Here is a 57,671-nt window from a genome sequence, read left to right on the forward strand (position 1 = left end):
GAGACATCCCAACAACACTCCAAACCATCATTTCCATTGGTAACCTTCGTCTGCGAATAGTCGTAATTCCTGTATCTTCCAAACACTGGGAAATGAGTTCTGGAGAAAGCAGATCAGATAAACCCGAAAGTTGCTCTGCAGAGAATTGATGAACTTGGTTAAGAGCCTGTCTTAAAAACATAAAAAAAATCCGAGTGCATTGAATACACTCGGATTTTGACACTTTGAATGGATCGTTCAACCGATCATTTAGTTGTTAACTGATCGGCATTAGAGCAAAAGCTCTGTTTTTTTATTTTTAGAATAGGTTAGCCCAGTAGGCTCAATGCTGCATTTGGTGCCTGCTTCGCTTGCGCCAGGATTGAGCTTGATGCTTGCGATAGGATTTGGCTCTTGGTCATCGACGTCGTTTCTTTCGCGAAGTCAGTATCTTTAATACGGCTCTTCGATGCGTTCACATTCTCGTTGATGTTATCCAAGTTGTTGATTGCGTGATTGAAACGGTTTTGGAATGCACCAAGTTCGGCACGGTGGCTGTCCACGTATTTTAGAGCTGAGTCTAGGATAGCAACCGATTCTTGCGAACCACCAACAGATGTTACATCAATCGTATCGACCGTGACTGCGTTGCCTGCTTGCATGTCTAGCTCGCCTGCTAGGCCGCCAGAGAAAGCCACTGCGCCATCAACTTTATTGTTACCAGCAAACACTTGCAGCTTACCGTCTTGGTCAACAGAGGCTTTGACTAAATCCGTTTGACCATTGATGTACGTCGCTAACTGCTCAATGTCATCACCTGCTTTAGCGTTAATAGTGATGGATTGCGCATCACCGAAGCTGTCTGTTAGGTCAATCGTTAGGTCGTTAGTACCTGCTGCTACTGTCCAGTCTTTGTCTTTTGCGTTGCCTGCTTGGTAGCTACTGCCACCCATTTGAGCATTGTCAGAACGCATGTCACGAAGGCTTAGCATCACAGCTTCACCATTATCAGCGCCAATTTGGAATGATTGAGTACCATAAGTACCGTTGAGCAGCTTGTTTCCACCGAATGAGGTTGTTTCTGCGATACGGTTTAGTTCGTCGTTTAGTGCTGTTACTTCTTCTTGAATCGCAACACGCTCAGCTTTTGAGTTAGAGCCGTTTGATGATTGAAGTGATAAGTCACGCATACGTTGCAAGATATTGGTGGTCTCGTTCATCGCACCTTCAGCGGTTTGTGCGATTGAGATACCATCGTTAGCGTTACGAACGGCAACATCAAGACCACGGCTTTGCACGTTCAAACGGTTAGAGATTTGTAGACCCGCTGCGTCATCTTTAGCGCTGTTAATTTTGTGACCAGACGACAAACGCTCCATTGAGGTTTGTTGGGCTTGGTTCGCGTTGTTTAGGTAACGCTGCGCTGTCATCGCTGATACGTTTGTATTTACATTCACTGCCATGTTGTTTCTCCAATTGATTTTCCGGTGTAGCGGTTTCCGACGTCTCGGAAAACCAAGTAGTTCTCTCAAAGTTACTTTCTTTATCGTCCTTAAAACCTAACACTTGAGATAAAAAATGAACAAAATTGTGATTTTTTGAGCTATCGAATAGAAGATGTGACAGAAATGGTAAAAAGAAATGTTTTATCAAAAAAAGACTAAAGTTCGACTTTAAACGGTCGATGCCCTTAGCCTTGTAATAGAGTTAACGCCAAGTTCGGCGTTTGTTTCGCTTGAGCTAATACCGTCGTACTCACTTGCTGCAAGATTTGTTGCTTAAGCATTTGAGTGGTCTCTTTGGCATAGTCGGTATCGCGGATACGACTTTGTGATGCGGAAAGGTTCTCTTCCATATTGGCGAGATTATTGATGGTATGGTTGAGACGATTTTGAGTCGCACCAAGCTCTGCTCTGTGGCTATCAACAAACTTCATCGCTTTATCTAGCACGGACACTGACAGTTGCGCGCCGCCGACAGTACCAATGGACATGTCGTTGACGGTCACGACTTGGCCAGTCTGCAAACCGACTTCACTGGCAAAGGTGCCAGAAAAACTCACCGCTCCGGTCACTTTGTCCGAATCAGCGAAAATCTGAAGTTGGCCATTCTCATCCACCGAAGCGGCAAACACATCGGTTTGACCATTAATATAAGTGGCGACCTGCTCTATATCATCACCTTGTTTGAGTTCAATCGCGACAGATTGATTGACACCTTGAGCATCAACATAGCTGAATGCCAGAGCATTATTACTCTGCCCGACTCGCCATTCAGGTGGTGCGCTGTTTCCGGCTTGATACACAGCACCGCCCATGGACAATTGATCTGTTCGCAAATTCGCAAGCCCGACTTGCAGCGCTTCTCCCGATTGAGCACCAATTTGAAACTCTGAACTACCAAACGTGCCATTCAGGAGCTTCCGACCACCAAAGCTTGTAGTCTCTGCGATACGGTTTAGTTCATTATTTAGCGCAACAAACTCTTGTTCTAACGCTTGTCTGTCTTGTGAAGAGTTAGCACCGTTGGCACTTTGCAGAGAAAGATCACGCATGCGCTGTAGGATTTGTGTTGCTTCATTCATCGCCCCTTCTGCTGTTTGCATGATGGAGATACCGTCATTGGCGTTGCGCTGTGCGACGCCAAGCCCACTGATCTGAGCATCGAGTCGATTGGCAATCTGCAATCCCGCAGCATCGTCTTTGGCGCTGTTAATACGATGCCCAGACGACAAACGCTCTAAGGACTGGCTGAGCGCTTTGCTCGCCGCACCTAAGTGGTTTTGCGCCACCATTGCGCTGACATTGGTATTTACAGTGATCGACATGTCGCTTCCAAAAACAGGATGAATTGAATAGCTTAGTTATCGACCAACACTTTGGAAACTTGAGAGATATAGAGAGGAACTCTCAAAGACAAGTGATATGCCTTTGAGAGTATCTTATGGGAAATTGGCTGCGCTTAACCTTTGACGGTTAACGCCGCTAGCATTGTTTGTGACGGAGCAAAGAAGTAAGCACCTGTGACCGCTTTAGTAAAGCGAAGCAATTGATCCGTTTTGCCATCAGTAGCGCCGTACATGCTTTCTAGCATTGCGTCGAAGTTGTGAACCGTATTGCAGTAAGCAATGAACAGAAGACCGTGAGGGCCACTAACCGTGCCGTAAGGCAAGCTATGACGAACGATTTTCAGTCCCTTGCCTTCTTCTTTAATGTCAACTCGACCCACGTGCGAGGCAGCTGGAACATCCTCGAGCTCGATACTGTCTGGCTTAGTACGGCCAACAACTTTCTCTTGCGCAGCAACGTTCAAACGGTTCCAAGCTGGTAGGTTGTGCTCAAAGCGCTGTACCATGACATAGCTACCACCAGCGAACTCACCGTCTGCGACTAGAGCTACCTCAGCACGCTGTTCACCTTTCGGGTTCTCAGTACCGTCAACGAAATCTGTCATGTCTCGCGAATCCATAAAGCGGAAGCCTTGTGTTTCATCGACAATTGTAACGTCTTCAGCGATTTGACCCATTAACTTGCGCAGCAAATAGAAATGCAAGTCGTGGCGGTTCGAGTGACAGTGAACCAGTACATCCACATCTGACGATGGTGCAAAAATATCGCCCTCACCAAGCTCAGTGAACGGCTTTAGCTCAGACGGCATGGTTTGTTCTAGCTGAGACCAAAAAGAGTGAGAGAAAGCCACAGATAGTGTTAACTGAGCACCGGGCTGAGCTTCATTCAGCTCTTCCACTAACGCGGGTAGCTTCTGAAGGGCATCTAGCACCTGTTGAGCATTCTGATTGACTTTGAGTTGGGTGTATAACGCAAAAGGCTCAGCCTCTGGCGCAATCGCACTTTGTGGTAATGACATTATCTTTCCTCTGTTTTTTCGCTCAGTGTATTTTTTAACAGTTGTTGATTGTATGACCTTGATCAGGAACTTAAGTGATTTTTGCTGGAAGCGCCAAGCTGTCTGCCACACGACGACTGTTGACCAAGTAGATCGCAAACCAAATCAAAGACACCAACGTCACCGCATTAGTCCAAGTAAATTGCCAATGCTGCAAATCAACCAAATAAACGGTGTGTGCGAGCTGAAGTATCACAATAAACAAAGTCACTGGCTTCAACTGACTGACAATGAAGTTGGTGTTTGTTGAGTCGCTTTTTCTGAGCCCAACCAGCCACATTCCAACCACGATAGGTAAGCCCATCGCCAGCCCGAGGTACAGCATAGTATGGTTTGGGTAAACATACTGTAATATGGTACTCCCCTCTTGGCGACTCGCCCCCGCGACGACAAAGACCACCCAAGCACGAATAAGGAACGCCCATCCCAGCCAAAGTAAAATCGGTGTCTTTAACAAGCCGTGTTGATCATATTGTTCGATGCCGTAGCGCATTGTACGTCTCTATTTTTAACTCATATCAAAGTATATGGTGCTAACCCGCGAATCATTCAAGGTTCGCGCAATCATTGTGCTAAGATGCTCGAAAACTCTCGCGCGGAAATAGCATGAAGAACGATAAAACTGCCCCTTCAGTGGAAACTCAGCAAGAAGCAATGAGAATTGCTAAAGCTACCCAAAAGCCAGGGCAAACCAAAGAGCAGACCAAATTAATCGCTCAGGGCATCGAAAAAGGCATTGCTCAATACAAGAAGCAGCAAAAAGAGCGCAAGCGTCAAGCGGATAAAGCGCTCAAGAAACAGAAACGAGCCAAGCAACAGACTCATCAAGAAGCAGTCAACGAGCCGCAACCCACATCAGTAGAAAAAAGCAAATCCCGTCAAGATATGCTGCCATGGGCACTACTTGTCGTAAGCTGGATAGGGTTTATCAGCTATGTCGCGATTTAATCGATTCCTAAGCAAAACAGGATGGGGAATAACGCTCGCTTCTTTTACCTTGTTATCAGGCTGCTCTCAACCTTTTAATCAATTGCAATCTGAGCGAGCTCAGACGGTTGAGGTAAGAGCCGATGCAAACATCGATGTATCTCAATGTCAGTGGAAAGGAGATGTAAGAGGCTCAGAAGGTCATTGGTATACCTACCTCTTCTTTAGCAACAAGTCTCTCACCGAAGGCGCGGTCAACGAAATAAAGAATCAGACGGCGGCTTTAGGTGGTGATACAGTGTTACTGCTCACCCCTGTCGACTTTGAAACCTCAGTTACCCTATTTGGCAGCGCCTATCGCTGCAAAAAATAAAGCCGAAGCTTAGCTTCGGCTTTATTTTTCATTCTCATGCACTTTGGGTTACCGCGCACAATGAGTATACAAACCCTTTTGCAGCGAGGCTATACGCCCAACGTGGTTTCAATATCGTCTTGACGATCAATAACCCACTGGCTGTCAAAAGGCCCCCAGTCTGATAACTGGTAATAACCATCATTGTGTCGACGCCCATCTTGAACAAACATGAGCTCAATGCCGATACCAGGTAGCGCTTTGATAACATCTTGAATGGTACGGCGAGGCCAACCCGTTTTCTCGATTAGTTTTGGCACATTCGGTCTTTCAATGCTCTCGACGAGCAAGGCAAGATAGAGACGACGTGCAAAAACAGGACTCAGTTCCATTGACACCTCCTATTTATGTGCTTTTCCAATATATTGCATTTCCATTTGGCCGTTTTGCGCTCGATCAAGTTCTCGCTCATCGTGTTAATTTCGAAATTCAACAATTTGTAACCTTAAGTGGCGAAAACAAGCATAAAAACTGTGACCACTGACAAGGTTTTGTTTAACACGGCACTTCTTGATAGGATGCTTAGACACAAGCAAGTGTTGAGCGCCAATTTCTATTTCTAAGCGCTCAACACACAATAATAAAGTAAACAGTTCAACGCCCATAAGGAAGTCATCATGGCCACAACGATGTTTGGTATTCCCAACTGCGACACGATTAAAAAAGCAAAAAAATGGCTTGAAGCCAATGAGTTAGACTATCAATTTCACAACTACCGTAAAGATGGTATCAGTGAAGAAATGGTTCGCCAGTTCTGCGAACAACTTGGCTGGGAACAAGTGGTCAATAAACGCGGCACCACCTACCGTCAACTGACTCAAGAGCAAAAGGACAGCTTGAATCAAGAAACGGCGATTTCGCTACTTGTTGAACACTCAGCAATGATCAAACGCCCTATCCTAGATGTGGACGGCACGCTGCATATCGGATTCAAAGCAGAGCAATACCAACAAGTGTTTAGTGTGTAATTTAGCCGCCAAATTAACTCCCTCTCATTAGTAAATTTAGAAACAAGGATCCTCAAGGATGAATGACAGCCCAGTATTGGCTCTTGCAAAAGATTTAATTAGCCGCCAATCCGTGACACCAGAAGACGCCGATTGCCAGAAAGTGATGATCGAGCGCCTAGAAAAACTCGGTTTTGATGTCGAAGTCATGGTATTTGAAGACACCACTAACTTTTGGGCTCGTCGCGGCACACAAGCGCCACTGTTTGCGTTTGCTGGCCACACTGACGTAGTTCCTGCGGGCAATCTCGACCACTGGCATACGCCTCCATTTGAGCCAACTATCATCGACGGTCATTTGCACGGTCGCGGCGCGGCGGACATGAAAGGCTCACTCGCCTGTATGATTGTTGCGGTTGAACGCTTTATTGAGAATCATCCAGATCACACTGGCTCGATTGGTTTCTTAATCACCTCTGACGAAGAAGGTCCGTTCATCAATGGCACTACACGCGTCGTAGACACCCTGATGGCACGCGATGAAATCATCGACATGTGTATTGTCGGTGAACCATCCAGCACGCACAGCGTTGGCGATGTGGTTAAAAATGGTCGTCGTGGTTCCATAACCGGCGATCTAACCGTAAAAGGTACGCAAGGTCACGTTGCTTATCCTCACCTAGCAAACAACCCAGTTCATCAAGCGCTACCTGCGCTAGCAGAGTTAACGGCAACTAAGTGGGATGACGGCAACGAGTACTTCCCTCCAACGAGCTTTCAGATCCCAAACCTGCATTCAGGCACTGGCGCGAGCAATGTGATTCCAGGTGAGTTCAACGTGCAGTTTAACTTCCGTTTCAGTACAGAACTGACCGATGAAACCATCAAGAGCCGTGTCCATTCAACGCTAGACTTGCATGGACTGGATTACGACCTTAAGTGGACGCTAAGCGGTCACCCGTTCCTCACGGATAAAGGTAACCTGCTTGATGCCATCGTTAGTGCGGTAGAAGAAGTGAATCACCATAAACCTGAGCTCCTAACAACCGGTGGCACCTCTGATGGTCGTTTCATCGCTCGAATGGGTGCGCAAGTTGTTGAGCTCGGGCCTGTCAACGCCACCATCCACAAAGTAAATGAGTGCGTGAATGTCGCTGATCTTGAAAAACTCACTGACATGTATGAACACACTTTGATTAACTTGTTCGCTAAGTCCTAAGTCACGTTGAGAGCACTAGGTAGAAGGTAATATGCAGATAGCGCAGCTTGTTGGGCAGTCCACAGATGCCTTGGTTGACACCACAATTGGGAGTAAGTCGTTTTTGGTGCACGAGCAGGTGCAAGCTGACCTACTGACACTAGTGAATGCAGCAAACCAAGCAGGATTTGAGCTATTCCTAGCAAGCGGCTATCGCTCGTTTGAACGTCAGCTGACAATTTGGAACAACAAAATGGCGGGCACAACGCCAATTTTGGATCACAACAGTCAGCCGATGGCGTCAGAGCAAATGAATGAGCTAGAGAAAGTTCAAGCGATCTTAAAATGGAGTGCCCTACCCGGCGCGAGTCGCCATCACTGGGGCACGGATTTCGATGTCTACGCTGGTAATTTTCTTCCAAGAGACACTAAGTTACAGTTGGAACCTTGGGAGTATTTAAATGGCCACCAGCGTGAGTTTTACCTCTGGCTTAAAGAGTGCGCACCTTTGTATGGTTTTTTCTTCCCTTATGGCAAAGACCTAGGCGGCGTAGCGATGGAGCCGTGGCATATCAGCCACCGCCAAGCGAGTTCTACTTGCTTAGCGCACTTTTGTTGCAATAAATGGCGACAAGTTTTACAGCAATCGGATATTTTGGGACGTGAGGCGATACTTTCTGAGCTCGATTCCATCTACAATCAATATGTGACCAACATAAACCGTTAAGAGCAGACAATGATTGAATGGCTATTTAACCCTTGGGTAATCATAATCGTGGTACTGGCTGTGGTGATTGGCAACATTGCTGCGCTCAAACACACGGCAAACATGAAGTTTGATCAAAGTGACAAGGTTGATTCGCGTAAGAATCAGCTAGACCGTCTCAACGAGTTAGACAAAAAAAAGTACAGCGACACCCCGAATGATGAGCACAATAAGCCTCAGTAACCTTATCACTGTGGGTTGAAGCCACAGTTTAAACCCGTGTTATGCGCATAAAAAAGGACCTTAACGGTCCTTTTTTCGTGAGTCTTGATGAAGGCTATACCTTTATCATTGCTCTTTCTTGATAACTGTCGCGATAAGCGGCTCAAGTGAACGTAGTAAGTTCTCAGCAACAGGTTTACCATCACTGTCGGTCACATTGATCGACGTACGGTTACCTAAATCACCAAACAAGAAAGTATACTCGCCCGGCTCAAGGTCTATAGGCTTAAGACCAACCTCATTCCAGAAGTCATCATCTGGTGACGCATATTTCGCTTTCGCTGTGCCTTGAGACTGGTTGCGCTCTTCAATGGTAAAGCCCATTTTCGGTAGTAGCGTTGGAAGCTCTTGCCACAAGACGTTGTATGGCGTACGTGCAATGATGACCGGCAAGCCACTACGGTCTGTACCCATGCTGATTGGGATAGATTTAACCAACTCTTGAGCTCGCAGCGCCGCTTCTTCACGAAGGTCGCGGTCATAACGCGCCGTGACTAAGTTCGTCATCAAAGTGTTGTAACGCTCTTCATTGACGCGGGCAACTGGTTTCACTGAGCCACCTTCACGCCAATCGATCAGCTTCATTTTAAAACCATAACGATTACTGGCCTCAAAACGAGTGATTTCGTAACGGCTGCCAATTTCAACATCTTCGTCTTCCGACACCCAAGATACCCAATCAGTTTCGATGCGATCGTCGGCCTCTTCAACCGCTTGAACATTGATTTCGGCCAGCATAGTTTTCACCGTTGCCCAAACCTTGTCCATTTCATCTTGTTGAAGTAGCCATAGCGTTACTTCTGAGCCCTGTCGTTCTACACGAGCGCCTGGGATCAGCTCTAAGACTTGTTGCGGTGGACGAATATCGACTTCACGACCGATTCCACCAGAAAAGTCACCTTGAGGGATCTCATAGTTAGGGTAAAACTGAGGAGTCGCGCCTTCAGGTAACGTCCAGCTTCTTAGATCTGGTGATTCAAGGTAGTTGAAGTCATCTTTGGCTTCGCGACGGTTTTTCGGATCACTTGAGCACGCGGCTAAAACAATAACAGCTAACGTAGAGACCGCTAGCTGACGTGAAAATTTCATTGATACTCCCTTATATAAGAGGAGCGTATCGCTCCTCTTACTCATACAATTTAGTAAATGCAGGCTTCTGTCAGTGCTTTCGCCACAATCGGTTTCGCATTTTCAGACAGCTCTGTCATTGGCAGTCTCAGGTCGCCATTTGCGATGAGACCCATTTTGTGCGCCGCCCACTTAACTGGGATCGGGCTTGATTCAACAAATAAATTCTTGTGCAGAGTCATCAGGCGCTCATTGATAAGCTTAGCTTCTTCAAACTTACCTTCTAATGCTAAATGCATCATGTTTGCCATGTCTGCTGCTGCGATATTGTTGGTCACAGAGATAACGCCTTTACCGCCCATTTGAACAAAATCAAGGCCAGTCGCGTCATCACCACTTAATAAGATAAAATCTTCGCCACAAAGTTCACGATGAATTTGAACTCGAGACAGATCACCCGTCGCATCTTTCAAAGCAACAATGTTTGAAATCTCTGCCAAACGCGCAACGGTTTCTGGCTGCATATCCACACCAGTGCGGCCTGGTACATTATAAAGAATCTGTGGAATGTCAGTTTCTTCAGAAATCGCTTTGTAGTGCTGGTACAAGCCTTCTTGTGTCGGCTTGTTATAATAAGGAGTCACACTCAAGCAGCCTGCAATGCCGACGTTGTTAAATAGACGGCTAAACGTAATCGCTTCATGAGTGGCATTGGCACCAGTGCCAGCAATAATTGGTAAGCGGCCATCAGCGAACTCAACGGTTTTCGCGACGACTTTTACATGTTCTTCAACCGTTAATGTTGCTGACTCCCCAGTTGTACCAACAGCAACAATGCCATCCGTACCCGCAGCAATATGATACTCGACCAGTTTTCGTAAACTAACAAAATCGACTTCGCCATCGGTGGTAAGAGGGGTTATAAGCGCAACAATACTTCCTGAAAACATGGTGATCTCCCTAAATTGATACTTACTGCATGGTACTGTAATGCTATTGATAAACACAAGAGCTGAAAAACAGATCCCATCAAGAAGTGGATGAATAATGTCAGATTTCAGATATGAGGCAGGTGTAAGATGCGCTATTTCGCCTAAAAGGTGTCAGTGGCGGGTTAATTTTGCTCTTGGGCACCCAAGCTGCTTACATAATCGGCACCTTAGCACTCACCACGGGTATTAAGATTTTTGATTTGCGAGAATCGGTTACATCAATCACAAGAGCTTTGCCCATAGCTATGCTAACATATAGCCAACAAGGAACTTAGAGTGACACTATGAATCAGTATTTAGTGATTACCGCAGTTGGCTCAGACCGACCAGGGATCTGCAATGAAATCGTCCACCTCGTTGCCAACGCAGGTTGTAATATCATCGATAGTCGCATCGCCATGTTCGGCAATGAGTTCACGCTCATCATGCTGATATCTGGTAACCCAAGCTACATCACTCGCGTAGAAACCACTTTGCCGCTTTTAGGTCAGGAACATGATCTGATCACCATGATGAAACGTACCTCCAAACACGACTCAATCCCGAATCAATACACTGTGGAAGTGTTTATCGAATCCGAGGATCGCGTTGGGTTAACCGAGGAGTTTACCCAGTTCTTCGCCGATAAAAACATTGGTCTCGCCTCGCTCAGCGCGCAAACCATTGTCAAAGAAAGGGCGGGTTCCGACGTTGATCAGTTCCAAATTGCGTTAAGTGCCAACGTCGAAGAAGACTGCAATCTAATGCAGCTTCAGGAAGAATTTGAAGCGCTTTGCAATCAACTTTCTGTAAAAGGGTCGCTAAACTTCATCAGCGGCGGCCACTAAAAATAGCAATTCGATCTTCAAAGGAATTTCAATGAACACATTGACTGCGGGCACACCAGCCCCACAATTTTCACTGCTCGACCAAGATGGTAATACGGTTACTTTGGCAGATTTTAAAGGCAAGAAAGTCCTGTTTTATTTTTACCCTAAAGCGATGACACCTGGCTGTACCGTTCAAGCGCAAGGCCTTCGCGATACCAAAGCAGAGCTAGACGCTCACAATGTGGTTGTTCTGGGCGTGAGCATTGACCCAGTAAAGCGCTTAGGTAAATTTATCGAACGTGACCAACTTAACTTCACGCTATTGTCAGATGAAGACCACGCTGTCGCAGAGCAGTTTGGGGTGTGGGGCGAGAAGAAGTTCATGGGCAAAGTCTATGACGGCCTGCACCGCATCAGCTTTTTGATCAATGAAGAAGGTGTGATAGAGCACGTGTTCAACAAGTTCAAAACTAAGACTCACCACGAAGTTGTATTGGATTACTTGAACAGCTAAACCTTCCGTAAAGTTTGCTTATAGAAAAGCCGCTCTTTTGAGCGGCTTTTTACTATGAATGTTATTTGCTTCTATGTCGCGGGCTGTATTGGGTCATCATGGCTTGGCAGTGCATTCCATACCGCTTTCACAAGCGTCGCCAACGGTATCGCAAAGAACACGCCCCAAAAGCCCCATAGGCCTCCAAACACCAATACGGCAACGATGATCGCCACAGGGTGAAGGTTTACCGCCTCAGAGAACAAGATCGGCACCAATACGTTTCCATCCAGCGCCTGAATGATGCCATAAGCCACCAGCAGCCAGTAGAATTGTGGTGTTAACCCCCATTGGAACAAACCAACGATCGCCACAGGCACAGTGACAGCTGCAGCGCCAATGTAAGGAATAAGTACAGAGAAGCCGACAAGGACAGCAAGCAGTACCGCATAGCGCAAATCTAGAATCGCAAAGGTGATGTAACTGACTGTACCTACAATGAGGATTTCCAGCACTTTACCGCGAATATAATTAGAGATTTGTTGGTTCATCTCAATCCATACTTTGTTGGCTAAGCGGCGGTTTCTTGGTAGCACGCCGCTCGCCATATCCACCATCTCGTCTTTGTCTTTCAATAAGAAAAATACCAACAGCGGTACCAGAATCAAATACACGGCAAGCGCAGCTAAACTCACTAAAGACGCCACTGAACCTTTAACTACGTTCTCACCAAGCAGCAAGACTTTATCTTTAACGTTACTAAAAATAGTCTCGACGATATGCACTTCAGCAAGGTCTGGGTAGCGTTCTGGAATAGACGCCACAAACTGCTGTAAACCGCTGTACATGTTGGGAATATCATTGAGAAGGTTACCGATCTGATTCCATATGGTCGGTACCAAACCAAAGATAGCCATCAGCATCAAACCAATAAACGCTAGAATCACGGTTATGACAGCAACCGTACGCGGTAACCCGAGCTTTCTTAGCTGACTTACCGGCCATTCGAGTAAGTAGGCCAGAACAATCGCAACAAGCAGTGGGGCAATCAAGTTGCCAAAGAAGTAAATGGTGATAAAACCAAATAGCAAAATAACCACCAGACTTACCGCATCTGGATCTGAAAAACGTCGTTTGTACCAACGACGAACCATGTCTAGCATTCGCTATCCTTCTTATTAACTATCGTCATTACGGTAACCTCACCCTGCTGCTGGCACTGCACGTCAGCTTTATGCCTGAGCAGATAATTGCTGCAATCACGAACGGACTGACTGTCTACGATTCGAACCTTTAGTGTCTGGTTGAAGCCGAGTGCTTTATAAGCTCGCTTCACCAAAAGCAACGACATAGGACAACGCTCTTGCTCTAAATCGAGTTCAATGTGCGTCATCAGCTTGTTTTCACTCGTCATCTTGCACACGCAGTATGTGATTTACCTTCAATGCGTCTATTGTAAAGACTTTTTCAGGCATCCCCAACCTGTATGTGTTACAGAACGCCAATTACCTCAGCAATGTATCACCAACAAACAATACCCAAAGTCTATCTTTGTCACGGATAAGTCCTTTTCTAACGCCTATCCGTATGCAAAAATGTTGCCCTAGAGGATATGGTAGGAAACCCAGCGTCAGTTTTGTGGTCTTACTTACCAATTATAAAGGAGTTACCTCACCAGCATGTTGAAACGTACCCGCTCGTTGCTTTGCTTATGTATTGCAGCCACATTATCTACTCCCCAAGTGTCGTACGCCGAAATGGATCTGCCCGATATCGGCACGGCTGCGGGTGCAACCCTAACCATAGATCAAGAGCTTATCTATGGCGATGCCTACATGCGTATGATTCGTGCCAGCTCACCCATCATTAACGACCCTGTGCTCAACGAATACATAGACTCGGTTGGACATCGCTTAGTCTCCAGCGCTAACGATGTGAAAACGCCGTTCACTTTCTTTATGATCCGCGATCGAAACATCAACGCATTTGCCTTCTTTGGCGGATATGTTGCGCTTCATTCAGGCTTATTTCTGCATGCTCACTCAGAAAGTGAGCTTGCCTCTGTTATGGCGCACGAAATTGCCCACGTGACCCAGCGTCACCTGGCACGCAGAATGGAAGACGAAGCACGCCGCTCTCCGGCAACGGTTGCCGCGCTAGTAGGTTCACTACTGCTCGCTATCGCTGCCCCTCAAGCAGGCATGGCGGCGCTAACGGCAACAACCGCAGGCTCAATGCAGGCTTCTATCAACTACACCCGTAGTAACGAAAAAGAAGCAGACCGTTTTGGCATTGCCACCTTGGCGCGCGCTCAATTCGATGTGAATGACATGCCTCGCTTTTTCGGCCGCCTCGCCGATGAATATCGATACGCCAGTAAGCCACCACCAATGTTGCTGACTCACCCATTGCCAGAAGATCGTATTACCGATACCCGTGAACGTGCTCAGGCTTACCCACCGCTGCGTGTACAGCCATCAATCAGTTACCACTTGGCTAGAGCACGCATTGTTGCTCGCCATGCGGGCATCAAATCCGATGCGGCAATGGATTGGTTTAAGCGTACCGCCAGAAAGGCACCACCGAAAATTCAGAACTCGTTTGAGTATGGTAAGGCGTTGGTCTATCTCGACACGAACCAGCTAGACAAAGCCGAAGCAATACTCGATAAATTGCTCGAACATGATCCGAACAACAACTTCTATCTTGATGCAGCATCAGATCTTTACATCGCGAAAAAGCAGCCTGAAAAATCAGTCAAACTGATGGAAAGCTCACTCAAGGTCAAACCGAATAATGCGGTTATCACTATCAACTATGCCAATGCGCTGCTTGAAAGTGACAAAACGGATGAGGCTATCAAGGTATTGCAGCGCTTTACCCACGATAGGCCAAAAGACACCAACGGCTGGCACTTGCTATCTGAGGCCAATATTAAACTGGGTAACAGTGCAGAAGACTTGGCAGCACGCGCTGAACTTATGGCGTTAAACGCTCAGTGGGATAAGTCGATTCAGTTCTACTCGCAGGCCAGCCAACTCGCCGAACTCGGAAGTTTAAAACAAGCTCGCTATGACGCACGAATAGACCAACTATTGGTCGCCCGTGACCGTTTCATGGCACTACAATAAAAACAGAAAGGAAACCTTATGTCAGTCACCATTTTTCATAACCCACGTTGCTCAAAAAGCCGTCAAACACTATCGCTATTAGAAGAAAAAGGCATTGAGCCAGAGGTTGTGAAGTATCTAGACACACCGCCAACGGTTGAAAAGCTAAAAGAGATCTTTGAACAGCTTGAATTAGAAAGCGTGCGTGCGATGATGCGTACCAAAGAAGATATCTACAAGCAGCTCAACCTCGCTGACCCAAGCTTGACCGATGACCAACTATTCCAAGCGATGTTTGAGAACCCTAAGCTTATCGAGCGCCCAATCGTCGTGACTAACGGCAAAGCCAAACACGGCCGCCCACCAGAGCAAGTGCTTGAGATCCTATAATGTCTTGCCAAATATTGGTGTTGTACTATAGCCGTCATGGGAGTACCCAACGGCTGGCTCGCGCCATAGCCCGCGGTATTGAGTCGATAGAGGGCTGCGAAGCGCTGCTGCGAACCGTGCCAGAGCTGGAAGGTGAGCGAGAATCACAAACCGATGCTATCGCTACTCTCGCCGAGTTAAAAGCTTGTGATGGGCTCGCGATGGGAAGCCCAGTTTGGTTTGGCAATATGGCAGCGCCATTAAAACATTTCTGGGATCAAACCACCTCGCTTTGGCTCAGCGGTAGTCTCATCGATAAGCCGGCTTGTGTGTTCACTTCATCATCATCGATGCATGGCGGACAAGAAAGCACGGCTATGAGTATGATGCTGCCGTTACTGCACCATGGCATGATGCTGATGGGGATTCCTTATAGTGAGCCAAAACTTCACTCGACCACCACTGGCGGCACCCCATACGGTGCTTCTCATGTAGCGAACAACGGTGTACAGCTGAGCGAAGAAGAGTACACGTTAGCGACGGCGCTTGGCCAACGATTGGCGTCCACCGCAAGCAAGCTAAAAAACGCTAACTAAAAACTAATCTGTATCAAGGACTAGGTACAATCGATGAGCCGTAATTCCCCAATCAACACTGCAAACATGCGCGCCTTTGCCCTAAGTGCCAACTTTGCCCTGCTCTTTTGGGTAGGCTTATGGCACGGCTATTTGTCGCCGCACCCGCACATCAACCCGTACGCTTTAACTGTGGCCTGGTTGATCCCTTTGCTGCTACCTCTGCCAGGCATACTAGCGGGGAAACCTTATACCCACGCTTGGGCAAACTTTGTGTTGATGCTGTACTTTTTACATGCGCTGACTCTGCTATACGCCGATGAGAGCGAGCGATGGCTAGCTCTTGTGGAGCTAATTCTCACCAGTTTCGCCTTTGTAGGTAATACCGTTTATGCTCGCCTGAAAGGCCGAGACATGGGATTGAAGCTACCTAGGTTGTCATCGGTAGAAAAGAAAGAGCGAGAGCGCTTTGGAAAATAGCAAAGCACTCGTAGAAATGAGTTGAGTCATTGAAGAGTTTAGCGATAAATACAAAAAAGGAGGCATCATGCCTCCTTTTTCAATGGGATAACGAAAGTTATTGTTACCGTTTAATACAGCCACTCAAAGCTAAGTTCAGGCTGCGCCGGCTTTCCCACCTCGGTCACACCTTCAGTCACAAATTCTTCGGTCACTGTATCGACTGGCGCTACCGCACTCTCACTCTGTTCAACTGCCAAACCTTGTTCTGATGCGTTTGCCTCTTCCGTTGCTAGCACTTCGCTGTCTTGAACGGGCGCTTGCACTGGAACCTCGACTGGTGCTTGCTCAAGTTTTTTCACCAAACCCAATTTCAGTACTTCTTCTTCAAACGCTTCTAGTGAGCCAAGCAGAGACACACGCATTGTCACAACATCACCACTCACTTCAGCTACATCGACTTTAGCTGTTGAGGCTAAGCGGCCAAGAGCACGCTCAAGTGTGAAAAAGGCATCTGCACTACTCATGCGTGAGAAAGACACGGTAACCATGCCTGCACTCTCTCCAAGCGTCGTCGCTGCATTTTGAGAGGCATAGTAATCGCTAATCTCATCAATAGCGCTAGCCATAGCCAGTTCACCGGATGTTGAACCCGTCACTGGCGCTAGTGTATTTCTACCTAATTTGTCTGGCGTTTGGTCGTACAGGGTGTAGCGAAGATTATTGCCTTGCAGACGAATCACCGCAATAGCATCAACCGGGTAGCGCGCCGTTGCCTCGGCAATAGGGTCGACAAACCCACCCCAAAGATCCGTGGTTTGGATCCCTGTGATATCGTCAAAGTCACCAATTGGGAACGTAATTGGCAACCCGCGGCGATTCGCTTCTTTTTTCAGCTGGCTAGCGGCTTGTGAGTTACTATGCTCCCAAACGATTGTGCGGTCATAGCCACTGTCTTCCACCAGCCATACCATGACATTCTTACGATCAACAGGCCATGACGGTAAATCAGCTTGCGTCAGTAGCGTATTGATTTGCTGGCTATTGAAGCTCAAGCGCATCGCCTGCTCACCATCCACTTGAGTGTAACCAAGCTGAGTAATGTATTGAGAGCTCTTACCTAATGCCTTTTTGACAACCGGGTTGGACGCTGCATTGAGATCGCCACTGGCCTTAATCAACACCTCTAACATGCCTTTTTGGCGTGCCAATTCATCGGCATTCGGCTGCTGGGCATCCACCACTACTTCCGTCGAATAGATATCGACTTTTGTCAACGCATACGCTGGCAAAGCACACGCGGCGGCCAACAACCAAGCTAAATAACGCATAAGCATCCTAAATTACAAACAGATAAGCGGAAATGATAAGCAAGTATGCGTTTTGGAGCAAGCTCACTACTTCAAGGTTTGGTCAATAAGTGGATTTACTGGCTCGCATCTATGGATCAAATAGTAACTCACTCAAGCTATTGAGATTCAGGCTACAAAAACGGCGTTCTCTTTAACTAGATCATTAAGTAAACGATTACAAGATGCTAGAATCCCATCCGTTTTGCTTAACTCTTTTTGACTTGCTTGGAAAATCATTATGAAAACGATCTTACAAGGCTCGCAAATGCTGTTTGTCGCATTTGGCTCCTTGGTACTCGTACCCCTTTTAACCGGTCTCGATCCTAACGTAGCACTATTTGGTGCAGGTGTCGGCACCTTACTGTTTCAATTAGTAACACGCCGCAGTGTGCCAATCTTCCTTGCCTCTTCGTTTGCTTTCATCGCGCCGATTATGTTTGGTGTGCAGACTTGGGGTATCGGTGCCACCATGGGAGGCCTAATGGCTGCGGGGGTCGTCTATGTCCTTATGGGGGCACTAATCAAAGTAAAAGGCGTGGAAATCATTCACAAGCTACTACCGCCAGTCGTTGTTGGCCCTGTAATCATGGTTATCGGTCTGGGTCTTGCCCCTGTCGCGGTAAACATGGCACTTGGTAAAACAGGTGATGGTGCCGTTCAGCTTATCGATGGCAACGCAGCACTGTGGATCTCTGCAATCTCTCTTATTGTGACCGTTGGTGTCAGCGTGTTCGCAAAAGGCTTCCTTAAACTTTTACCTATCGTAAGTGGTATTTTGGCAGGTTACGTAACGAGCCTCTTCTATGGTGTGGTTGATTTCACTCCTGTTGTTGAAGCATCTTGGCTATCGCTACCTAACTTCACTGCGCCAGAATTTAACATCAACGCGATTTTGTTCATGCTGCCAGTTGCCATCGCTCCAGCGGTTGAACACGTGGGTGATATGCTAGCTATTTCAAACGTAACCGGTAAAGACTACCTGAAGAAACCAGGTCTTCACCGCACAATTGCAGGTGACGGCGTGGCTACGATTGCAGCATCTTTGGTCGGTGCGCCGCCAAATACGACTTACAGTGAAGTAACAGGTGCTGTAATGCTGACTAAAGCATTTAACCCGGTAATCATGACATGGGCTGCTGTCACTGCTATCGTGCTTGCACTGGTTGGTAAGCTTGGTGCAATTCTTCAGACGATCCCTGTGCCAGTGATGGGCGGCATCATGATTTTGCTGTTTGGTTCTATCGCAACCGTTGGTCTGAATACACTAATCAAAAACAATGTGGATCTGCATAAATCACGCAACCTAGTGATCGTTGCGATTACCTTGGTATTTGGTATCGGTGGTATGGCATTTGGTATTGGTGACTTCAGCCTTCAAGGCGTGAGTCTGTGTGGTATTGTTGCGATTATCCTCAACCAGATCCTGCCTCACGATCTTGGTGAGAACAAGGTTGTCGATAACGCTCAAATGGAAGACTAATTCCTACTGATACAAAAAAGGCTGACCAGTTGTCAGCCTTTTTACTATTTCCTATTTACAAGCAGAAAGTCGGAACTTATAGCGTACCGAAGATCTTGTCACCCGCATCACCTAGACCAGGTACGATGTAGCCCTTGTCGTTTAGGCATTCATCGATAGCGGCTGTGTATAGCTCAACATCAGGATGTGCTTTTTCTAGTGCTTCGATACCTTCTGGTGCAGCAACCAATACTAGAACTTTAATGTGCTTACAGCCTTTCTCTTTTAGAAGGTCGATAGTCGCGATCATTGAACCACCCGTTGCTAGCATTGGGTCGACAACAAGTGCGATACGCTCGTCAATATTTGACGCTAGCTTGTTGAAGTATGGCACTGGCTCAAGTGTTTCTTCATCACGATAGATACCAACCACACTAATACGTGCGCTAGGCATATGCTCAAGAACGCCATCCATCATACCAAGACCTGCACGCAGGATTGGCACTACGGTCACTTTCTTGCCTTTGATTTGGTCAACTTCAACTGGGCCGTTCCAACCTTCAATCGTTACTTTCTCAGTTTCAAAGTCTGCTGTCGCTTCGTACGTTAACAAGCTACCCACTTCCGTCGCAAGCTCGCGGAAACGCTTGGTGCTAATGTCCCCTTCACGCATCAAACCAAGCTTGTGTTTTACTAGGGGGTGTTTAACTTCAACAACTTTCATTTCCAACTCCGGCAAAATTTCACAAAACCTGCAAATTATACATGGTTTCTTTAACTATTTCAGTTAGCAATGTGGGCAAAGTGGTATTTGTACGCAATAAAATGTCACAACAGACTGTAAATACACAGATTGATGCTTCGAGGAAATAGTTTGTATTTTCTTACGCAAACGTTTTCCTTTTTGGATAAACCCCTGTTAGAATAGCGCCGCTTTCACATCCATTTATTTATCGAGGACTGTCCCGTGAGCGGAAACAACACTTCCCTAAGCTATAAAGACGCTGGTGTAGATATTGATGCAGGTAACGCATTAGTTGACCGTATTAAAGGCGCGGTTAAGCGCACTCGTCGCCCTGAAGTAATGGGAGGCATCGGTGGATTTGGTGCTTTATGTGAGTTGCCAACAAAATACAAACACCCGGTATTGGTATCTGGTACTGACGGTGTAGGTACTAAACTGCGCCTAGCCCTAGACATGAACAAGCACGACACCATCGGTATCGACCTGGTTGCTATGTGTGTGAACGACCTGATTGTTCAAGGTGCTGAGCCGCTATTCTTCCTCGACTACTATGCAACGGGCAAGCTTGACGTTGATACTGCAGCTGACGTGGTATCCGGTATTGCCGAAGGCTGTATCCAAGCAGGCTGTTCACTCATTGGTGGTGAAACTGCAGAAATGCCAGGCATGTATGAAGGTGAAGACTACGACGTTGCAGGTTTCTGTGTAGGTGTCGTTGAAAAAGAAGACGTCATCGACGGTACAAAAGTCGCTGCTGGTGATGCACTTATTGCCGTGGGTTCAAGCGGCCCACACTCAAATGGCTACTCGCTTATCCGTAAGATCCTAGAAGTATCTGGCGCAGATAAAAACGAGAAACTAGGTGAGCGCACTATCGGTGAGCACCTACTAGAGCCAACTAAAATTTATATCAAATCAGCTCTTAAGATGATCGCTGAACACGATATCCATGCCATTTCTCACATTACTGGCGGCGGTTTCTGGGAAAACATCCCACGCGTACTGCCAGAAGGCACTAAAGCTGTTATCGACGGTACTAGCTGGGAATGGCCTGCTATCTTCAACTGGCTACAAGAGAAAGGCAACGTTGATACGTTCGAAATGTACCGCACTTTCAACTGTGGTGTAGGTCTTGTTGTTGCTCTTCCTAAAGCACAAGCAGATGCAGCGGTTGAACTTCTAAAAGCAGAAGGCGAGAACGCATGGGTTATTGGTGAGATCGCAACTGCAGAAGCTGGTGAAGAGCAAGTAGAGATCAATTAATTTCATGAAGAATATCGTTGTTTTAGTTTCAGGTAATGGAACCAACTTACAGGCCATTATTGATGCCTGTGAGTCGACTATCTCGAATGCGAAAGTGCGTGCTGTTTTTTCTAACAAAGAATCGGCATTTGCACTGGAACGTGCGCGTAATGCTGGCGCCGAGGCGGAATTTCTCGACCCTAAGCTAAGCGAAACACGAGAAGCATTTGATGCTGAATTGATGCGTCGAATCGATGTGCACAATCCTGATCTATTAGTACTAGCGGGCTATATGCGTATTCTTAGTGGTGAGTTTGTTCGTCACTATATGGGTCGAATGATTAACATTCACCCATCATTATTGCCTAAGTATCCAGGTTTGAATACGCATCAACGTGCGATCGATAACTGCGATGAACACCACGGCACCAGTATCCACTTCGTTACAGAAAAGCTGGATGGTGGGCCGATTGTTCTGCAGGCGAAGGTCCCTGTGTTCGATGACGATACGGTTGAAACACTAGAGCAACGAGTTCAAAGCCAAGAGCATAAGATTTACCCATTGGTAGTGAAATGGTTTGTCGAAGATCGCTTGGTCATGGATGGAAGTAGAGCCCTATTAGATGGTGTCGCTCTTGGGCCACAAGGCTATGCAGACAAATAGCTAAACCACGATACGGCTGTATAAACCAATCAAAAAAAGCGAGTGATGTTCATCACTCGCTTTTTCATTTTTCTAACCACGTTTTAAGAACGGCATAGCTGTACGAACTACAACGGCTCTATAGGTGCTTGGCTTTTGGGCTTAGCTTCTGCAAATTCTACGTCTACAAGCTTATCCACATTACCACCAACACGCTCACCAAAGTGGAACAGGTTATATTCTCCTGGCTTCATTCGATGCCACGTTTCATTACCTGTTAACGGCTGAGTTGCCACGACCGAAACAACATCATTCGGGGTCGTCTCTTCTTGAAAGTTAATCGTGACATCTTCATCCAATAAAGTTGCTTTACCAAACGGTGCTTTTCGCGTAATCCAATAAAGGTGATTGGTGCAATAAGTCATGACGTATTCACCATCACTCAGCAGCATGTTATAGACACCAAGCTCCCTTAGCTCGTCGCAACATTCTGCTACGTAGGCGAACATTGCCTCCATATCTTGCGGTGGCTCTGGAAAGCGCAGTTCTAGCTTTTGAAGCAACCAACAAAACGAGAGCTCGCTGTCCGTTTCACCCACGGGTCGAAAATGCCCCGTATTAAGTTTCTGGTAATCCGTTAACTGACCGTTGTGAGCAAAGGTCCAATAACGCCCCCACAACTCTCGAGTAAACGGGTGGGTGTTTTCCAAATTCACTTGGCCACGGTTGGCTTGTCGGATATGACTCACCACAGATCGACTTTTAATCGGATAGCTTTGTACCAGCTCAGCTATCTTCGAATCGCAGCTTGGCTGCGGATCTTTAAAGGTGCGAAAACCTTTCCCTTCATAGAAGGTGATCCCCCAACCATCTTTGTGAGGGCCAGTATTACCGCCCCGTTGAATTAGACCGGTAAAGCTAAAACAAATATCTGTTGGCACATTGGCGCTCATGCCAAGCAATTCACACATTGAGTTCCCTACTCTTTTGATTCCTAGTTGTCATCACAATAGCAAGCGGCTATTCCATCTCTTTTTCAACCAGCTGGATGATGATGTGGATGATTTTAATATGGACTTCTTGAATGCGGTCAGCGTAACCAAAGTGTGGTACGCGAATTTCAATATCCGCCAGACCCGCCATTTTACCGCCATCTTTACCCGTTAAAGCAATGGTTTTCATACCTTTTGCTTTCGCCGCATCTATCGCCTTAAGAATATTACCAGAGTTACCAGACGTTGATAGACCAAACAGCACGTCACCACGGCGACCTACTGCTTCTACGTAACGAGAAAAGACAAAGTCGTATCCGAAATCGTTACTCACACAAGAAAGGTGGCTAGGATCAGAAATCGCAATACCAGCGTAACCCGGACGGTTTTCACGATAGCGACCCGTCAACTCTTCAGCAAAGTGCATGGCATCACAGTGCGAACCACCATTACCACAAGACAGCACTTTACCCTCTTGCTTAAAAGAATCAGCGATCATCTTCGCAGCTGCTTCAATCTGAGCAATGTTGTGGTCGTCACTTAAGAATTTATTCAGTACTTCAGCAGCTTCAGTTAGCTCATTTCTAATCAAGTCTTGGTACATAGTGTTGTTCTCTTTGTTTTTTCGCCATACCTATGCGATGGCTGTTGATTCTGAGTTTACCTATAAACCGTCAACTCTGTCGATAGATGGCATATGACCACGGCACCAATTTCATCATTATTGTTGCTCAAATTGACCTTTGGCAGACAAAGTGCTGCCTAGGCCGCTTATTTTGCAATCAACTAGAGCAATTACTTGACAGATTTTACATCTGTGCAATATTTTAATTACAATTATTACTGGTACGACCTCTTACCTTCAACGTACAGATAAGAGTCAGTGCCACCGCAAACTGACCCAAAACAACAATAAGTACCTAGATAAAGGAACCATCATGGACATCTTGCTCTCTCTCGTCGCCTTACTCGGCGCTATTGGTATCAGCTTTTATCAACGAGCGTCGCTGGCAAAATCCCTTTTGTTAATCACCTCAGCAATGGTGCTTGGCACGCTACTGAGTGTATTCGGTGCTATCTCATGGGCGCTCTATATCGCCACTGTGGCCGTGCTGTGTCTACCATCGATTAGACAATCACTTGTCTCTGCTAAAGCGCTCGCAATGTTCAAAAAAGTCCTCCCTGCTATGTCGCAAACCGAGAAAGAAGCTCTGGATGCAGGCACGGTTTGGTGGGAAGCGGAACTATTTAAAGGTAAGCCTGATTGGCAAAAGCTGCAAAACATCACTCCATCAAAGCTCACAGAAGAAGAACAAGCTTTTCTAGACGGCCCTGTCAATGAAGTGTGTGCGATGATCAACGATTACCAAATCACCCACGAACTGGCGGATCTTCCACCAGAGATTTGGCAATACCTAAAAGACAATAAATTCTTCGCGATGATCATCAAAAAGCAGTATGGCGGTCTTGAATTTTCCGCTTACGCACAGTCTTGCGTGCTGCAAAAACTGTGTGGCGTATCGAGCGTTGTCTCGTCAACAGTAGGCGTGCCGAACTCATTAGGTCCAGGTGAGCTTCTGCAGCACTATGGCACAGAAGAACAAAAAGACTACTACCTGCCAAGACTTGCCCTTGGTAAAGAGATCCCATGTTTTGCCCTAACCAGTCCAGAAGCGGGCTCTGATGCGGGCTCGATTCCAGACTTTGGCGTCGTGTGTAAAGGTCAATGGGAGGGCAAAGAAGTATTGGGTATGAAGCTCACTTGGAACAAGCGTTATATTACCCTCGCGCCAGTAGCCACTGTGCTGGGTCTTGCTTTCAAACTGAGAGACCCTGACGCTCTGTTAGGTGACAAAGAAGATCTTGGCATTACCTGTGCTCTTATCCCGACTCACCTAAAAGGAGTGGAAATCGGAAATCGCCACTTCCCACTTAATGTACCTTTCCAGAATGGTCCAACCCAAGCTAACGAGCTCTTTGTTCCGATCGATTTCATTATTGGTGGCCAGAAGATGGCCGGCCAAGGCTGGCGCATGTTGGTAGAATGTTTGTCTGTTGGCCGTGGTATCACCCTGCCATCAAGCTCAACGGGTGGCATCAAGACTGCGGCTCTCGCAACCGGCGCTTACGCTCGCATTCGTCGTCAATTTAAACAGCCTATCGGTCACATGGAAGGCATTGAAGAGCCACTAGCACGCCTAGGTGGCAATGCGTACGTGATGGACGCAGCAAGTCACCTAACCGTGACAGGCATCGACCTAGGGGAAAAACCATCGGTTATCTCCGCCATCGTTAAATACCACTGTACTCATCGAGGACAGCGCAGCATCATCGACGCGATGGACATTGTTGGCGGTAAAGGTATATGTCTTGGTCCTTCAAATTTCCTCGGTCGTGGCTACCAAGGCGCGCCCGTAGCCATTACGGTAGAAGGTGCCAATATCTTAACTCGCTCGATGATCATCTACGGTCAAGGTGCCATTCGCTGTCATCCTTACGTGTTGGAAGAAATGGAAGCCGCTCACTCAACGGCTTCAAATGCCGTGAACAAGTTTGATAAAGCATTAGCCGGTCACGTTGCCTTTACAGTGAGTAACCTAGTGCGCAGTTTCTGGCTAGGTCTAACCGATGGTCGTGGTTCTTCTGCACCCCATAAAGATGTCACTACACGTTACTACCAACAGCTCAACCGTTACAGCGCGAACTTAGCTCTACTATCGGATGTCTCCATGGCCGTACTTGGCGGCTCACTGAAACGCAAAGAGCGCTTATCTGCTCGCCTAGGCGATATCTTGAGTCAGCTTTACCTAAGCAGCGCAACGCTTAAACGCTATGACGTTGAAGGACGCAACAGTGAAGATTTACCTATGCTGCACTGGGGCATGCAAGATAGCTTGCTGCAAGCCGAGCAGGCATTGGATGACTTCTTAGCGAATTTCCCGAACAAAGTCATTGGCCGTCTATTGCGCATAATTGTTTTACCGTTTGGCACAGTACGTAAAGCGCCGTCTGACAAACTAGACAGCCAGGTTGCGCGTATTCTGCAAACTCCTAGCGCAGCACGTACCCGTTTAGGTTATGGTCAGTACTTCGAACCAACTGAGTACAATGCGGTTGGTCGCATTGAGCAAGCGCTAGACATAATTCTACGCGCCGAGCCTGTGTTTACTAAAGTGTGTAAAGCCATTGAGCAGCGTCGTCCATTTACCCAACTGGATAAAATAGCGGCAATTGGCTTAGAGAAAGGCATCATTACTCAAGAAGAAGCACAGCTGTTGACCACAGCAGAAGCGCATCGTCTATACACCATTAACGTTGATGACTTCTCACCGGAGGAACTGGCAGCAAAGCCCGTTTATCCAGCAATGGAGGAAGTTGCGTAATCGCTGATTAACGTACAAACAAAACAAAGCCAGCAAGGGAAACCTTGCTGGCTTTTTAATTGACAACTTTTGGTATATAGCTTTCAGTGTATCGTTTTTTAGTCTGTCGCTATTTGGCCAAGGCTAATATCAACCTGGCATTTTCAACTGCATTTCTGGCAACGACGCTTTAATGACTCTGCGGCGTCTGACGAACCACCAAATCAAACCACCCACCACAACCAACACCACATTACCCACCGCGATCGCGATGATGGCGTTTTGACGCACCTGTTGGCGATGTGCCAATACCTGTGCTTCTTGCTCCGCTTTTTTCCTTGCCTCACGGGCTGCCTGCTGCATTTGCTCCGCTTTCGCAAGATCAATAGTGCCCACTACACTAAAGGTACGATTTGGCAACTCAAACACTAGAGGTCGTCCGGAGGCCGATTCATTGGCATAGACGTTACCAGACCAGCTATAAGTACCGATTTGATCGCTATCGTGAAACGACACTACCATGTCATTTTTATCTTTATCTGCTTGACTCTGAGCGACGCTTTGGCTGTCATCTGGCTGTTGCAGTTCAATCGACGCGGCAAGCGAGCCGGTCTCCAAAGTCGCAGGTTCACCGCGGACCACTACCTGATGCGGACTCTCACCTTCCCCTTGAACAAAGCGTGTGACAAATGGTGTTGGGTAGATAAAGACTTCTTGTTCAAGCGCGCGCAAGAACACACCGTTGCCAGTGGTAATTCGAACGTTATATTTTCCCGGCTCGACCGAGATAGGCAACTCTACGGTAAACACACCGTCACCGGAGCGCTCATCTAACCCCTCACCACTATCAAAGAACTCGCCAATGACAATAGGCACCGGCGCTATCTTTTCACTCTGCTGGCTATTTTTCTGGGTCTGCTCTTCTAGATAACGGGTCATCACCACGCGAAGGTTAACCCTATCAAGAATGTTTTCTACAATTAGTGGCTCATCGTCACTCATCAACCGAGCGGTGAACTTTAGCTTTTCGCCTTGATAAATACGTTGAGGGAGTGTCTCTGCTTTGAGGCTTAACTGAGAAATGATTTGAATATTATTTTTCGGACTTACTTTGCCGATCGCCTGCCACGGCCCCGGCATAGGGCGCTCGATAGTAATCACATCAACCGTAGGCTCTTCTATCCAGCGAACATGAGACGGGTGACGCCAAGCATAGTATTTTTTACCATCGGGTCTAACGAGTGTGACAGGCTTAGAGCGCTCTTGCCGATAGACTAAGAAAGTAATCCTATCGACGGTTTCATCGACCCGAAAGCGGTTTTCGAGAAAAGGCATTGAGGATTCACTCGCGACCGCACCCACTGTCAGCAACAACCACATGGCTATCGCTAGCATTATCCTCTGCATGACTCTCTCCTACTGACGCCAGAGACAACTGCCGCCTTTTTCAACGATATCTAAACGCGCACTGTGCGCATCCAATTCATCGGCAGAGGCCATCAAAACCTTTAATGATTTTCTTGAAGATGTGAGGCGCTTAATAGATTCGCCATCAGCATCACTGCCATCTGACCGCCCCGCATTAAACTGCATTGACGTTTGACCACCGGTCATCGCCAGATAAACATCAGCCAAGATCTCCGCATCGAGCAATGCGCCGTGGAGAATACGTGCCGAGGTATCGATGGTGTAGTGTTTTGCCAAAGAATCGAGGTTTTTTCTCGCCGGCATATTGGCCATGCGCTTTGCCATGGCAAGGGTATCGGTGACCTTACAATATTGGTCGGTGGTGCCTATTGAGGCATCCAACATTCCGAACTCATTGTCCATAAAGCCCACGTCGAAGGGCGCGTTGTGCGCCACAAGCTCTGCGCCTTTTATGAAGTCTAAGAATTCTTCATGCACTTGCTTGTAAACCGGCTTGTCGAGTAGAAACTCATCGGTAATACCGTGAACGTCAATCGCATCAGGCTGGATTGGCATGTCAGGCTTAAGATAAACGTGAAAGTGACGACCAGTCAGTTTGCGATTGATGATCTCAACAGCACCAATTTCAATGATGCGGTGTCCCATATAGTGAGGACCACCCTCACGATTCATACCCGTGGTTTCGGTATCGAGTACCACGATTCGGCGCTGTTCTGGATTGTGACTGGTATTCATGGCGTTTTGTATGTCAGACTATGTGGATAAACGTTCAAGACTCTATAGTATCAAATCATGACGAAGCAGGTTGAAATTTTCACAGACGGCTCTTGTTTAGGCAACCCGGGCCCTGGCGGTTACGGCATTGTGCTGCGTTACAAGCAGAATGAAAAGACCCTAGCCAAAGGCTACACACTCACCACCAATAATCGTATGGAAATGCTGGCCACCATCGTCGCATTGCAAGCGCTTAAAGAGCCGTGCGAAGTGATCCTTACCACCGACAGCCAGTACGTGCGTCAAGGTATTACGCAATGGATCCATAACTGGAAAAAACGTGGCTGGAAAACCGCGGACAAGAAGCCAGTGAAAAACGCTGACCTTTGGAAAGCGCTCGATACCGAAACGGCGCGTCATACGGTTGATTGGCGCTGGGTTAAAGGTCACGCAGGTCATCGTGAAAATGAGATGTGTGATGAGCTTGCCAGAGCGGCGGCGGAAAACCCAACCGAAGAAGATACCGGTTATCAGCCTAGCTAACGTACGTCACCAGACTGCTGTTTATCTGCGGTTCGGTAACTGACGCTTGCGGGCGTCAGTTTCTTTTTCAAGCGCCAGTGCGGTTTGATCGGTTTTAGCGGATAGGTACGCTTTCTCGCGACGATAAAATATAAACTGCCCATTGGCGATGCCCAATCACCCATACTGCTCTCTAGCCAAGTCCACATCGTGCGATAACGTTTCATTGGAAACAACGCATAGGTGTCGGCATACACGACTTGGTAATTAAGTACCCCAAGCCAATCTTTAATGCGACCCGGCGTGAACATGCGGCCACTCCAAGGAAAATTGTTTTTACGCCATGGCATCAAGCTTGCCAATCCCGTAAAGCTCATGGGATTGAACCCGGTCAAAATCAAATAGCCATCATCCATCATCACCCGATCAACTTCGCGCAGTAAACGATGTGGATCTTCCGCATACTCAAGTTGGTGCGACATCACTATCGCATCAAAACTCTTTTCTAAAAATGGCAATTCGTAGCGGTCAGCGATAACATTGTGAAGAGGGTTTTTAACATCAAGATTAACTTGATGCTGAATATTGCAATTGCAGCTGGTTAACTCGCAGCTCAAACCACCTAACTTAAGTAAGTGGTAACCAAATAACTTAGGGCACCACTCGTCAAGGCGCGTTTGAATCGACTCTGATACCCATTGCCCATTGGCGAGTTCATCCCAGGAATGAGGATGGTCTACTTTTTTCTTGCTGCGAGCTGGTTTCATATTCGGGCAATCTCCCAAACCGAACTGGAGAAACAACAATGTTACATATCAAAAGCATACCTGCATTTAATGACAATTACATCTGGCTTATTCAAAATAACCAAAACTTGTGTGCCGTTGTCGATCCAGGCGACGCAGAGCCCGTAATTAACTACCTAGAGCAGCACGAGCTTGAGCTTGTAACTATTCTTGTGACCCACCATCATTGGGATCATACCGGCGGTATCGCCAAACTGATTGAGAAATATCCTTCTATCAGTGTCATTGGTCCTGAACACTCTGCTACTGAACACCTGACCCATAGGGTAGCCGAAGGTCACCGCATTAACCTTTTCCACGAAGAGTTTCTAGTATTGAACTTGCCTGGCCACACACTCGATCACATTGGTTATGTCGGTGATGGTAAGCTATTTTGTGGCGACGTTTTATTCTCAGCCGGTTGCGGGCGCATTTTTGAAGGCACGCCAGAGCAAATGTACAACTCACTGCAAAAGCTCACGCTTCTCCCGGAAGAAACCGAAGTGTACTGTACGCACGAATATACGCTGAGCAACCTCGCTTTTGCGCTAGCCGTTGAGCCGCATAATGAGTTCTTGCACCAATATCGCGATGACGCGAATCAGAAAAGAGCCAAAGGACTTCCGACTTTACCTACATCAATTGCCGTGGAAAAACGCATCAACCCGTTCTTGCGTACCACGCAAACCGAAGTTGTGAACTCGGTAGCAAATCGTAGTGCGAATAATGATCCTTTAGCCACTTTTACCGCATTACGTGAGTGGAAGAACGAATTTTAACGTTTTGCTGCTTGTTTGGCCCAACGCCTATTAGTATTATGCTCAGCCGTTCAAGTAAGAGGTTGTAGCAAACACAATGCATAAGAAATACAGTTGGGCATTTGCCCTGTTGCTGGCTGGTTGTCAAATGACTCAGCCAGATACAAGCAGCACCACAACAGAGCCAACCAACTCTCCTGCAGAAACAGCGACAACTAAAACAACAAAGCCCGTTTCCGTTAACACTCCTGAAGTAAAACCTGCATCGAAAGCACTCACGCCTCAACAACAAGAGGACGTTTGGAAGCGTATCGCGATGCAGTTGGAGATGGAGATCCCGGATAATGCGAAAGTCGATTACTATCGCAAATGGTACATCAAGCACCCTAATCACTTAAAAACGGTCTCGCAGCGCGCTAAACCGTTTTTATATCTCATTACTGAAGAGATCGAAGCGCGTGATTTGCCGCTTGAACTGGCACTACTTCCTATCGTAGAAAGCTCGTTTGATGCGTTTGCATACTCACACGGTAGTGCAGCGGGATTGTGGCAATTTGTTCCAGCCACTGGCAAAGCGTTCGGCCTAGATCAAACTTACTGGTTTGATGGTCGCCGCGACGTAACTCTGTCGACCAATGCTGCGCTCGATTACCTGACACAGCTTAACCGACGCTTTGACGGTAACTGGAATCATGCGATAGCGGCCTACAACAGCGGCGGCGGCCGAGTCTCTAGCGCGATTCGAAAAAATCGCAATGCAGGTAAACCTATCGACTTCTTCTCGCTAGATCTACCGAAAGAGACCAGTGGCTACGTTCCGAAACTGTTGGCTTTGGCTGATATTCTCGCCAACGCAGAGAAATACGGTGTTGATATCCCTGCGATTCCAAACCAACCCGCTCTTGAACTTGTCGAGCCAAATGAGCAGCTTGATCTAGCGATTGCGGCAAAGTATGCGGGTATCTCAGTGAAGGAGCTACAGAGCTACAACCCAGCATACAACCAATGGGCAACGGCACCAAATGGTCCACAAACCCTACTGCTGCCGGTCAATAGCGTTGAAAAGTTCCGCGTTGAGCTGGAGAAGAACCGTGGCAAAGGTATGCGTCTAGTACGCTACAAGGTGAAATCAGGTGATTCACTCAGTGTTATTGCTCAGCGCCACCAAACCACCACTAAAGTTGTTCGCAACGCGAATGGCCTAAGCAACAATAATATCCGCGCTGGTCAATACTTGTTGGTGCCGACGTCAACCAAAGACGATTCCACATACAGTTTGAGTGCGTCAAATCGCCTAGCCAAAACACAATCTACCTCACGCGGTAACTACAAAGTCACCCATAAGGTAGAAAGCGGTGATAGCTTGTGGTCGATTGCGAAAGCGAACAAGGTGTCACACCAGTCATTGGCAAAATGGAATGGTATGGGACCAAGAGACACATTGCGTGTTGGTCAAGAGTTAGTGATTTGGAAGAGTGCTAGCGATGGCGCTATCATTCGCACCATCTTTTACTCGGTTCGCAGCGGCGACACCATTAGCGGTATTGCTCACAAATTTAAAGTACGCACCAATGATGTAGTGAAGTGGAACAGCCTTCAGAAAAACAAATACCTTAAACCAGGTCAGAAGTTAAAACTGTACGTTGACGTCACTAAAACCAGCGCCTAACCGTTACTTCAGCGCTATAAATTGTAAAGCCAGTCTATTGACTGGCTTTTTTACACCTGTTGATCGTTCGAAAGGACTTAAACAAAAAAACGCCAAGCAGTTAGCTTGGCGTTTTTCTATTAAACTCGTCGAGTGAGCGAGGCGCGCCTCCCTATGGGCGGTACACTTTAACGTTGCTGAAGCCTTGTTCCTGCAAGTATAAGGCTTGCAAACGGCTCATTACACCACGGTCACAATACAACAGGTACGTTTTCGATTGGTCGAGGTCACCAAACTTAGTGCCTAGCTTGAAGAACGGCAGATGTTTCACTTCTACGTTATCAAGCTCTAACGGGCTTGCTTCTTCCTCTTCTGCACTGCGAATGTCTAGTACAATTGCATCGTTTTCAACCGATTCCACTTGCTCAACCTCCGGCGCCTGCTCTTGGCTCTCTTTCTCGATATCACGGATATCGATCATACGAGCATCAAGCACCACTTGTTCAAGTACAGCGAAATCAAATTTCTCTTCTTCCGCTTCAAGCTTCGCTTTAACTGCTTTGACCGTTGGCTTACGAGAGATCACGCCACAGTATTCAGGCATGGTCTTAGCAAAATCTTCGGTACCGATTTCACGGGCAAGATCGATGATGTCTTCTTTGTCCCAGTTGATAAGAGGACGAAGGATCAACGTATCTGTCACGCCATCGATATGGCGAAGGTTAGTCAGTGTTTGACTCGATACCTGACCCAAAGCCTCACCAGTAACCAAAGCTTCAATGCCGTATTTCTCAGCAAGCATACCACCCGCGCGCATGAACATGCGCTTGAGGACAACGCCCATTTGGCCGTCTTCAACTTTTTCAAGGATCTCAGCAACAACCGGCTCGAAGTCTACCGAGATGAACTTCACCTTCGCCGACGAGCCGTACTTGTTCCAAAGGAAGTGAGCTACTTGCTTTACGCCGATCTCGTGCGCAGGGCCGCCAAGGTTAAAGAAGCAGTAATGCGTTTTTGAACCACGCTTAATGTGCAGGTAACTAGACACGCCTGAGTCAAAACCACCCGAGATAAGGCTCAACACATCTTCTTGAGTTCCTAGCGGGAAGCCACCAAGACCTTTGTGACGTGCGATAACCTGATTAAGCTTGTCGTTCGCCACTTCGATATTGACGGTCACATCAGGCTTCGACAGCTTCACACGAGCGCTTTCTACCGCTTGGTTAAGGCCACCACCTACATAACGCTCAAGCTCAATCGAAGTAAAGTCATGCTTGCCACGACGCTTCGCACGTACCACGAAGGTTTTTCCCTCGATACGTTTGCCATTAAGATCAAGAACTTGCTCATAGATATCGTGCATATCAGTAAAGTCAGATTGCTGAACTTCAAGCACATGGTGGATACCAGGGGTCTGAGTCAGGATCTCCAATACTTCTCTATGATATTGGTCTGAACTTGCACTCACTTCAATGTGATCACGACGGTTAAACACCGCCACCGATTCCGTACGGCGCTGGATAATGATTCGCAGGTTGCACTCAAGGATCCTTGTAAAGCGCTTACGCACTGAATCGCTTTTTACAAAAATCTCTGGATGGGGCTTTACGATAAATCTCATAGTCTTTTCACATCTCGTTGCAATGCTGTCTGAGCGCGACAGTATGGGGAAACACATATCAACTGTAGTACAAATTCGCTCAACTCAGAGTGCAAACAATGAGACTTCACTGAGCGATTGTTCATTAGGGGCGCAAGTATACCCGCAACCTTTATAAGATGCGAGCAATCCACCCAATTCAAAAAAAGGGGGGTACTCAGCGATAAAAAAACAGAAACGCCAGAGCAAAGCTCTAGCGTTTTTAGAAGTCATGGCAATCACTTAACCATTAGTTGCCATCGGCCGATACCTCATCGGTATACACCGGCTCTCCTTGCATGATACTGATTTCAACTCTGCGATTTCGAGCCCGTTGTCGCTCGGTATCATTCGGTCCTAGCGGCTCTGTATCGGCGACGCCAATGACCCTAAGCCTTAGATGAGAGAAACCTTTCACCTTTTCCATCTCTTGCGCTACCGATACCGCGCGCTGTGAAGAGAGATCCCAGCTTGAGCGATAGAGCTCAGAATCGAGTGGCAGGTTATCTGTATGCCCGGAAACACGAACCTGACCTGGAATGTCTTTAACAAGATCGGCAACTTGCCTTACCAAGGGCCTAAACTTAGGCTGTAAGAACGCAGAATCTTCAGGGAATGCGCCTTTTTCTTGAATACGAATAACAAGCTGCTGCCCTAGGTTTTCCACCTCGACGGCACCTTGGTTGATCTCTTGCTGCAGCGCCTGCTTGATCACTTGCTCCAACTCTTCAAGATCTTCGTTTTGCTGTTCACTATCTGAAGATGCAGTACCAATCTGATTCTTTTGAGTACGGTCGGCGGTTTGACCGCCGGTGATCTTGCCATCATCACGCTGATTGCCCCCCGCCCTATCCGAATCTCCCTCTTGAAACTCTAAAGTCTGCTGGGTGATATCAATGGTTTGCTGCATGATCACATCAATTGGCGTCGGTTCAGGTCGGCCTGGTCTGAATTCTTGAGCAATAATACTGGTGCCCTTAGGAATGTCTTTCACCTCAAGGCGGTTTTGCACACCAAACGCAAACTTCATCGAACCTGCTATTTGTTTAAACTTCAGCACGTCCATTTCGGAAAACGACAGCAGCAGAACGAAAAAGCACATCAACAGCGACATGAGATCAGAGAAGGTCGCCATCCAAGCCGGAGCACCTGGAGGTGGACATTTACATTTGCCTTTCTGTTCCATCACTTAATCCCGTTACTAGTCACCACGGAAACGCTACTCGCCATCGAGATCGAACGCGCGCTTGTTTTCATTGATGTAATTTTTAAGGTAGCCATCGATAACGCGAGGGTTCTGGCCATCTTGAATTGCCAACACACCATCCATTATTAGACGACGATTAAGATTCTCTTGTTCCCTACGTAGAGTCAACTTATCGGCAATTGGAAAGAACAACATGTTCGCAAGCATCGCACCATAAAGCGTGGTTAATAGTGCAATCGCCATCGCAGGACCAATGGACTTAGGGTCGTCCATATTCGATAGCATCGCAACCAAACCAACCAAGGTACCAATCATGCCCATTGCGGGTGCAACATCTCCGTAAGCTCTAAACACTGCCGCACCTTTTTCGTGACGCTCGTCAGTAAGGGCGATGTCTTTTTGCATCGCATTGCGCACCACTTCTGCATCATGGCCATCGACGAGAAGATCAATGCCCTTTTGCATAAAGCTATTTTGAATGTCCATTTCCTCGAGCGCTAGAAAACCACCTTTACGCGCTGCGTCAGCCATTTCAACAATCTTAGCGATCAGATCCTCTGGTTCATCGGTTTTGAATATAAACGCTTTACTGGCGATTTTGGCGGCACCAAAGAATTGCCCTAGCGTGAATTTCATCAAGACGACAAATGTCGATCCCCCGATAACGATAAATACCGACGTAGTATCATAGTAAGTCATGATGCTGCCACCGAGCACCATCGCAATAATTATCGAAGCGACCCCACCAATGAGGCCTATCAGCGTTGCTAAATCCACTCAACACTCCATAGAAAATTTGACATCTTAGCCACTCAGACGAACCGAAAAGCAGCCCGAGTCTATCTCGTTACTTTTAGGTTATCGACCAAGTGGCCATATCTTTAAGTGATTTATGACCACAAAATCACAAAATTGCGTCGCCAACTGTCAGAACTCCTTCGCTTCCATTCGCTTTCTACAGAGAAGATAACGGCTTAGCTGGCAATATTGACGTTTTTTTTAGCAATCAAAATCCGCACAGTGGTTGTTAACAGCATTTTTCGCACCATAAGTTTGACCATCGCTAGCCGCTCATGTAACGTTCGATCATTTCATAAAAAATAAGTACGTTATGGCGACTAAGAAACCTGAGAACATGTCGTTCGAAGCGACAGTAGACGAGCTCGATACACTCGTAGAACAACTGGAAAACGGCGATCTGGCACTGGACGATGCGCTGAAGAAGTTCGAGCGTGGTATCGCCCTAGCGAGAGCTGGACAGCAAAAGCTGACCGAAGCGGAACAAAAAGTTAGCATCTTATTGGCTAAGGATGATGACGCCGATCTTCAAGACTTTACTCAGCCGTCAGAATAATTTCAAAAGTGAGTATCCCCATGATTGAGACTTTGAAGTCTTATCAAACCCGTAACAACCAGCAGCTGGACGCTTGGTTGGATGGCTACCCCTTTCAGCAACAACGACTGATTGAAGCCATGCGCTACGCCCTGCTTTTGGGTGGCAAGCGTGCGAGACCATTCTTAGTCTATGCCACTGGCTCTATCTTTGGTTGCAGTGAAGAGCAGCTCGACACACCAGCCGCTGCGATTGAGTGTATTCACGCCTATTCTCTCGTCCATGACGATTTGCCGGCTATGGACGATGATGAATTACGCCGCGGCAAAGCAACTTGCCATATAGAATTTGATGAGGCCACCGCGATTTTGACCGGTGATGCTCTGCAAACGCTAGCCTTCACCATATTATCAGAAGGGACTTTGGCGCCATTTGCCGAGTCGCAACGTATTACTATGGTAAAAGAGCTTGCGCGTGCTTCTGGTGCTGCGGGTATGTGCATCGGACAGGCATTGGATCTCGAAGCTGAAAACCGCCAAGTTACATTGGATGAGCTTGAGCGTATCCATCGCCACAAAACGGGCGCACTGATAAAATGCGCGGTTCAACTGGGCGCATTGGCAGCGGGTGATAAAGGTCGCGAATACTTGCCACAGCTTGAAACCTACGCTGAAGCCACTGGCCTCGCGTTCCAAGTTCAAGATGATATTTTAGACATTGTGGGTGACACCGAGACCCTTGGTAAGCCTCAAGGTTCAGATGTTGAACTGAACAAGAGCACCTACCCTGCATTACTGGGATTGGAAGGCGCTCAACAAAAAGCCACACAGCTTTTTGAAGAAGCACTTTGTGCTTTGCAAGCGATACCCTACAATACTCAACTTCTCGAAGACTTCGCCCGATACGTCATCGAGCGCAACAACTAGACTATATTAAAGCGCTAAATAACTATGACACTTGATATTTCAAAGTATCCGACACTGACATTAGCAAACACGCCAGAAGAACTTCGCCTAATGCCGAGGGAATCTTTACCTAAGCTGTGTGAAGAGCTTAGGACGTATTTGCTAAATTCAGTGAGCCAGTCTAGTGGACACTTGGCTTCCGGACTTGGCACGGTGGAACTCACCGTCGCCTTGCATTACGTCTACAATACGCCTTTCGACCAACTTATTTGGGATGTTGGCCATCAAGCCTATCCGCATAAGATCTTAACGGGTCGTCGTGAGCAACTTTCAACCATCCGTCAAAAAGATGGTCTGCACCCATTCCCGTGGCGTGAAGAGAGTGAATACGACACTCTGTCTGTTGGTCACTCTTCGACATCGATCAGCGCTGGACTGGGCATGGCGATTTCTGCCGCCAAAGAAGGTAAAGATCGCAAAGTCGTCAGCGTCATTGGTGACGGCGCAATCACAGCGGGCATGGCGTTTGAAGCGCTTAACCACGCTGGCGATGTGCATCCTGATATGCTCGTTATCCTAAACGACAATGAGATGTCGATTTCGGAAAACGTCGGTGCGCTGAACAACCACCTAGCTCAAGTACTGTCAGGAAGCCTGTACACCTCTATCCGTGAAGGCGGTAAAAAGGCGCTATCTGGCCTTCCGCCAATCAAAGAATTGGTCAAGCGCACCGAAGAGCACCTTAAAGGCATGATTGTTCCTGGAACCTTGTTTGAAGAACTCGGCTTCAACTACATCGGCCCTGTCGATGGTCACGATGTGAATGAACTGGTAAAAACGCTAAAAAACATGCGTGAGCTTAAAGGCCCTCAGTTCCTGCACATCATGACTAAGAAAGGTAAAGGTTATGAGCCTGCTGAGAAAGACCCTATCGGTTATCACGGCGTACCTAAGTTTGATCCGTCGCACTCAACCTTACCGAAAAGCAGCTCAAGCAAACCAACATATTCGAAAATCTTTGGCGATTTTTTATGTGATATGGCAGCTAAAGATCCATCGCTAATGGCGATTACGCCAGCGATGCGTGAAGGCTCGGGTATGGTTCGTTTCTCTAAAGAATATCCTGGTCAGTACTTCGATGTTGCTATCGCTGAGCAGCATGCTGTAACACTAGCAACAGGAATGGCTATTGCTGGTAATAGACCAATCGTCGCGATTTACTCGACTTTCTTACAGCGTGGCTACGACCAACTGATCCACGACGTTGCGATTATGGATCTGCCAGTGATGTTCGCCATCGACCGTGCAGGCCTTGTTGGTGCAGACGGTCAAACCCACCAAGGTGCGTTTGACCTTAGCTTTATGCGCTGTATTCCGAACATGGTGATCATGGCACCAAGTGATGAGAACGAGTGTCGTCAGATGCTTTACACCGGTCACATGCACACAGGTCCAAGTGCTGTTCGCTATCCTCGTGGTAGCGGTAATGGTACGGCACCAGAAGCTGAGTTTACCGCTTTAGAGATCGGTAAAGGCCGTATTGTTCGCGAAGGTGAGAAAGTAGCGATTTTATCATTCGGTACCTTCTTGGACAGCGCTTTGGTTGCAGCAGACAATCTCAATGCTACCGTGGCTGACATGCGATTTGTTAAACCTCTCGATGAGGCGCTTATCCGTGAACTGTGTGACAATCATGATGTGATCGTCACTCTCGAAGAAAACGCTACCGCTGGCGGCGCTGGCGCTGGGGTGATTGAGTTTATGATGAGTGAGAAGCTAATGAAGCCAGTGCTTAACCTTGGTCTTCCCGACAAGTTTATCGCACAAGGCACACAAGATGAGCTTCACGCTGAACTCGGCCTTGATGCTGCTGGCATCGAAGCCTCTATTCGCGATTACATCTCCAAGTAGAGACGCATCCACAAGTTAAGCAAAGAAAGCGACTCTAGGGTCGCTTTTTTATTGCTAGTTTGTCTCGTTCAGAAGACACAAAAAAAGCCGCAACCTAAGTTGCGGCTTTTCAAATTCATTGCATGGCAATTATGCGTTTGCTTCACGCTCAGCGATAAACTCTAGCGCCATCTTAATACGAGCAATCACGCGCTCTTTGCCAACAAGCTCCATAACAGCATCAACTGAAGGTGATTGACCACCACCAGTCACTGCAACGCGAAGTGGCATACCGATTTTACCCATGCCGATTTCTAGCTCTTCACAAACCGCAGCAATCACTTGATCTTTAATGTTTGCTGTTGTCCACTCTTCTAGCGCTTCTGTTTTAGCAAGCGCAACTTCTAGTGGCTGTTTAGCAACACCACGCAAGTGCTTCTTCGCAGCACCCGCTTCAAACTCAGAGAAATCTTCGTAGAAGTAACGGATCTGCTCTGCAAGCTCAACAAGCGTATTGCAACGCTCACCTACTAGCTTGATCACTTCTGTGATAGCTGGACCATTCTCTGTGTTTAGTTTCTGCTCATCTAGGTGCCATTGCAGGTGCTTAGCAACGTATTCAGGCTCAGATGTCTTGATGTAGTGGTTGTTCAGCCAGTTCAGCTTATCTGTGTTGAACGCTGATGCTGACTTAGAAATCGCATTCAGTGAGAACAAGTTAATCATCTCTTCTTGAGAGAAGATCTCTTGGTCACCGTGAGACCAGCCTAGGCGCACCAAGTAGTTGTTTAGTGCATTTGGTAAGTAGCCTTCGTCACGATATTGCATAACAGACACGGCGCCGTGACGCTTTGACAACTTAGCACCATCATCACCTAGGATCATTGCACAGTGAGCAAATGTCGGAACTGGTGCACCGAGTGCCTCGTAGATGTTGATTTGACGTGGCGTGTTGTTGATGTGATCTTCACCACGAACCACGTGCGTGATCCCCATATCCCAGTCATCTACGACCACTACGAAGTTGTAAGTAGGCGCACCATCGGTACGGCGGATGATAAGGTCATCCATTTGGCTGTTCGCAATCTCGATACGACCACGGATTTGATCATCAAATACTACGCTGCCCTCTTTCGGGTTGCGGAAACGAATCACACATGGGTCACCATCTTTAGCCGCCGCATTCGCTGCAACGATTTTTGGGTGGTTTGCATCGTAACGAGGGATCTCTTTGCTTGCTTCTTGCTCGGCACGGATCTCTTCGAGAAGCTCCTTTGGTGCATAGCACTTGTAAGCTTTGTCTTCAGCAAGTAGCTTGTCGACCATTTCGTTGTAACGATCAAAACGCTTCGACTGGTAGTACGGGCCCTCGTCCCACTCAAGTCCCATCCACTGCATACCTTCAAGGATCGCATCTACCGCTTCCTGAGAGTTACGCTCAAGATCCGTATCTTCAATACGTAGAACGAATTCACCGCCTTGGTTTTTAGCAAATAGCCAAGAGTAAAGTGCAGTACGCGCACCACCGACGTGAAGATAGCCAGTTGGGCTTGGAGCAAAACGTGTTTTAACCGTCATCGAAAGTACCTTGTTGTCAACGTCGCACAATGCTTGTCATCGTGCGTTGCAAATTTTGGGCGCTATTTTATCACCTTACACTAATTCTACAATCTCTATACCTAAATGAGATGAAACCACTTGACCTTACCCTTGAGGGAAGGTTTATGTTTAGCATTAATAGACAAGTATCGAGGTTGGTTATGGTTACTTACACACTCAATTTATCAGGCTTATCCTGTATGGGTTGCGTAAAAAAAGTGCGCAATGCACTGGAGCAGGCATCGGCTAACATTGAAATCAAACAGCTTGATAAACACGCGTTAACTGTCTCGACTGATGCCAACATCGATGACATTATCCAGCCTATCGCCAACCTAGGCTTTGAGGCAAAACCTGTATGGTATTTTGAGTTATCAGGTCTTAACTGTGGCAAATGCGTCGCAAAGCTTCAGGCTCAGCTTGAAACACTCGACTCAAGCAATATTATCGCGTTAAGTAAGCAATCACTTACCATTGAATCAAATCTTGGCGTTAATCTCATCCAAGACAACATTGAGCAAGTGGGCTTCCAAGCAGTATTGAGCGATGCCCCGCAAGCCGAGATCGCTAGCAGTGAGCTAAACAATACAACAGAAAACAAGCCTAGCGATTCCGTGAAGGCTTCAGCCACCAGCTCACCGGCTTCATCTCAATCAGATTCCAGCATTCAACTACTTATTCAAGGGATGACATGTGCCAGCTGCGTCTCGTCCGTCGAAAAAGCGCTGCAATCGGTAGTTGGCGTTGACAAAGCACGAGTCAACCTTGCAGAACAAAGCGCGTTAGTACTTACTAGCTTAACTAACTCAGATATTGAACAACCACTGCTTCAGGCGATCAAAGAAGCGGGTTATCAAGGTGAGATAGTTGAAGACTTAGCTTCAACACAAAAAAAACAGCAGCAATCGCTTCAACAGCATCAAGCACTGCAAAAACGCAATACGTATTGGGCATTGGCCATGGGCGCACCTCTCATGCTGTGGGGGTTACTTGGTGGCAGCATGACGATACAAAACTCTACGGATCAGCTTGCTTGGGGCGTTGTTGGCTTGCTGTGTCTGTGGCTTCTTGCCACCGCTGGTCGTGCCTTTTATGCCAACGCATACCAAGCCCTTAAGCACAAACGCGCAACCATGGATACATTAGTCGCCCTTGGCACGGGTGCAGCCTGGCTTTATTCCATGTTGGTTGTACTCATGCCATCTTGGTTTCCAGAAGCATCACGCCATGTCTATTTTGAAGCGAGCGCGATGATTATCGGTTTGATCTCCCTCGGTCACTTTATTGAAGCGAAAGCAAAAGCGAAAACCAACCAATCCTTACAGGCACTGATGAATTTGCAGCCTCAAGTCGCGACGGCCATTATCGACGGTCAAGACATTAGCCTTGCGGTGGGTGACATTCAACTAGGGATGTTGCTGCGCATTAAACCGGGAGAAAAAGTGCCCGTTGATGGCGAAGTCATTGAGGGTCATAGCTATCTGGATGAGTCGATGTTAACGGGTGAGCCAATTGCGGTTTTAAAAGGCGTTAAGGATAGCGTTTCCGCTGGAACCGTAAATACCGATGGCAGCTTGGTGATCAAAGCGACTGGGATTGGCGCAAATACCATGCTTTCGAGAATCATCCACATGGTAAGAGATGCTCAAAGCAGCAAACCTGCTATCGCCAAGCTTGCGGACTCTATTTCCGCGGTATTCGTTCCCGTTGTCGTAGCTATTGCACTGCTTGCTGCCTTGGTCTGGTTTTTCATTGGGCCAGAGCCTAAGGCAAGCTATATGCTTGTTGTGACCACCACAGTACTCATAATCGCCTGCCCATGCGCTCTTGGGTTAGCGACGCCGCTATCCATCACTGTGGGTATCGGTAAAGCAGCCCAAGCAGGCATACTGATTAAAGATGCGGATGCGCTGCAAAAACTCAGCAAAGTCAACGCCGTGGTATTTGATAAAACCGGCACCTTAACGCTCGGGCAGCCGAGAGTGCAAACCGTCCATCCTATCGGTATCAGTGAAACAGAACTGGCTAAGTGGGTTGTGCCACTTGAAAAACGCTCGGAGCATCCGCTCGCTAAAGCGGTTACCGACTATTGGAGTGGCGCTAATCCCCTTGAGCCAGAGCAGTTTGAGAACCTAAAAGGCAAAGGCGTGCAAGGCATTGTAGATGGAAAGCGAATCGTTATTGCTTCAATCAATCACATTAAAACACTGGGTATCGACCTACAGGCACTTGAAATCCCTCTTGCTCAGGCCGCCAATCAAGCACATACACCAATCGTCGTTGCTATCGAGGGTCAAGCCGTCGCATTAATTGCAATTGCAGACGGGATAAAAACCGATGCCGCGAATGCCGTCAACTCTCTAAAAACACAAGGTATTCACACTATTATGCTAACTGGCGACAACCAGCATGTTGCTAGTGTCATTGGAGAACAACTAGGCATAGATGAAGTCATTTCTGAGGTACTGCCGGACGAGAAAGCCGCGCACATTGCCTCACTAAAGGGCCGCCATCAACATGTTGCAATGGTAGGCGATGGTATTAACGATGCACCAGCACTTGCGCTGGCCGATGTGGGCATTGCAATGGGCACTGGCAGTGATGTCGCCATAGAAAGCGCTCCTATGACGCTACTCAACAGCAATCCAGCCAGTGTCAGTTATGCCATCTCGCTATCGCGCGCGACGGTACGTAACATTAAGCAAAACCTATTTGGCGCCTTTATTTACAACACCCTAGGGATCCCTATTGCCGCAGGTGTACTGTATCCTCTGTTCGGATTTTTGCTTAGCCCGGTTTTTGCGGGCGCAGCAATGGCACTTTCGTCGATTACTGTCGTAACTAATGCCAATAGATTGAGAAAGTTTCAGCACAAAGGCTAACCGCTGCCATATGCGATATTGATAGCTTTGCAGCTCATTGTTTCTAAAGATAATTACTTAAAAGGAAGGATTATGTCGACCACTAAACGAATGATAAAACTGGCTACATTATCACTGGCCGTATTCACTGGCTCGGCGTTTGCAACCAACGTACTGACCTACAAATCTCCTTACTGCGGCTGCTGTAAGGATTGGGTTACTCATATGAAAGATGCTGGCTTTAACGTCACGGTAGAAGACCATAAAAACATGAACCCGATTAAGCAAAAATTAGGGGTCACACCAGAGCTCGCCTCGTGTCACACCGCGGTGATCGGTGATTATGTATTTGAAGGTCACATCCCAGCAGACGATATCAAAGCATTTTTAGACAACCCACCTAAAGGCGCCAAAGGACTTGCAGTACCTGGCATGCCAGTAGGCTCGCCAGGTATGGAGTATGGCGATCAGAAAGACCCATACCATGTCTATGCTTACAATGAAAAGGGGCAGGTTTTTTCTTACCGCTCGCATAACATGTAATCAAAAGCGCCCACGTTACCGTGGGCGTTTTTACATGGAGCCAATGCATCAAACAGTTGGTTAGAAATGGTAGCTACCACCAACAACAAACGCCGAGTTTGCAGTACCACGCGGGTAATAAGGCGTTCTAAAGTGTCCCTGACTTTTGTATTCAAAATACGGCTGAAACGCATACTTGGTTAGCGTGAGCCTAAACTCATGATCCATCGCATTGTCGCGATAATTGTAATAAGGGTAGTAAGCTCCGCCCATATGAATCACATTGTTATAGTGTAATTTAATAGGATGCGATTTCAGTTGGTATGCGATCTTGTTGTCAAAGCGATAATCGATGTCCGGCTTATAACCGAAACGGTCATGCTGCGCATACGCTTCCACACGTGTACGGTGACTAAGCGAAACCCCCTCATCAAAGTCATAGCCAATCTTAAATAAAGGTCGATACTGCATTGTCTCGCCAAGCTGCATCAAATGCTCGTACCCGGCTCCTAGCCAAAAGTTTTTCGACATTTGAAACTTCTGCTCGATCCCCAAAGTCGTCAGAGGTGCCCGTGCTGAGTGACCGTAATAGACATTATCATGGTGATGATGGTGACTGTGTGGCGTTTGACCAATTGGAATATCTTCAATCTTAAAGCGTACTGTCGTATCCGTATCAAACGTGTGACCTGCTTCCATTTTAGCGGTGGTCTTTGATTCATAGAGATAGGTGCTGTTGAATTGGAGATTGCCCTCGATGTACGAAGAGGCGGCGCTGGTTCCAAAACTCGAGAGAGTGAAAAGCGCAATCAATAAGTGTCGCAAAAAAGCTTCCTTGTGCTTAAAAATTTGCGGCAATAATGAGGGGATATGAATGAAACGCAAGTTCTGACATTGTCATCGCCAAGCTAATTGAAAAAGAACAAAAATACATGTAAGAACTTATTTTTCAAACACTTAAAAACAAAAATCAAAAGTACAAGTCAGATGCACGTCATCGCTGACGACTGTTCATACACAATACTGACTTGCCCGCTACCCTACTATACAACTCTTGTGTGCTTTAAAACTTTGAAAAAAACTACCAAAAAAAATAAGCCGGGCTGAACCGGCTTATCTCACGATATTTATGAACTCACAATCGGCCAAGGCTTTGGTTTGACCGACCATCGTTGTATCTCATGCGAAATCGCCAATCTAGTTCATCACACACTCCAGCATACGGCTTACCCATAATCCCTAACTTATAGGCATCCTGACTACAATACTCTTCTCGACCTTTCTCATAGCCATCTAAATAAGCAGCAAAAAGCGATTCCTGTGTGAGCTCTAGCCACTCCTGATCTTTTTTAATAAATCCTTTTTGGCCTTCTTCATATCCGAATTGACTCCATGACTCAGTAGAACCATCCGTTGGTAAGTTTGTCGCCGCGCATCCCGCTAATACCATGGTGAGTAACATGGCTCCCAGTGTCGTCCAGTTTCTCATGAACACCTCCAAACGTCAGAGTTGAGTGATTTGAGCGTTTGTACGAAAACGCACCGAATGTGTTCATTATCACGTATTCAAAAAAAGTCTTCACTACCCAAGAGACCAAAGCGGTGGTTATTGCGAGACATCACTTGAATTTAACACCAGATTTTACATTCATTACATACAAAAAAGGCTCCCGACGGAGCCTTTTTTCAGGGGCAAATAACTTCTTAGAAGCCGTAAGAAGCACCGAATACCAATGCATTGTTTTCGTTGTTCGCTTGGTTACGGTACTCGATGTATGGTTGAACACCGCTACGCGTCCAAGTTGCACGAAGCTCGTGATCCATAGAGTTGTCAGCATCACCTTGCTTGATCACATAAATGTTGTTGTAACTAACCGCTAGAGGCTGATCTTGGAAAGCGTAAGCGATTTTGTTGTCTAGACGAGTTTCGTCGTTAGTTTTTACACCGCCACGTACGTCATCCGCTTGGATGTGGTGACGAGTACGGTTGCTTAGAGAGATACCGTTGTCGAAGTTGTAACCGATTTTAATAAGTGGACGGTACTGGAACGTCTCACCCGCTTGAATTAGGTGATGGTAACCTGCTGCTACCCAGAAGTTGTCATTGATGTTGAACACTTGCTCTGCACCAAGAGTCGTGAACGGAAGAGGGTTGTTTGCAGCGCTTGGGTCAATTTTGCCTAGAGGAATACCATCAAACTCCACTAATAGTGTGGTGTTAGAATCAAAAGTGTGACCCGCTTCTAGTGTAGACGTCTGTTTTGCGCCTTGTAGGTAAGTAGAGTGAAATTGAACGTTACCTGTTACGTAAGAAGAACCAGCGAATGCGCTTGTTGAAGCTACTGCTAGAGCGGTAAGAGCGAGAACTTTTTTCATGGTTAAAACACCTTTAATTGATTGTGTGTGGGCGACTTATGTTGTCGTCTTGTTACATTGCCGATTTGGCTTGAGCACAATATAACGACATTTATTTCGCGCCAACAAATAATAAGCGCCCTTTAGTGATCTTTATCACCAAACACAAGTCAAATAAAATATAAATACAATAAAAACAGAGATTTAAATGAATATAAAAACCAATATCTATTTTTGTAAAACGATGTAACAAGATCGTCATCACAAAAAAAGCCCTAGAAATCTACAACAAATACTGAAAATGGCAGAAAACCGTAGACATCCCACTCACAACAGACACTAAAACTGTGATCTAGGTGATTAATTTTAGAAAAAACAACGCTGTTTTTTAACTAGCAACACCACTTAATTCACCACAAAATATAAGTATCAAATGCCCGACTTAGTCGACTAAGGGGTAACAAAGCCGACTATGTTCGTGTCTATTTTTGATTATGCTGGTTAATCAACTCAAGAAAGTCTTCAAACCCGACAAAACCTGAGGCATGTAGCACCGTCGCGTCAAAATCCATTGGGCTACCAGCTGTATCTAACAGTGAAAAGTCTAAGCTTTGTTCAAACGCTCGTGCATCCGCTTTGTCACGAAATAGACGATAAGATAACTGGCTCTCGCCTTTTGGCAGGGTAAACTCCAACACTATAGGGTTTGAGCGATGTTTTTCCTTCATGGTGTTATAGGGAACTGGCTGCTCAAGTGTCACTAGAATCTGATTCTCTCCTTTAGGTAAGTTCAGCAATTGCTGGCTGACTAACCACTCTTTATCGACCGCTTTACCATTAACCACATGTACCACGATACCTCTACTCAGCGATAGAACACTGTCCTCGTTCGCTTTTGCACCACAGGTGACTAACAATGCCATCAGAGCCATTACTATCTTTTTCATGCTTTACCTCTAGATAGGGAGGCATTGCCTCCCTGAAATTAACCAACGATTAGAAAACGTACTCTACGCCTACAGAAACTTCATTAAAGGAGTCCGACTTCCAGCGTCGGTAAGCAACATCTTGCCCACCTCGTACTGGCACCTTGTTGTCTCCCATACGCACATCTCTGGCACGAAAATAAAGAACCGCTGTTGGGTCAACATAATACATAGCTTGGAATGAGATCACGTCATCATCAGTACCCGCAAGCTTTTTGCCATTCACGTGCAGTTCCTCATTTTTCGCATAACCCAGTTTGAACTGCCAATCAGCAATGTCGTACATGATGGCACTTGATAAAGCGTTTTGTTTCTCTTTTCGTCCCGTGTCGATACCCGAGGTCACTGAAGCGTCTTGCCAGCGGTACTGAGTGAAGAATGAAATACCGTTGTCAAACCACCCTTGTAGACTTGCTAAGTAGGTGTTGTTATCCCAAATTCGGCTATCCGAAACCTTCTTTTCTGTCGTTCCCGGCTTTTCATAGCTCAAGGTTTCCTTGGTATTGCGGTTAAGCTCATACGCCCCCGACACCAAAAACGGCCCAACTTTATAGTGCGCTGCACCGCCCTGCCACCAGCCTTGATCATTACCAACCGCCGCTGCCTTAGTTCGACCGTAACCGAGGTCAACAGATAGGCCACCCCACTCCGGTGAATCCCAACGGACTGTATTGGATGAGCGATCTTGGAACTTAGCACCACCAATTAGTCCCCCCCAATCCCAAACGTCACCCATACCAGGGTTGGCACCAGGCCAATCAACAATTTCATACATAGGCGTCAGCACTCGACCTAAGCGAATTTGCCCAAACGAGTCCCAATCTTCGAAACCGACAAAGGTATCACGCTCCCCCAAGCCACCGCTTGCTTCATGGTTCTTATAGGAAGGGTCAACATAGCCCGATTCTATCTGCCATATAAACAGAGGCTTAAATTTGGCAAACTGTTTGCTGCCTCGAAAACCTATTCGGCTTTCATTATTGGTTTGAAAACCTTCTAAGTTCGGTGAGTTTTCATAATCACGAACGTGAGCTTGCAGAGCAATTTTTCCGTATACCTCGTATTTCATGCCTGCTTTGATTGCTTCAATATCGACAATGTTATCGGACGCAAAAGCCCCTGCCGACAAACACGTCAGCATTAGTACTGTTTTTTGTTTCATTGCTTTTTCTTAATTGTGGCCTCCCTTTCTCAAACATCCTTTGTTGTGCGCAAGAAAGGGAAGCGTTGGAGGAAAGGGATCTAGTTTTCAGAGGTTAAGGTGGTCACGCGGCTGGCTCTTTTAGCTTGATAATCAACACTGCGTATCCAAATTTCGCCGGAAACACTTGGAACACGGTTTACCTCATAGCTTTGCCAACTTGCGCCGCGGTCTCGCGAATACTGAAGTGCCACGCCGGGGAAGGCGCTATTCATATAGAGCTTACCTTGCTCAATCACAGCGCCTGGCACTGGCAACCTGTAGTGAACATTGGCTTTAGCGAGCTTATTCAGTTCACGCTGCCCTAGAGCATTGGCGAATCGATTGAAATCTTTGGTTAGTGCCGCTTCGTCTACATAGTTAGATTCTTGGCTGTACGCTCTTGTAGCCTGATAATCCAGCTCCCACTCTGCTTTGTGCCAAGCACGCTCAGCCGCTGCGATGACACGCGGGAACACCATATATTCATATTGTGCGTCAGTGCGAACAGTCTCTGACCATAACTGCGCTGACATGCCATAAAATGGTGCCGCCTCTACTGATCCTTTGGCACTAAATCCGTTTCCATCACGATCAACAGAGGTTTCGGCGTTTTGCGGCAGGTTGTCAGGTGCAAAGGCAAACATTTTTCTTGAATGGTTGTACCGTGTCGCCCAGTAGTAACCGCGCTCTTTTGGATCAAACTCATATGGAAAGTCCATATAAAGATAATCTGGACTCGAGATGATCACCTGATAACCTTTGTTCGCCCATTGATACGCTGATGTTGAGCCGCCCCAATAGAGCGTATCCCAGAAATTGACACGAGTTTGTTTCGTGGCGAATTCAGCAGCGCTGTTCGCTGTTTTAAGGCCATCTTGCCAAGCTTGAAATGCGCCGACATTCAATTCTGCCGCCGACTTGGCAACCTGCTTGGCAAAATAACTCGGTAGTGCCTGCACTGAGTCAACCGTGTTATTAGCAATAAGCGCCTGACATTTTGGCGACTTCTCAAATGGATGATGTTCTGCGCTGAGCTCAATCTCACCCTTGCCAAGCACTTTAGCTTTCGAGCTTACATCTTGATAACCACCTAGCTTTTTGATGTTTTTCGCTTCATCTCCGCCAAAATGCCAAGTCGTCAATGGCACTCCTGCTGCCTCATGCATAGCTAAAATTTCAGTCATTACTTTTTTCACGAAGCGGTGAGACGAATCAAGGCATGGATTTAGAAAGCTTTTACGGTCGTAGAACTGAACCGTCGTGACATTGGATGTATCTTGAGGATCGAGCAATCGAAACTCATTGGCCTTTTCCATCTCACCGAGCTTAGCGTACTTACGATGGCGCGCTTCCATAGACACTACAGCCGCTCTGGCGTGCGCTGGCATGTCGATTTCTGGAATGACTTCAATTTGACGCGCTGCGGCATATTGCAAGATATCGATGTAATCTTGTCGGCTGAAGAAACCCGATCCAAAGTTATCGCTAGTAGGCCCAGAGCCAAGCTGAGGCAACAAGCAGCGAGTTTCCGATTTATCGAAACATCGCTTAGCACCAATGTCTGTAAGTTCAGGCAAACCTGGGATTTCTAGACGCCAACCTTCATCATCTGTAAGGTGCAAATGAAGTTTGTTGAGCTTATACGCCGCCATTTGATCTAGGGTTTGGAAAATTGCGGACTTGGAATGAAAGTTTCGCGCCACATCCACCATCACGCCGCGATACTGATACCGTGGAGCATCGGCGACATCAACCAAAGGCAACACCGTCGGTTTTTGGATATCCACCAGAGAAAAAATGGACTGAACCGCATAATACAAACCAGTCTCATCAAAAGCGGTAATGGCTATGCCGCGATCGGTAACCGAAAGTTGGTAACCGCCATTGACCCGAAGCTTGCTATCTAGTGCATTGGGATCAATATCGCCATAAACCTTTTGCTCACCTTGCCCAGCCAGTCCCAACGTCACCGCTCGATGCTCAATGGCTTCTAACGCTTCGTTAGAGAGTGGCAATGACGTAAAATCTAGCCCTTGGCTTATGTCCAAATTTCCTTTGCTTAAGCGAACTTGATTAGGCGTTGGTACTATATGACTTGCGATATCGAGTTGGTCTAAGTCTTGGTTTTGCTCGAATCGCGTTTTTGGCGTCATCAGGGTATTGTTATCCGTCGACACACGTTTTAATAGGCTCGGTGCAATGGGTTTAACAAACTGACTTAGATCCTCAGTGTCCATTTGCTTGAGCACTCTAGGCTCTGCCTGTTCATGATTCACAAATGCTCGCGGCATGAAGTCCGATGCAAACAACTGCCAATATTCGCCGATCACCGGAATATCTAGACTTTCACCTTGCTCAAGACCTTTAAACGCAACTGTTGGTTTAAGCTCATATAAGTCACCTGTAAGGCGTGCTATCGTGAACTGTTCGCTATCCAAAGACAAAATAATACGCACACTGTGTATGTACAAAGACCAGTCTTTGTTGTTGATAGCTTGACCTTGATTGCTAAGCGTCATCACACTTTTATTGCATAGCGCCCAATCAGCTCCCAATGTTTGGCAAGGCAAGTTATTCACGTCTGAGGTGTTGGCCTCAACCTGATAATGAATCAACAGATCTTCTGAAATACGATCCACCAGTTGTTGTGGCGTTTGCGTCGCATGGGACATTCCTGATGCCAAGATGGCTAAGCTAATCATGCAGTTACGGAACATGAGTTCTCCGGATGGAAGTAAATTATGCGGCACAAGTTATCTTCCCCTTCAGCAGCTTCAATTAGCCCTCCAAATAACTGTGATCTCCATCGTTATCAGAAAAACAAACAAAAAGTAAAATCAATAATTACAGCAACTTAAAACCATTGTGTCGTGATTTTTCAGAATACCCGCCCAACAATATGACGCTTTTGTTACAGTGAATTTTAGAACTTCTTCCCCATATTCAAACCAATTGATATCCTTTGGTTATCCCTTATTTTCATTGAGCTTAAAAATGTTAGTCGTCTCGCAATTCACCTGGTCAGCATTTAAACCCCAAAAGTCCATTTTGACGTTTTCTACGTTACTGATTTCATTACTTTCTTTTGTTGCCTCCGCAGAGCCTCTGCTATACAAAGCACAAAAGGGGTCACAAACACTGTATTTATTCGGCACCGTTCATGTTGGTTCTAGGTCTCAGCAAGCGATAAACCAGCCTGTAGAAATGGCAATCAAGCAAAGTGACGCGCTCATCTTAGAAGCTGAACTCGGGGGCAATATCAACTTTCCCAGCCTTGTTGAACATTCAGTGAGGGATGTATTAACAAATAACGAACTAGCGCAGCTCAATGAAATTGCCTCAGAGACCCAGCTTAATATTGATATGCTAAAGTCCCTGCCCTCATGGCAAGCCGCTTTGGCATTACAGCAACATGTTTTTACAGCACTCGACTTTCATGCTGAGTTTGGCGTAGAACACCAGCTCAGCAACTGGGCACAAACTCATGCCCTCCCTGTCAAAGGGCTCGAGTCGCTACAATTTCAAATAGACTTACTTGCGAATCAGCCGCAAGGCGGAAAGCAAATGCTGCTTCAAACAATCGAAGAATGGCCGTATACCGAAAACAACATCCTATGTTTGATCAAGTCATGGAGTCATGGCGATGTCGCTAACCTTGAGGCGATGCTGCATATCGACAGTGATAACGACGACTTTTACCAGCGGTTTCTAATCGACAGAAACAAAAGTTGGGTTCGAAGCTTAGTAACGTCATCGGAGTATCAAAAGGGGACATATTTTATCGCGGTTGGGGCATTGCATTTAGTTGGGCAAGAGAGTGTGGTGGCGTTACTTAAGCAGCAAGGATTTACTATTGAACAGATAAGTCATTCAAAATCGGCTCACTGCAGTATGAAAACGCATGTATAGCGTCTTAAACCTGAGACACTATAAGACAACAAAACGATGAAAAACTGCAAAGACGAGTGACTTTTTCGGAATTGACTGCTTTTGTCACAACAAGTCTGTGCACGTTAGTAAAAAAACGCTATAAATCAAATTATTAACCTCATCCTGAGTTAGATATTGTTAGAAACAAAGTAATGCTAGATAGGTTGTTTATTCGATTTCATTCATTTAGGCAGTAATGCTACTCTAAAACAATTCTTTTTAATTTCAGCATATTATTTATTCTCGCAAACAATTAAGTCATACTTATTTGGAAATAAAAATTTTTTTATTTTTTCAATATTTTTTGATCTTTATTCTCTGATACTCATACTTAGAACGACTCGCCAAATTTGCGAGATATATCACATTATCTGTATCGATTGAGAGGGAAGGTTATGAAATACATCAAAGCACTGTTGTTAGGAGGCGTACTCGCATTCTCATTGCCAAGCGCAGCATACCAAAGTTCAGCAGCCGGTCCATTTGTAGACTGCCAATTACCGGACGGCTCTCGTACTTTTGTACCACTTGTGGTTTGTCAGCGAGCCGGTGGGGAGAAACTGTTTTAGGTCATCGGTCTCTGTACAACAATCTATGGCTGTATGCAACTAGCGCGTGCAGCCCTTTTTTAAATCGTCAACAATCGGGCAAGTTGAGTTTTCGTCACCCGGACATAGAGATATCCAATCAATTAACTGACTCTCTATGGTGTGCAGTTCTAGAATTTTTTTCCTAACCTCATCTAATTTCTCAGTCGCCTTTTTTTTTACTTCGGCACTCATGCGCTGTTCGTTCATCGAAATAAGTACCAACTCACGGCACTCATCCAAAGTAAAACCTACACCTTTAGCTCTAGCAATAACCCTTAGTTCTTCAATATGATGCTCACCATAGACTCTATACCCATTACCTTCTCGTTCGGGCAATGAGATAAGCTGCTTGTCTTCATATAAGCGGATCGACTTTGCCGTTAGCCCGGTACGCTTGGCCACTTCACTAATGTTCATTACTTACCTTCGTTTCACATTGGACAACAGAGTGATAACTGTCTCGCAAAAATATGTTCTTCCTTCTCCAGTTTACATAGCACTGCTATTATTCGCGAAACAAAAAAACTAAAATCATGGTTACCCTACACAAAGATTGCCATACAGGCAAAGTCTAAAGGAGTGGCAATGAAGCTAAAATACCCTATGCTAGCGAGTCTCATGCTCGCACCATCAATCGCATTCTCAGCCGTTACCGTTAAAGTACCAAATGGCATTCAAGTATTAACCGTAAACGAAAAGGATTCTGGCTACTCGAGCTTTGGCTTTGATTCTAAAAACGACATTCAACTTGAAGATGGCGTCAATCAGATCGTATTCCGTATCTCCAAAATCGTCATGGAGACGGGCTCAGAAAAAACAAAGTATAAATCTCAACCTTTGGTGGCAACATTTGAAGGTAAAGATGCTATTTTGTCATTTGATGTGCCCAACATAAAAACTCTCTATGAAGGCAGCATGTTTAATGACAAACCCACATTTGATATCAACGTAAGCTCCGGTGAAGTCGTTAATGTTAATAAGGGTCAGTTAGGTCTTACTTTTAGCCTTGCTGCTGACATGGTAAAAGAAGTTGAAAACTACAATCAAACTGACCTACCTGCAAGTTTAAAAAACTACCGCAATCCAACACTACTAGTAAGCGAAAAAACAACCGACCACTATGACAGCCTGAAAACAACCTTTAAATCCGCATCATTAGAGGATAGAAAAAAATTCCTAACTTGGGCTATTAGTAATCTTGATGACTAATTAAGTTATTTAATAAGAACAATAAACTCGCTATTCATATAGCGAGTTTTTTATTTTTGGCGATTCAAACACGTAAAAAAGCCGGCTCAGAGAGCCGGCGAATTAGGCAGTATATTGTATTGAGATTAGAAGTAGTATTCTACACCTAGACCCCAACCAAACTCATTGTCAGAACCATCTTTAGAGATCATGTATGGACGAACATAAGTCACTGCAGAATCATCTAGGAAGTAAAGAGCTTGAGCAGAAACGATGCTGTCAGCTGTATCAGCGACTGAAGAGCCGTCAAGTTTCACATCCATATTTGCTGCATAGTTCGCTTTAAACTGCCAGTTCTCTACACCACTGAATACAACACCTAGAGAGTAACTATCTTGCTCAAGCTTAGTGTTTTCAAACGTTTCAGTTTTGTCATCACCGTTCTCTTTGAATGTAACTGTGATGTTGCTGTAGTCTGCAGCTTCACGTTTGTAGGCACCGTAAAATGCAAATGTATCAAAGTTTAGCTCGAAGCCTAGTAGCGCAGCGTTAGTATCAGACTCACCTTTCGCATCAAATTCTTCGCCAATTGTTGGACCTTCACCAGGGTTTTGGTTCTGCCAACGCTTAACTAGATCACCTAGCTTACTGATTTGACGGTCTTGGCCTGCTTCATAACCACCGTGTACTGTAAAGAAACCAGTTGTATAGTGAGCGCCCAAACCAACAAAGTTAGAATCTTTAACATCTTCTGCACCGCGACCTGCAGCTACGTTAAACGTAAAGCCACCAAGGTTTGCAGAGTCATAACGAACCATGTTTGATTGACGGTCATAACGTGCACCACCGATGATGTCGCCGCCCCAGTCAAAGATTGCACCAGCGCGCTGACCTGAGTATGGCCAGTCAATGATTTCGTATAGAGGCGTTAGCATACGACCGATACGGATACGACCTGCATCTTCAAACTCAAAACCACCGTAGGTATCACGAACACCCAGACCGCTACCAGCGCCATCGTCACCAACGTTACCGCCTTCAAGTTGCCAAATGAACTTAGGACCGCGAGCCAGCTCATGAGAACCGCGCAAACCAAAACGAGATTCGTTTTCTAACTTGATTGGAGCATCACCGCCGCCAATTTTGTCTTCGCCAAATTGCCAAACAGAAAGCGCAACCTGACCATATAGATCAACTGTGTCTGTTGCTGGTTTCGCTTGTACTGCACCTGCCATTGTTAATGACGCCACTGCTGCACCTAGAAGGGTGCGTTTAAACATTTTTTCCATGGAATTAAACTCCTAAAAATGGGTATAGCTGCTGTCCATAATTCACGCTTTAGTTGGCCGCCGAAGAGTGAATCATTTCCTTTTTATTTTTAATCAGAACTTCCGATTAATTTTGCTGTCTACACTGTGTGCATCCATATTCACTAGACTAACTTCGCGAGAAAAAATATCAATTCAAGACTTATTTTGGGTAAAAAAAATAGGAGGCACTACAAATTTTGGGGTGAGTTATTGATGGAGATCTTATTTTTAAAACGCACTTTAATGAAATGCTTTACACTGATAAATCACCGCTATTTTGGCAGTTTAACCATGACTTTTCGTGAAGTGACTCGCATGGTATTTATTTTATTTAAATTATTAAAAATATAGCGATCGCGACATTTGCTTTTAAATTACCATTGCACTAGGGAAGAATAATTTGATATTACTCGCAAAAAAAAGCCCCGCTATAAGCAGGGCTAGTTTTAAATAATGCAGCTTTAATTAATTAACGCTATCAAATCAGCTTCAGTTCTTATTTCAATACCTAATTCTTGCGCCTTCGTCAGTTTAGATCCCGCATTCTCACCAGCAAACAAAATATCTGTTTTCTTAGATACACTGCCCGTCACTTTCGCTCCGAGGGCTTGCAGCGCTGCTTTCGCATCGTTGCGGTTAAGTACTGATAATGAACCAGTCAATACCACTACCTTCCCTGCAAGTGGCTGAGGAGCGTCTTCTGCGAGTTCTTCAATAGCTGGCCAATTTACACCCGCTTCAATTAATGCGGTGATCACTGATTGATTCAATTCTGCTTTAAAGAAGAACTGAATGTGCTTAGCGACAATTTCACCCACGTCTTGAACTTCAATAAGCTGGTCGTGAGTAGCTTTGCTTATGGCTTCTAGCGTTTTAAAGTGTGCAGCTAAGTTAGCAGCGGTGGCTTCCCCGACTTCGCGAATACCCAGTGAGTAAAGAAAACGAGCTAGCGTCGTTTCTTTAGATACGTTGAGGGCACTCACCACATTTTGTGCCGATTTAGGCCCCATACGTTCCAAGATTGTCAGTTGACCAGCAGACAATCGGAACAGATCGGCAGGCGTTTCTACCATCTCTTTATCCACCAGCTGCTCAATTACTTTTTCACCTAAACCATCTACATCGAGCGCTTTGCGCGATACAAAGTGCTTTAGCGCTTCTTTACGCTGAGCTTGGCAAACTAGGCCGCCGGTACATCTTGCTACAGCTTCACCTTCGATGCGCTCAACGAGCGAGGAACAAACTGGGCAGTGTGCTGGGAACGTAATCTCTTTGGCGTCGTCAGGACGACGCTCTGGCACGTAAGAAACGATTTGAGGGATAACGTCACCCGCACGGCGAATAACCACACTGTCGCCGATCTTAACGCCAAGACGTTCAATCTCATCTGCGTTGTGAAGCGTGGCATTACTTACCGTTACACCACCAACAAATACAGGCTCAAGCTTCGCCACTGGCGTAATCGCGCCTGTGCGACCCACTTGGAAGTCGACCGAGTTCAGCACAGTGATCTCTTCTTGTGCTGGGAATTTGTACGCAATCGCCCAGCGCGGAGCACGAGCGACGAAGCCAAGCTGCTCCTGAAGCGCAATCTCGTCAACTTTGATAACCACACCATCAATCTCATACGCTAGCTCATCGCGCTTCTCTTGAATGGCTTTATGGTATTGCTTCACTTCCTCAATACTGCTCACTCGTTTGGTCTCTGGCCCCATAGGGAAACCCAGTGATTTTAGTTTCAGGAAGCGATCATAGTGGCTTGTCGGTAGCTCAGTGCCTTCAACCACACCTAGACTATAGGCATAAAAGCTAAGCGGTCTTTTAGCAGTAATGCGCGAATCTAACTGGCGCAGACTGCCCGCTGCCGCATTTCGTGGATTAACGAATACTTTCTCGCCCTTTTTCGCAGCGATTTCGTTGAGCTTGTCAAAGCCTGCCTTTGGCATGAAGACTTCACCACGCACTTCGATACGAGCAGGGATATCATCGCCTTGCAGCTTAAGTGGAATAGCACTAATAGTGCGAACATTCTCAGTAATGTTTTCACCCGTCGTACCATCACCACGTGTCGCCGCTTGAACAAGGATGCCATTTTCATAAAGAAGGCTCACCGCTAAACCATCGAGTTTCACTTCGCAACAGTAATCACCGATGCTGGTTCGATTGAGGCGCTCGCAAATTCGCTTATTAAAGCCATCGAGATCTTCATCAGAAAACGCATTATCGAGAGAGAGCATAGGGATTTCATGCTGAACTTGGCTAAAGCTATCTAACGGTAAACCACCCACTCG

At 46.5% G+C, this 57,671-nt stretch carries 57 protein-coding genes (1 of these 57 running past the window's edge); 27 read left to right on the forward strand and 30 right to left on the reverse strand.

The annotated features are described in order from the left end of the window. The 5 genes from L4C42_RS14415 to L4C42_RS14435 form a co-directional block, all read right to left on the reverse strand. Positions 1-181, reverse strand: a 181-nt coding sequence (locus L4C42_RS14415; protein ID WP_429760996.1) for a transposase domain-containing protein, incomplete at its 3' end; no start/stop codon positions are given. A 127-nt stretch (positions 182-308) separates the two neighbouring features. After that, a complete protein-coding gene (locus tag L4C42_RS14420) occupies positions 309-1,442 on the reverse strand; it encodes a flagellin (RefSeq protein ID WP_353496851.1) in 1,134 nt (377 codons plus the stop codon). A 227-nt stretch (positions 1,443-1,669) separates the two neighbouring features. Then, positions 1,670-2,806, reverse strand: coding sequence for a flagellin (locus tag L4C42_RS14425; protein ID WP_353496852.1), 1,137 nt, complete (start codon positions 2,804-2,806; stop codon positions 1,670-1,672). A 134-nt stretch (positions 2,807-2,940) separates the two neighbouring features. Continuing rightward, positions 2,941-3,846: a Dyp-type peroxidase gene (locus tag L4C42_RS14430; RefSeq protein WP_418642007.1), complete on the reverse strand. Its 906-nt coding sequence runs from the start codon at positions 3,844-3,846 to the stop codon at positions 2,941-2,943. A 70-nt stretch (positions 3,847-3,916) separates the two neighbouring features. Further along, a complete protein-coding gene (locus L4C42_RS14435) occupies positions 3,917-4,378 on the reverse strand; it encodes a DUF2919 domain-containing protein (protein WP_353496854.1) in 462 nt (153 codons plus the stop codon). Positions 4,379-4,491: 113 nt separating this feature from the next. Between L4C42_RS14435 and L4C42_RS14440 the strand changes: the two genes are divergently transcribed. Next, positions 4,492-4,833, forward strand: coding sequence for a DUF2956 domain-containing protein (locus tag L4C42_RS14440; RefSeq protein ID WP_353496855.1), 342 nt, complete (start codon positions 4,492-4,494; stop codon positions 4,831-4,833). Then, positions 4,820-5,185: a DUF4156 domain-containing protein gene (locus tag L4C42_RS14445; protein WP_353496856.1), complete on the forward strand. Its 366-nt coding sequence runs from the start codon at positions 4,820-4,822 to the stop codon at positions 5,183-5,185. Before L4C42_RS14440 ends, L4C42_RS14445 begins: the two co-directional genes overlap by 14 nt. Before the next feature lie 89 nt (positions 5,186-5,274). Here L4C42_RS14445 and L4C42_RS14450 read toward each other — a convergent pair whose 3' ends face one another. Next, positions 5,275-5,556: a winged helix-turn-helix domain-containing protein gene (locus L4C42_RS14450; RefSeq protein ID WP_042496808.1), complete on the reverse strand. Its 282-nt coding sequence runs from the start codon at positions 5,554-5,556 to the stop codon at positions 5,275-5,277. 285 nt (positions 5,557-5,841) lie between these two features. Here L4C42_RS14450 and L4C42_RS14455 point away from each other — a divergent pair, with 285 nt between their 5' ends. Genes L4C42_RS14455 through L4C42_RS14470 form a run of 4 tightly spaced genes read left to right on the forward strand, consistent with a single transcriptional unit; the run spans position 5,842 to position 8,318 of the window. Further along, positions 5,842-6,192 (forward strand): ArsC family reductase, encoded by a 351-nt coding sequence (locus L4C42_RS14455; RefSeq protein WP_353496857.1) that lies wholly within the window; start codon positions 5,842-5,844, stop codon positions 6,190-6,192. 58 nt (positions 6,193-6,250) lie between these two features. Next, positions 6,251-7,390, forward strand: a complete 1,140-nt coding sequence (dapE, locus tag L4C42_RS14460) for a succinyl-diaminopimelate desuccinylase (protein ID WP_353496858.1) — start codon at positions 6,251-6,253, stop codon at positions 7,388-7,390. Positions 7,391-7,421: 31 nt separating this feature from the next. After that, on the forward strand, positions 7,422-8,096 hold the full coding sequence (locus L4C42_RS14465) for a M15 family metallopeptidase (protein ID WP_353496859.1): 675 nt from the start codon (positions 7,422-7,424) through the stop codon (positions 8,094-8,096). Between the two features lie 9 nt (positions 8,097-8,105). After that, the gene (locus L4C42_RS14470; protein WP_353496860.1) at positions 8,106-8,318 is read left to right on the forward strand and encodes a DUF2897 family protein; all 213 of its coding nucleotides are present in this window, start codon (positions 8,106-8,108) and stop codon (positions 8,316-8,318) included. 105 nt (positions 8,319-8,423) lie between these two features. Here L4C42_RS14470 and bamC read toward each other — a convergent pair whose 3' ends face one another. Next, a complete protein-coding gene (gene bamC, locus L4C42_RS14475; protein WP_429761002.1) occupies positions 8,424-9,446 on the reverse strand; it encodes an outer membrane protein assembly factor BamC in 1,023 nt (340 codons plus the stop codon). A gap of 50 nt (positions 9,447-9,496) precedes the next feature. Continuing rightward, on the reverse strand, positions 9,497-10,375 hold the full coding sequence (dapA, locus tag L4C42_RS14480) for a 4-hydroxy-tetrahydrodipicolinate synthase (protein ID WP_042496796.1): 879 nt from the start codon (positions 10,373-10,375) through the stop codon (positions 9,497-9,499). 326 nt (positions 10,376-10,701) lie between these two features. Here dapA and L4C42_RS14485 point away from each other — a divergent pair, with 326 nt between their 5' ends. Continuing rightward, complete coding sequence (locus tag L4C42_RS14485; protein WP_429761004.1) at positions 10,702-11,244, forward strand: glycine cleavage system transcriptional repressor; 543 nt, start codon at positions 10,702-10,704, stop codon at positions 11,242-11,244. 31 nt (positions 11,245-11,275) lie between these two features. Further along, positions 11,276-11,740, forward strand: coding sequence for a thioredoxin-dependent thiol peroxidase (gene bcp, locus L4C42_RS14490; RefSeq protein WP_353496862.1), 465 nt, complete (start codon positions 11,276-11,278; stop codon positions 11,738-11,740). A 71-nt stretch (positions 11,741-11,811) separates the two neighbouring features. Here the strand turns inward: bcp and L4C42_RS14495 are convergent, their stop codons facing one another. Next, a complete protein-coding gene (locus L4C42_RS14495; protein WP_353496863.1) occupies positions 11,812-12,882 on the reverse strand; it encodes an AI-2E family transporter in 1,071 nt (356 codons plus the stop codon). After that, positions 12,876-13,133 (reverse strand): sulfurtransferase TusA family protein, encoded by a 258-nt coding sequence (locus L4C42_RS14500; RefSeq protein WP_353496864.1) that lies wholly within the window; start codon positions 13,131-13,133, stop codon positions 12,876-12,878. The genes L4C42_RS14495 and L4C42_RS14500 overlap by 7 nt, the downstream gene beginning before the upstream one ends. Positions 13,134-13,398: 265 nt before the next feature. Here L4C42_RS14500 and bepA point away from each other — a divergent pair, with 265 nt between their 5' ends. The 4 genes from bepA to L4C42_RS14520 are packed head-to-tail and all read left to right on the forward strand — an operon-like array spanning position 13,399 to position 16,253. Then, on the forward strand, positions 13,399-14,850 hold the full coding sequence (gene bepA, locus L4C42_RS14505) for a beta-barrel assembly-enhancing protease (RefSeq protein ID WP_353496865.1): 1,452 nt from the start codon (positions 13,399-13,401) through the stop codon (positions 14,848-14,850). 18 nt (positions 14,851-14,868) lie between these two features. Then, a complete protein-coding gene (gene arsC / locus L4C42_RS14510; RefSeq protein WP_112459673.1) occupies positions 14,869-15,219 on the forward strand; it encodes an arsenate reductase (glutaredoxin) in 351 nt (116 codons plus the stop codon). Further along, positions 15,219-15,794, forward strand: coding sequence for an NAD(P)H:quinone oxidoreductase (gene wrbA, locus L4C42_RS14515; protein WP_353496866.1), 576 nt, complete (start codon positions 15,219-15,221; stop codon positions 15,792-15,794). Before arsC ends, wrbA begins: the two co-directional genes overlap by 1 nt. A 33-nt stretch (positions 15,795-15,827) precedes the next feature. Further along, positions 15,828-16,253: a DUF2069 domain-containing protein gene (locus tag L4C42_RS14520; protein WP_429761008.1), complete on the forward strand. Its 426-nt coding sequence runs from the start codon at positions 15,828-15,830 to the stop codon at positions 16,251-16,253. A 110-nt stretch (positions 16,254-16,363) separates the two neighbouring features. On the opposite strand, the gene L4C42_RS14525 is transcribed toward L4C42_RS14520, so the two are convergent. After that, complete coding sequence (locus L4C42_RS14525) at positions 16,364-17,563, reverse strand: DUF8605 domain-containing protein (protein ID WP_353496868.1); 1,200 nt, start codon at positions 17,561-17,563, stop codon at positions 16,364-16,366. Positions 17,564-17,822: 259 nt separating this feature from the next. Here L4C42_RS14525 and L4C42_RS14530 point away from each other — a divergent pair, with 259 nt between their 5' ends. Continuing rightward, positions 17,823-19,064 carry a uracil-xanthine permease family protein gene (locus tag L4C42_RS14530; protein ID WP_353496869.1) on the forward strand — a complete coding sequence of 414 codons (1,242 nt, stop codon included), beginning with the start codon at positions 17,823-17,825 and terminating at the stop codon, positions 19,062-19,064. Positions 19,065-19,140: 76 nt separating this feature from the next. Here the strand turns inward: L4C42_RS14530 and upp are convergent, their stop codons facing one another. Next, on the reverse strand, positions 19,141-19,767 hold the full coding sequence (upp, locus tag L4C42_RS14535; protein WP_112459669.1) for a uracil phosphoribosyltransferase: 627 nt from the start codon (positions 19,765-19,767) through the stop codon (positions 19,141-19,143). 243 nt (positions 19,768-20,010) lie between these two features. Here upp and purM point away from each other — a divergent pair, with 243 nt between their 5' ends. Both purM and purN read left to right on the forward strand, forming a co-directional pair. Next, positions 20,011-21,051 carry a phosphoribosylformylglycinamidine cyclo-ligase gene (gene purM, locus L4C42_RS14540; RefSeq protein WP_353496870.1) on the forward strand — a complete coding sequence of 347 codons (1,041 nt, stop codon included), beginning with the start codon at positions 20,011-20,013 and terminating at the stop codon, positions 21,049-21,051. A 4-nt stretch (positions 21,052-21,055) separates the two neighbouring features. After that, on the forward strand, positions 21,056-21,694 hold the full coding sequence (gene purN / locus L4C42_RS14545) for a phosphoribosylglycinamide formyltransferase (RefSeq protein ID WP_353496871.1): 639 nt from the start codon (positions 21,056-21,058) through the stop codon (positions 21,692-21,694). 107 nt (positions 21,695-21,801) lie between these two features. Here the strand turns inward: purN and L4C42_RS14550 are convergent, their stop codons facing one another. After that, entirely contained in the window at positions 21,802-22,644 is an 843-nt protein-coding gene (locus L4C42_RS14550; RefSeq protein WP_353496872.1) for a class II glutamine amidotransferase, read from the reverse strand. A gap of 49 nt (positions 22,645-22,693) precedes the next feature. Further along, positions 22,694-23,269, reverse strand: a complete 576-nt coding sequence (gene lpcA, locus L4C42_RS14555; protein WP_353496873.1) for a D-sedoheptulose 7-phosphate isomerase — start codon at positions 23,267-23,269, stop codon at positions 22,694-22,696. Between the two features lie 334 nt (positions 23,270-23,603). On the opposite strand from lpcA, the gene fadE reads away from it, so the two are divergent. Then, positions 23,604-26,048 carry an acyl-CoA dehydrogenase FadE gene (gene fadE, locus L4C42_RS14560; RefSeq protein ID WP_418642006.1) on the forward strand — a complete coding sequence of 815 codons (2,445 nt, stop codon included), beginning with the start codon at positions 23,604-23,606 and terminating at the stop codon, positions 26,046-26,048. A 129-nt stretch (positions 26,049-26,177) separates the two neighbouring features. On the opposite strand, the gene L4C42_RS14565 is transcribed toward fadE, so the two are convergent. Beyond that, complete coding sequence (locus L4C42_RS14565) at positions 26,178-27,434, reverse strand: TIGR03503 family protein (RefSeq protein ID WP_353496875.1); 1,257 nt, start codon at positions 27,432-27,434, stop codon at positions 26,178-26,180. Positions 27,435-27,443: 9 nt separating this feature from the next. After that, positions 27,444-28,190 carry a DNA polymerase III subunit epsilon gene (gene dnaQ, locus L4C42_RS14570; RefSeq protein ID WP_353496876.1) on the reverse strand — a complete coding sequence of 249 codons (747 nt, stop codon included), beginning with the start codon at positions 28,188-28,190 and terminating at the stop codon, positions 27,444-27,446. A 57-nt stretch (positions 28,191-28,247) separates the two neighbouring features. Between dnaQ and rnhA the strand changes: the two genes are divergently transcribed. Further along, the gene (rnhA, locus tag L4C42_RS14575; RefSeq protein WP_353496877.1) at positions 28,248-28,712 is read left to right on the forward strand and encodes a ribonuclease HI; all 465 of its coding nucleotides are present in this window, start codon (positions 28,248-28,250) and stop codon (positions 28,710-28,712) included. Here rnhA and L4C42_RS14580 read toward each other — a convergent pair. Further along, complete coding sequence (locus L4C42_RS14580; protein ID WP_353496878.1) at positions 28,709-29,458, reverse strand: class I SAM-dependent methyltransferase; 750 nt, start codon at positions 29,456-29,458, stop codon at positions 28,709-28,711. The genes rnhA and L4C42_RS14580 overlap by 4 nt on opposite strands. 38 nt (positions 29,459-29,496) lie before the next feature. Between L4C42_RS14580 and gloB the strand changes: the two genes are divergently transcribed. After that, positions 29,497-30,255 (forward strand): hydroxyacylglutathione hydrolase, encoded by a 759-nt coding sequence (gloB, locus tag L4C42_RS14585; protein ID WP_429761014.1) that lies wholly within the window; start codon positions 29,497-29,499, stop codon positions 30,253-30,255. A 76-nt stretch (positions 30,256-30,331) separates the two neighbouring features. Further along, on the forward strand, positions 30,332-31,903 hold the full coding sequence (locus tag L4C42_RS14590; protein ID WP_353496880.1) for a lytic transglycosylase: 1,572 nt from the start codon (positions 30,332-30,334) through the stop codon (positions 31,901-31,903). 151 nt (positions 31,904-32,054) lie between these two features. On the opposite strand, the gene thiI is transcribed toward L4C42_RS14590, so the two are convergent. The 3 genes from thiI to pomA all read right to left on the reverse strand — a co-directional run bounded on the left by thiI (position 32,055) and on the right by pomA (position 35,505). Then, positions 32,055-33,503 (reverse strand): tRNA uracil 4-sulfurtransferase ThiI, encoded by a 1,449-nt coding sequence (thiI, locus tag L4C42_RS14595; protein WP_353496881.1) that lies wholly within the window; start codon positions 33,501-33,503, stop codon positions 32,055-32,057. A gap of 268 nt (positions 33,504-33,771) precedes the next feature. After that, positions 33,772-34,707, reverse strand: a complete 936-nt coding sequence (locus L4C42_RS14600; protein WP_353496882.1) for a flagellar motor protein MotB — start codon at positions 34,705-34,707, stop codon at positions 33,772-33,774. 33 nt (positions 34,708-34,740) lie between these two features. Continuing rightward, entirely contained in the window at positions 34,741-35,505 is a 765-nt protein-coding gene (pomA, locus tag L4C42_RS14605; protein ID WP_353496883.1) for a flagellar motor protein PomA, read from the reverse strand. A 334-nt stretch (positions 35,506-35,839) separates the two neighbouring features. Between pomA and xseB the strand changes: the two genes are divergently transcribed. The 3 genes from xseB to dxs are packed head-to-tail and all read left to right on the forward strand — an operon-like array spanning position 35,840 to position 38,877. Further along, the gene (xseB, locus tag L4C42_RS14610) at positions 35,840-36,082 is read left to right on the forward strand and encodes an exodeoxyribonuclease VII small subunit (RefSeq protein ID WP_353496884.1); all 243 of its coding nucleotides are present in this window, start codon (positions 35,840-35,842) and stop codon (positions 36,080-36,082) included. Between the two features lie 20 nt (positions 36,083-36,102). Beyond that, complete coding sequence (ispA, locus tag L4C42_RS14615; RefSeq protein WP_429761018.1) at positions 36,103-36,987, forward strand: (2E,6E)-farnesyl diphosphate synthase; 885 nt, start codon at positions 36,103-36,105, stop codon at positions 36,985-36,987. Positions 36,988-37,011: 24 nt separating this feature from the next. Next, positions 37,012-38,877, forward strand: a complete 1,866-nt coding sequence (gene dxs, locus L4C42_RS14620) for a 1-deoxy-D-xylulose-5-phosphate synthase (protein WP_429761020.1) — start codon at positions 37,012-37,014, stop codon at positions 38,875-38,877. Positions 38,878-39,006: 129 nt separating this feature from the next. On the opposite strand, the gene gltX is transcribed toward dxs, so the two are convergent. Further along, positions 39,007-40,434 carry a glutamate--tRNA ligase gene (gene gltX, locus L4C42_RS14625; protein ID WP_353496887.1) on the reverse strand — a complete coding sequence of 476 codons (1,428 nt, stop codon included), beginning with the start codon at positions 40,432-40,434 and terminating at the stop codon, positions 39,007-39,009. 146 nt (positions 40,435-40,580) lie between these two features. Between gltX and L4C42_RS14630 the strand changes: the two genes are divergently transcribed. After that, positions 40,581-43,337, forward strand: coding sequence for a heavy metal translocating P-type ATPase (locus tag L4C42_RS14630; protein WP_353496888.1), 2,757 nt, complete (start codon positions 40,581-40,583; stop codon positions 43,335-43,337). A 72-nt stretch (positions 43,338-43,409) separates the two neighbouring features. Beyond that, on the forward strand, positions 43,410-43,859 hold the full coding sequence (locus L4C42_RS14635; RefSeq protein WP_353496889.1) for a DUF411 domain-containing protein: 450 nt from the start codon (positions 43,410-43,412) through the stop codon (positions 43,857-43,859). A gap of 60 nt (positions 43,860-43,919) precedes the next feature. On the opposite strand, the gene L4C42_RS14640 is transcribed toward L4C42_RS14635, so the two are convergent. From L4C42_RS14640 to L4C42_RS14665, 6 genes are all read right to left on the reverse strand, one after another. After that, entirely contained in the window at positions 43,920-44,663 is a 744-nt protein-coding gene (locus L4C42_RS14640; protein ID WP_353496890.1) for a porin, read from the reverse strand. A gap of 310 nt (positions 44,664-44,973) precedes the next feature. Beyond that, positions 44,974-45,327 carry a DUF2799 domain-containing protein gene (locus L4C42_RS14645; protein WP_353496891.1) on the reverse strand — a complete coding sequence of 118 codons (354 nt, stop codon included), beginning with the start codon at positions 45,325-45,327 and terminating at the stop codon, positions 44,974-44,976. Positions 45,328-45,542: 215 nt separating this feature from the next. Then, positions 45,543-46,214 carry an oligogalacturonate-specific porin KdgM family protein gene (locus L4C42_RS14650; RefSeq protein WP_338165150.1) on the reverse strand — a complete coding sequence of 224 codons (672 nt, stop codon included), beginning with the start codon at positions 46,212-46,214 and terminating at the stop codon, positions 45,543-45,545. Positions 46,215-46,675: 461 nt separating this feature from the next. Beyond that, complete coding sequence (locus tag L4C42_RS14655; protein ID WP_353496892.1) at positions 46,676-47,140, reverse strand: DUF2057 family protein; 465 nt, start codon at positions 47,138-47,140, stop codon at positions 46,676-46,678. A 49-nt stretch (positions 47,141-47,189) separates the two neighbouring features. Beyond that, positions 47,190-48,341, reverse strand: a complete 1,152-nt coding sequence (locus tag L4C42_RS14660) for a porin (protein ID WP_353496893.1) — start codon at positions 48,339-48,341, stop codon at positions 47,190-47,192. An 80-nt stretch (positions 48,342-48,421) separates the two neighbouring features. Then, positions 48,422-51,079 (reverse strand): beta-N-acetylhexosaminidase, encoded by a 2,658-nt coding sequence (locus tag L4C42_RS14665; protein ID WP_353498726.1) that lies wholly within the window; start codon positions 51,077-51,079, stop codon positions 48,422-48,424. 277 nt (positions 51,080-51,356) lie between these two features. Here L4C42_RS14665 and L4C42_RS14670 point away from each other — a divergent pair, with 277 nt between their 5' ends. Together L4C42_RS14670 and L4C42_RS14675 are read left to right on the forward strand one after the other, a co-directional pair. Further along, the gene (locus L4C42_RS14670) at positions 51,357-52,271 is read left to right on the forward strand and encodes a TraB/GumN family protein (RefSeq protein WP_418642002.1); all 915 of its coding nucleotides are present in this window, start codon (positions 51,357-51,359) and stop codon (positions 52,269-52,271) included. Positions 52,272-52,687: 416 nt separating this feature from the next. Next, positions 52,688-52,861 carry a hypothetical protein gene (locus tag L4C42_RS14675; RefSeq protein WP_162631220.1) on the forward strand — a complete coding sequence of 58 codons (174 nt, stop codon included), beginning with the start codon at positions 52,688-52,690 and terminating at the stop codon, positions 52,859-52,861. Positions 52,862-52,900: 39 nt separating this feature from the next. Here L4C42_RS14675 and cueR read toward each other — a convergent pair whose 3' ends face one another. Continuing rightward, positions 52,901-53,299 carry a Cu(I)-responsive transcriptional regulator gene (gene cueR, locus L4C42_RS14680; RefSeq protein WP_353496895.1) on the reverse strand — a complete coding sequence of 133 codons (399 nt, stop codon included), beginning with the start codon at positions 53,297-53,299 and terminating at the stop codon, positions 52,901-52,903. A gap of 168 nt (positions 53,300-53,467) precedes the next feature. On the opposite strand from cueR, the gene L4C42_RS14685 reads away from it, so the two are divergent. After that, positions 53,468-54,091, forward strand: coding sequence for a YccT family protein (locus L4C42_RS14685; RefSeq protein WP_429761025.1), 624 nt, complete (start codon positions 53,468-53,470; stop codon positions 54,089-54,091). Positions 54,092-54,216: 125 nt separating this feature from the next. Here the strand turns inward: L4C42_RS14685 and L4C42_RS14690 are convergent, their stop codons facing one another. Together L4C42_RS14690 and ligA are read right to left on the reverse strand one after the other, a co-directional pair. Continuing rightward, positions 54,217-55,359: a porin gene (locus L4C42_RS14690; RefSeq protein WP_429761027.1), complete on the reverse strand. Its 1,143-nt coding sequence runs from the start codon at positions 55,357-55,359 to the stop codon at positions 54,217-54,219. A 482-nt stretch (positions 55,360-55,841) separates the two neighbouring features. Continuing rightward, a protein-coding gene (gene ligA, locus L4C42_RS14695) for an NAD-dependent DNA ligase LigA (RefSeq protein ID WP_429761029.1) crosses the window boundary here: on the reverse strand, positions 55,842-57,671 show its 3' portion. Its footprint extends 174 nt past the window's final position; only the last 1,830 of its 2,004 coding nucleotides appear in the window; its start codon lies beyond the right edge, outside the window; the stop codon is at positions 55,842-55,844.

Source organism: Vibrio wakamikoensis (genome assembly GCF_050337275.1).
Taxonomy (GTDB): Bacteria; Pseudomonadota; Gammaproteobacteria; order Enterobacterales; family Vibrionaceae; genus Vibrio; species Vibrio chaetopteri.

Excerpts from the sequence above, each read along its gene's own strand:
- dapE (WP_353496858.1), top strand. The coding sequence starts at position 6,251 with ATGAATGACAGCCCAGTATTGGCTCTTGCAAAAGATTTAATTAGCCGC.
- dnaQ (WP_353496876.1), bottom strand. The coding sequence starts at position 28,190 with ATGAATACCAGTCACAATCCAGAACAGCGCCGAATCGTGGTACTCGAT.
- L4C42_RS14420 (WP_353496851.1), bottom strand. The coding sequence starts at position 1,442 with ATGGCAGTGAATGTAAATACAAACGTATCAGCGATGACAGCGCAGCGT.
- L4C42_RS14650 (WP_338165150.1), bottom strand. The coding sequence starts at position 46,214 with ATGAAAAAAGTTCTCGCTCTTACCGCTCTAGCAGTAGCTTCAACAAGC.
- L4C42_RS14465 (WP_353496859.1), top strand. The coding sequence starts at position 7,422 with ATGCAGATAGCGCAGCTTGTTGGGCAGTCCACAGATGCCTTGGTTGAC.
- bamC (WP_429761002.1), bottom strand. The coding sequence starts at position 9,446 with ATGAAATTTTCACGTCAGCTAGCGGTCTCTACGTTAGCTGTTATTGTT.
- L4C42_RS14630 (WP_353496888.1), top strand. The coding sequence starts at position 40,581 with ATGTTTAGCATTAATAGACAAGTATCGAGGTTGGTTATGGTTACTTAC.
- L4C42_RS14470 (WP_353496860.1), top strand. The coding sequence starts at position 8,106 with ATGATTGAATGGCTATTTAACCCTTGGGTAATCATAATCGTGGTACTG.
- purN (WP_353496871.1), top strand. The coding sequence starts at position 21,056 with ATGAAGAATATCGTTGTTTTAGTTTCAGGTAATGGAACCAACTTACAG.
- L4C42_RS14690 (WP_429761027.1), bottom strand. The coding sequence starts at position 55,359 with ATGGAAAAAATGTTTAAACGCACCCTTCTAGGTGCAGCAGTGGCGTCA.
- L4C42_RS14445 (WP_353496856.1), top strand. The coding sequence starts at position 4,820 with ATGTCGCGATTTAATCGATTCCTAAGCAAAACAGGATGGGGAATAACG.
- L4C42_RS14665 (WP_353498726.1), bottom strand. The coding sequence starts at position 51,079 with ATGTTCCGTAACTGCATGATTAGCTTAGCCATCTTGGCATCAGGAATG.
- L4C42_RS14600 (WP_353496882.1), bottom strand. The coding sequence starts at position 34,707 with ATGGAACAGAAAGGCAAATGTAAATGTCCACCTCCAGGTGCTCCGGCT.
- L4C42_RS14450 (WP_042496808.1), bottom strand. The coding sequence starts at position 5,556 with ATGGAACTGAGTCCTGTTTTTGCACGTCGTCTCTATCTTGCCTTGCTC.
- L4C42_RS14520 (WP_429761008.1), top strand. The coding sequence starts at position 15,828 with ATGAGCCGTAATTCCCCAATCAACACTGCAAACATGCGCGCCTTTGCC.
- fadE (WP_418642006.1), top strand. The coding sequence starts at position 23,604 with ATGGACATCTTGCTCTCTCTCGTCGCCTTACTCGGCGCTATTGGTATC.
- gloB (WP_429761014.1), top strand. The coding sequence starts at position 29,497 with ATGTTACATATCAAAAGCATACCTGCATTTAATGACAATTACATCTGG.
- L4C42_RS14425 (WP_353496852.1), bottom strand. The coding sequence starts at position 2,806 with ATGTCGATCACTGTAAATACCAATGTCAGCGCAATGGTGGCGCAAAAC.
- thiI (WP_353496881.1), bottom strand. The coding sequence starts at position 33,503 with ATGAGATTTATCGTAAAGCCCCATCCAGAGATTTTTGTAAAAAGCGAT.
- gltX (WP_353496887.1), bottom strand. The coding sequence starts at position 40,434 with ATGACGGTTAAAACACGTTTTGCTCCAAGCCCAACTGGCTATCTTCAC.
- xseB (WP_353496884.1), top strand. The coding sequence starts at position 35,840 with ATGGCGACTAAGAAACCTGAGAACATGTCGTTCGAAGCGACAGTAGAC.
- L4C42_RS14435 (WP_353496854.1), bottom strand. The coding sequence starts at position 4,378 with ATGCGCTACGGCATCGAACAATATGATCAACACGGCTTGTTAAAGACA.
- L4C42_RS14550 (WP_353496872.1), bottom strand. The coding sequence starts at position 22,644 with ATGTGTGAATTGCTTGGCATGAGCGCCAATGTGCCAACAGATATTTGT.
- L4C42_RS14455 (WP_353496857.1), top strand. The coding sequence starts at position 5,842 with ATGGCCACAACGATGTTTGGTATTCCCAACTGCGACACGATTAAAAAA.
- L4C42_RS14485 (WP_429761004.1), top strand. The coding sequence starts at position 10,702 with ATGAATCAGTATTTAGTGATTACCGCAGTTGGCTCAGACCGACCAGGG.
- cueR (WP_353496895.1), bottom strand. The coding sequence starts at position 53,299 with ATGAACATTAGTGAAGTGGCCAAGCGTACCGGGCTAACGGCAAAGTCG.
- L4C42_RS14530 (WP_353496869.1), top strand. The coding sequence starts at position 17,823 with ATGAAAACGATCTTACAAGGCTCGCAAATGCTGTTTGTCGCATTTGGC.
- L4C42_RS14655 (WP_353496892.1), bottom strand. The coding sequence starts at position 47,140 with ATGAAAAAGATAGTAATGGCTCTGATGGCATTGTTAGTCACCTGTGGT.
- L4C42_RS14500 (WP_353496864.1), bottom strand. The coding sequence starts at position 13,133 with ATGACGAGTGAAAACAAGCTGATGACGCACATTGAACTCGATTTAGAG.
- L4C42_RS14660 (WP_353496893.1), bottom strand. The coding sequence starts at position 48,341 with ATGAAACAAAAAACAGTACTAATGCTGACGTGTTTGTCGGCAGGGGCT.
- L4C42_RS14590 (WP_353496880.1), top strand. The coding sequence starts at position 30,332 with ATGCATAAGAAATACAGTTGGGCATTTGCCCTGTTGCTGGCTGGTTGT.
- L4C42_RS14685 (WP_429761025.1), top strand. The coding sequence starts at position 53,468 with ATGAAGCTAAAATACCCTATGCTAGCGAGTCTCATGCTCGCACCATCA.
- L4C42_RS14645 (WP_353496891.1), bottom strand. The coding sequence starts at position 45,327 with ATGAGAAACTGGACGACACTGGGAGCCATGTTACTCACCATGGTATTA.
- L4C42_RS14430 (WP_418642007.1), bottom strand. The coding sequence starts at position 3,846 with ATGTCATTACCACAAAGTGCGATTGCGCCAGAGGCTGAGCCTTTTGCG.
- bcp (WP_353496862.1), top strand. The coding sequence starts at position 11,276 with ATGAACACATTGACTGCGGGCACACCAGCCCCACAATTTTCACTGCTC.
- L4C42_RS14565 (WP_353496875.1), bottom strand. The coding sequence starts at position 27,434 with ATGCAGAGGATAATGCTAGCGATAGCCATGTGGTTGTTGCTGACAGTG.
- L4C42_RS14525 (WP_353496868.1), bottom strand. The coding sequence starts at position 17,563 with ATGCGTTATTTAGCTTGGTTGTTGGCCGCCGCGTGTGCTTTGCCAGCG.
- wrbA (WP_353496866.1), top strand. The coding sequence starts at position 15,219 with ATGTCTTGCCAAATATTGGTGTTGTACTATAGCCGTCATGGGAGTACC.
- ispA (WP_429761018.1), top strand. The coding sequence starts at position 36,103 with ATGATTGAGACTTTGAAGTCTTATCAAACCCGTAACAACCAGCAGCTG.
- L4C42_RS14495 (WP_353496863.1), bottom strand. The coding sequence starts at position 12,882 with ATGCTAGACATGGTTCGTCGTTGGTACAAACGACGTTTTTCAGATCCA.
- L4C42_RS14670 (WP_418642002.1), top strand. The coding sequence starts at position 51,357 with ATGTTAGTCGTCTCGCAATTCACCTGGTCAGCATTTAAACCCCAAAAG.
- L4C42_RS14635 (WP_353496889.1), top strand. The coding sequence starts at position 43,410 with ATGTCGACCACTAAACGAATGATAAAACTGGCTACATTATCACTGGCC.
- L4C42_RS14675 (WP_162631220.1), top strand. The coding sequence starts at position 52,688 with ATGAAATACATCAAAGCACTGTTGTTAGGAGGCGTACTCGCATTCTCA.
- arsC (WP_112459673.1), top strand. The coding sequence starts at position 14,869 with ATGTCAGTCACCATTTTTCATAACCCACGTTGCTCAAAAAGCCGTCAA.
- L4C42_RS14580 (WP_353496878.1), bottom strand. The coding sequence starts at position 29,458 with ATGAAACCAGCTCGCAGCAAGAAAAAAGTAGACCATCCTCATTCCTGG.
- dapA (WP_042496796.1), bottom strand. The coding sequence starts at position 10,375 with ATGTTTTCAGGAAGTATTGTTGCGCTTATAACCCCTCTTACCACCGAT.
- bepA (WP_353496865.1), top strand. The coding sequence starts at position 13,399 with ATGTTGAAACGTACCCGCTCGTTGCTTTGCTTATGTATTGCAGCCACA.
- dxs (WP_429761020.1), top strand. The coding sequence starts at position 37,012 with ATGACACTTGATATTTCAAAGTATCCGACACTGACATTAGCAAACACG.
- lpcA (WP_353496873.1), bottom strand. The coding sequence starts at position 23,269 with ATGTACCAAGACTTGATTAGAAATGAGCTAACTGAAGCTGCTGAAGTA.
- rnhA (WP_353496877.1), top strand. The coding sequence starts at position 28,248 with ATGACGAAGCAGGTTGAAATTTTCACAGACGGCTCTTGTTTAGGCAAC.
- L4C42_RS14440 (WP_353496855.1), top strand. The coding sequence starts at position 4,492 with ATGAAGAACGATAAAACTGCCCCTTCAGTGGAAACTCAGCAAGAAGCA.
- upp (WP_112459669.1), bottom strand. The coding sequence starts at position 19,767 with ATGAAAGTTGTTGAAGTTAAACACCCCCTAGTAAAACACAAGCTTGGT.